Origin of the sequence: Streptomyces sp. NPDC079167 (assembly GCF_040686735.1) — a bacterium.
In the GTDB taxonomy this organism is placed as follows: Bacteria; Actinomycetota; Actinomycetes; order Streptomycetales; family Streptomycetaceae; genus Streptomyces.
Window position 1 is genome coordinate 1 of record NZ_JBFBLO010000012.1, and the last position, 56075, is coordinate 56075.

Sequence of the window (56075 nt, forward strand, 5' to 3'; positions counted from 1 at the left end):
TCGTGTCCGATTCCCGGCCGAAGCGGGTTCCTGCTAGGCGGTTGAATCACCACCGTGCTTTCCAGTTCTTCGCTTTCGCGTTTCCCTTTCCGGCGAGTCCGACTCTATCAGATCCTTTCGGGCCTGATTCCCGGTCAGCGGGGTTCGTCTTCCCGGCCCTTGGGCCGTTCCGACGAGTGAGACTTTAGCGGAATCCCCGGCCCCGACGCTAATCGGGTTGCCTTCGAACGCTGATTCCTCATTTCGCACGTGTGCACGTAAAAACGCACGACAGATGTCGTTCGTTTCGAGTGGTTACTGCGGAATGGCTGTCCGGGGACCGACCGGGGCCGGAGCTCACGTCGGACAACTCGGAGCACACTACGTACCGGGGCAGGACGTGTCAACCCTCGTCCTGCCCCACCTCCGTGGGCGAGTCGCCGGCGAGGACCCCGTAGGTCAGCCGTTGCCCGTCGCCAGCTCGCGGCTCCGGTCCCGGGCCGCTTCGAGCGCGGCGATGAGGGCGGCCCGTACGCCGTGGTTCTCCAGTTCACGGATGGCGCTGATGGTCGTGCCGGCCGGGCTGGTGACGGCCTCGCGGAGCTTGACCGGATGTTCGCCGCTGTCCCGGAGCATGACCGCCGCGCCGATGGCGGCCTGGACGATCAGATCGTGGGCCTGGGCGCGCGGCAGGCCGAGCAGGATTCCGGCGTCGGTCATCGCCTCGACGAGGAAGTAGAAGTACGCGGGTCCCGAGCCGGAGAGCGCTGTCGCCGCGTCCTGCTGGGACTCCGGGACCCGCAGCGTCTTGCCCACGCCGCCGAAGATCGCCTCTGCGTGGTCGAGGTGCTCGGCGGTGGCGTGGCTGCCCGCGGAGATGACGGACATGCCCTCGTCGACCAGGACGGGGGTGTTCGGCATGACGCGTACGACCGGGGTGCCCGCGGCGAGGCCTTCCTCGATGAATCCGGTCGTGATGCCCGCGGCGGCGCTGATGACGAGCCGGTCGGCGGTGACGTGCGGAGCGAGTTCGGCGAGGAGCTTGCCCATGTCCTGGGGCTTGACCGCGAGGATGAGGATGTCGGCGTTCTTGGCGGCTTCGGCGTTGGTGACGGGCTCGACGCCGTAACGGGCGCGGAGTTTCTCGGCGCGCTCGGTGGTGCGGGTGGTCACCAGCAGGTCGCGGGCTTTCCAGCCGGCCCGGATCATGCCGCTGAGCAGGGCCTCGCCGATCTTTCCTGTACCGAGGACTGCGACTGTCTGGGTCATGCGGTTCATCCTCCGGGTGGCGGCGCGCGGTACGCGGTGCTCGTCGTTGGCGGCCATCCTCGCACCGCGCCCGTCAGGCGGTGCGGCGGCGGAGGGTGGCGGCGCCCAGACAGAGAACGAGCAGGGCGCAGCCGGCGACGATCAGGATGTCGCGGTAGAAGTCGGCGGTGATGTCGGTGTGCGTGAGGACCTGGTTCATCCCGTCGACGGCGTACGACATCGGCAGGACGTCGGACACGGCCTCGAGGACGGGGTGCATCCGGTCGCGCGGGGTGAACAGTCCGCACAGGAGCAGCTGCGGGAAGATCACGGCGGGCATGAACTGGACCGCCTGGAACTCCGAGGCGGCGAAGGCCGAGACGAAGAGGCCGAGCGCCGTGCCGAGAAGCGCGTCGAGCAGGGCGACCAGGAGCAGCAGCCAGGGGGAGCCGACCACGTCCAGGCCGAGGACCCAGACGGAGATCGCGGTGGCCAGCAGCGACTGGGCGACTGCGACGGCCCCGAACGCCAGCGCGTATCCGACGATCAGGTCGCCCTTGCCGAGGGGCATGGCGAGGAGGCGTTCGAGGGTGCCGGAGGTGCGTTCGCGGAGGGTGGCGATCGAGGTCACCAGGAACATCGTGATCAACGGGAAGATGCCGAGCAGCGAGGCACCGATGGCGTCGAAGGTCCCCGCGTCCGCGTCGAAGACGTAGCGCAGCAGGGTGATCATCAGGACCGGGACGATCAGAAGAAGCGCGATGGTGCGGGGGTCGTGGCGGAGCTGGCGCAGGACCCGTCCTGCGGTGGCGAGAGTGCGGGCCGGGGAGAGTACGGGGGCGTCTGTGCTCATCGGGTCGTCTCCTGGCGGGCGTCCGCCTCGTCCGCGGCGGCCTCGTCCACCAGGTGGAGAAAGGCCTCTTCGACGGTGGCGGAGCCGGTACGGGTGCGGAGGCCGTCGGGGGTGTCGTCGGCGAGGATCGCGCCCCCGCGCATGAGCAGCAGCCGGTGGCAGCGTTCGGCCTCGTCCATGACGTGGGAGGAGACGAGGACCGTGGTGCCGCGGTCGGCGGCGAGGGTGTGGAAGAGGTCCCACAGGTCACGGCGCAGCACGGGGTCGAGGCCGACGGTCGGCTCGTCGAGGACCAGGAGTCCGGGGGTGCCGAGCAGGGCGACGGCGAGGGAGACGCGGCTGAGCTGGCCGCCGGAGAGGGTGCCGGCGAGTGCGTCGGCGTGGCTGGTGAGGTCGACGTCGGCGATGGCGCGGGCGACCGCCTCCGTACGGGCGGTCCGGTGGGCGCGGCCCGGCTGGAGCACGGCGGCGAAGTAGTCGAGGTTCTGCCGCACGGTCAGGTCCGTGTAGACGGACGGGGCCTGGGTGACGTAGCCGACGCGTGCCCGCAGGGACGGATGGCCGGCGGGGCTGCCGAGGACGTCGAGTGTTCCTTCGACCTTGGCCTGGGTGCCGACGACGGCCCGCATGAGCGTGGACTTGCCGCAGCCCGACGGACCGAGCAGGCCGGTGATCCCGCCCGGCTCGACGGTGAAGTCGAGACCGCGCAGGACGGTGCGGTCTCCTCGTACGACGGTGAGGGCGCGTGCCTCGACGGCCCCCGCGTCCGTGGTACGCAGGGAATTCATCATGCGATGAATATTGATCCCGGCGAAGGCGCCGCGTCAAGGGACGTGGCGCCTTCGGCGGGGTGTCAGGCGGTCAGTACGGCGAGCTCGACCACGTAACGCTCCTCGACCACGCCGTCGGGGAAGACGGTGGCCAGGTGACCGCGCTCCTCGTCGAGGAAGCGGCGGGTGGGCTCCTCGCCCGCCGCGCCGAGCACGAGGAAGGCGGAGTGCGTGGCGAGGTTGGCGAGGTGCGTGTCGACCGGCACCCGCCGGGACCACGGCAGCAGTCGCTTCGCGAACGCGTCGTCGGACAGCAGCGAGAGGTTCCGGGAGGTGGCGTCGCCCGGCCTGCCGTGGACCCGGGCGTCCGCGCCGAGGTACTCGCGCAGCCGGTCGTCCTGGCCGGCGACCCAGGGAGTGGACAGGTCGGACACGTTCCACCAGAGCGCCAGCGCGCCGCCGGGGCGCAGGACACGGCATGCTTCGGGGAGGGACAGGTCCGGGTCGGTCCAGTGCCAGGACTGGGCGTAGGTGAGCAGGTCCACGGAGCCGGTGGCCAGGGGGAGGCGGTTGCCGTCGCCCCGGACCATGGGGACGGACGGCAGCGACCGGTGCAGTTCCGCCGCCATGCCGGGGCCCGGCTCGACGGCGGTGACCCGGGCACCCCGCTCGTGCAGCAGACGGGTGGCGATGCCGGTGCCCGCGCCGACGTCGACGGCCCGGGCACCCCTCAGCGGGCGGCCGGCCAGCTCCTCGACGGCGTCCAGGAGTGCGGGCGGATATCCGGGACGCGCGGCGGCGTACTGGGCGGCGGCGGTGTCGAACGAAAGGGAACGGGGCGTGGGTGCGGTCATGCGTTCATCGTGCACGCACCCCGGCGTGCGCGGGCGTGAATCCCGTCGGTCGCACCGGGGATCGGCGACCAGGGCGTGGGCGCGTGGCCCGTGCGGCTGTTTTCTACCTGCGTCCGGAGCGCTTCCCCTTGGCTCCCTTGGCGCTCTTCCGGGCCGCCGGATTGCCGGTCCGCGCGGAGCGGCGCTTCGTGTACCGGTCGAGCGCCGTCTCGTACTCCGTGCGCCGCAGCTTCTCGCCCGGTGCCTCCTGGAAGGAGCGGATGAAGTAGGCGAGCAGCGAGCCGATGAAGCCGATCGACTTGAGGCCGCGAAGCCTGTCCTCGTGGGACGGGTCGGCGGGACGGCGGGTGAAGCCCTCCCAGGTCTTGCGGAAGGCGATGGCGCTGCAGACCGCGAACATCAGGACGACGAGCATGCCGACGAGGCTGCCGACCTCGGCGATCTCCAGGCCCTGGTAGGCGAAGCGCAGGACGAGGCACCCGGCCACCGCCGCGACGAGCGAGCCGAGGGTGGCGCCCACGCGCCGCAGCCCGTATCCCCCGTCGTGGCCGACCCAGGTCGTGCCGAAGAAGCGGAGGGATTCGGGCTGCGGCCCTGGCGCGGTGGAGCCCGAAGGCGCGGCCGAGGGCGTTCCGGGGGCTTCGCTGTTCTCGCTCACGGAATCGATTATCCCCGGCCGCGCGCCTCTGCCGTCAGTCGCAGCGCGGAGCGATGTAGCCGTCACTGCCTGTCTTGACGTAGGCGTCCGACACGAACTGCCCGTTGGCGATGTTGTCCCAGAGGTTCGACGTGCCGTACGGACCGGACACCCGCTCCCCCGGCTTCTGGCAGTACACCGGGACGCTCATCCCGTACGGCAGCGTCCGGACGATCCCGTACTGCGTCCCGGGACCCCTGCGGACGTTGACGCGGTAGCCGGGAGCGATCGGGTAGACGACGGCGCCCGCGGCGAGCGTCGCCACCTCCCCGGCGGCGTCCGACTCGTCCGTGGTGACTGTGGTGACGGCGTTCTCTCCAACACCCATGAGGGCCTCCCCCGTTGAAAGCGATGCGTGTGACGCGCAGGCTAACAAGCCCCCCGCTCCTCGCACGCACCATCGACTAGGCTCCGTGCGTCGCGCTTGCGCACGAACACACGGGGGTGGGCGATGCCGCCGCTGCGAGGGACCGGATCACATCCGGAAGCGGAGCATCCTGAGTACGCCGGGCAGTACCGGCTCGAAGCAAGTCTCGGAGCGGGCGGCATGGGTGTCGTACACCTGGCGCGCTCTCCCTCCGGGCTGCAGCTCGCGGTGAAGGTGGTGCACCGCCAGCATGCCGCGGACCCGGAGTTCAGGGCGCGTTTCCGGCAGGAGGTCGCGGCCGCCCGACGGGTCAGCGGCGCGTTCACCGCGCCGGTCGTGGATGCCGATCCGGAGGCGGCGCTGCCCTGGATGGCCACCCTGTACGTCCCCGGCCCGACGCTCGCCGCGCAGGTCAAGCGGAACGGGCCGATGAGCCCGGCCGAGCTCCGCAGGCTCACGGCCGGGCTCGCCGAGGCTCTGCGCGACATCCACCGCGCCGGTGTCGTCCACCGGGATCTCAAGCCGAGCAACGTGCTGCTCCCCGACTCCGGCCCCAAGGTCATCGACTTCGGTATCTCCCGGCCGTACGACAGCGATCTCCGCACGGAGACGGGCAAGCTGATCGGCTCGCCGCCCTACATGGCGCCCGAGCAGTTCCAGCGGCCCCGCGAGGTCGGTCCGGCGGCGGACGTGTTCGCGCTGGGTGCGGTCCTGGTCCACGCGGCGACGGGGCGGGGACCCTTCGACTCGGACAGTCCGTACCTCGTGGCCTACCAGGTGGTGCACGACGAGGCCGACCTGGCGGGGGTGCCGGCGGACCTCGCGCCGCTGGTGGGGCGCTGCCTCGCCAAGGACCCCGGTGAGCGCCCCACCCCGGACGAGATCATGGCGGCGCTGCACCCTCCGTCGTACGAGGCCGCCGCCTTCATACCCGTCCAGCGCACGCCGGTGGCCGCCGAGTCCGTGGACGCGGACGAGGGCACGACGCATGTGCGGGCGGCGGACGGGCTGCCGTCCGGCGCGGTGCCGGTGAAGGGCCGTCGCAAGCGGTACGGCATCGCGGCCGTCGCCGTGGCGGCGGCGCTGGTGGCCGGAGGTCTCTGGGCGGCCGGGGGCGGCTCCGGCGCGCCGGGGGCGGGGACCGGCGCGAAGAAGGAGGGCGCGGCGGCCTTCGTACCGTGGCAGACACCGCTGATGTCGCGGGGCGGCTCCACACCGTCCTGCGCCACGGGACCGGCCGCGGGGCTGTACTGCGTCTCCGCCGGCTACGGCACGGTCCGGCTGGATCCGTCGGACGGCCGGCCGGTCTGGTCGCACCGGGACATGTCGTCGAAGGGGCCGGGGGGCCCGAGCCCCGCGGGCGCGGTGTCCGGGAGCGTGGCCTGCACCGTCGTGGCGGGTGAGGAGGTCCGGGCGTACTCAGCCGGTGAGGGCACGCAGCTCTGGCGCAAGGATCTCGCCGCGTACCTCGACGTGCCGTTCCCGGCCGGGGACACCCTGCTGACGGTGCGCCAGGACGGGTCGCTCCAGGCGCTCGACGCGGCGACCGGCGCGTCCCGGTGGCGGCGCGCCGTCCCGGGACATGTGAGTCCGGGCTACGCGCTTTACGATGCGCGGACCGGGCTCGCCTACGCCTTCGAGAGCTCGGCGGAGGGGTCCACCACGCTGGTCACGGCCATCAGGGCGAAGACCGGCGGGACGGCGTGGCAGCGCAGACTGGACGGGATGCTCACCCCCGCCGGGACGTCGGACGGGGCGCTCCTGCTCACCTCGATGAACGACAAGGCGCAGACCACGGGGCTCGTCCGCTACGACCCGGTGCTGCGGAAAGCGACGCGCGTCGCGCTGCCTTTCCGGATGGACGGACCGGAGACCGTGGTGGACGGGGACACGGCCCTGCTCCTGGAGCGCGGCGGGACGCTGCTGGCCGTCGATGTCCGCCCGGGCGCAGGGCGGGCCGAGCGGTGGCGGCTGGAGACGGCCGTCAGCACGACCTCGGATCCGGTCGTCGGAGCGGGCGGCCGGCTCTACTTCTCCGCCGCGGACGGGCGGCTGCTCGCCGTCGACACGGAGCGGGGAACGCTGCTCGGCCAGACACGCCCACGGCTGAGGGACGGGAAGCTCAGCCACGCGTCGTCCCTGCCCGCCCCCGTCGTCCTGGGGCGGAGCGTCATCGGCACCGCGCCGGACGGATCCGTCTTCGCCGTGGACGCGGACGACCCCGCCCACTGGTGAGACCAGGGACGGGGCCGGGGACCCGGAAGGTCAGCCGAGCTTGGTGACGTCGCGGACCGCGCCGCGGTCGGCGCTCGTGGCCATCGCGGCGTAGGCGCGCAGGGCTGCCGAGACCTTGCGGTCGCGGTTCTTCGGGGCGTACACGCCGTTCAGCGCGTCGCGGCGGGTGGCGAGTTCGGTGTCCGGGACGAGCAGCTCGATCGAGCGGTTCGGGATGTCGATCCGGATCCGGTCCCCGTCCTCGACCAGCGCGATCGTGCCGCCGGAGGCCGCCTCGGGCGAGGCGTGGCCGATGGACAGGCCCGACGTACCGCCGGAGAACCGTCCGTCGGTGACGAGCGCGCAGGTCTTGCCGAGGCCGCGGCCCTTCAGGAAGGACGTCGGGTAGAGCATCTCCTGCATGCCGGGGCCGCCGCGCGGGCCCTCGTAGCGGATGACGACGACGTCGCCGTCCTTGATCTCCTTGCGGAGGATCTTGTCGACGGCGTCCTCCTGCGACTCGCAGACGACGGCCGGGCCCTCGAAGGTCCAGATCGACTCGTCGACGCCGGCCGTCTTCACGACGCAGCCGTCCACGGCGAGGTTGCCCTTGAGGACCGCCAGACCGCCGTCCTTGGAGTACGCGTGCTCCAGGTCGCGGATGCAGCCGCCCGCGGCGTCCAGATCCAGGGTGTCCCAGCGCTCGGACTGCGAGAAGGCGGTGGCGCTGCGGACGCAGCCCGGGGCCGCGTGCCAGAGCTCGACGGCCTCGGGCGACGGGGAGCCGCCGCGGATGTCCCAGTTCTTCAGCCACTCGGCGAGGGTGTCGGAGTGGACCGAGTGCACGTCCTCGTTGAGCAGACCGCCGCGGTGCAGCTCACCGAGGAGGGCGGGGATGCCGCCCGCCCGGTGGACGTCCTCCATGTAGTACGTGCCGCCGGGGGCGACGTTGGGGGCGACCTTCGACAGACAGGGCACGCGGCGCGAGACAGCGTTGATGTCGTCGAGGTCGTACGCCAGCTCGGCCTCCTCGGCCGCTGCGAGCAGGTGCAGGATCGTGTTGGTCGAGCCGCCCATGGCGATGTCGAGCGCCATGGCGTTGTCGAACGCGGCGCGGGTGCCGATGGCGCGCGGCAGGACGGTCTCGTCGTCCTGCTCGTAGTAGCGCTTGGTGATCTCGACGACCGTGCGGCCCGCGTTCTCGTACAGCGCCTTGCGGGCGGTGTGCGTGGCGAGGACGGAGCCGTTGCCGGGGAGGGAGAGGCCGAGGACCTCGGTCAGGCAGTTCATCGAGTTGGCCGTGAACATGCCGGAGCAGCTGCCGCAGGTGGGGCAGGCGTTCTCCTCGATGCGGAGGATGTCCTCGTCGGAGATGCTCTCGTCGACCGCGTCGCTGATCGCGTTGACCAGGTCCAGCTTGCGGACCGTGCCGTCGACGAGGGTGGCCTTGCCGGCCTCCATCGGACCGCCGGAGACGAAGACCGTGGGGATGTTGAGGCGCATCGCGGCCATCAGCATCCCGGGGGTGATCTTGTCGCAGTTGGAGATGCAGATCAGGGCGTCGGCGCAGTGGGCCTCGACCATGTATTCGACGCTGTCCGCGATGAGGTCACGGGAGGGCAGGCTGTAGAGCATGCCGCCGTGACCCATCGCGATGCCGTCGTCCACCGCGATCGTGTTGAACTCGCGGGGCACCGCGCCCGCCGCCTTGATCGCCTCGGAGACGATCCGGCCGACCGGGGCGAGGTGCGTGTGGCCCGGGACGAACTCGGTGAAGGAGTTGGCGACCGCGATGATCGGCTTACCGATGTCCTCACTGGCTACGCCGGACGCCCGCATAAGGGCGCGGGCGCCCGCCATGTTGCGGCCGTGGGTGACAGTGCGGGACCTCAGCTGGGGCATCGTCTCTCGCTCCTTCGACAGAAAAGACTGTCTCCGAGCGTACGCCTCCCGTGCCAAGATCTGGACACGCCGTCCGAAATACGGGATGTGATGCTCGACGGGTGGTCGGGGGGAGGCCGTTTCACCTGGCCCTGGCCGCCCCGCGCGTCACACCGCCGGCAGCGCCGTCAGTCGTTCGGCGTGCAGCGCGGCCAGCCGCTTGCCGCCGGAGACCACGTACCACTGCTCGGTGCCCGCGCCGTCGCCGAAGGTCCAGCGGAGCTTGCCGTCCTGCGCGCTGTACGCCTGGACGCCGCCGTCCTTGCCGAATTCCGTCGCCCCGTACAGAGTCTCCCCCACCCTGGCGAACTGGAGCGGGACCGATACCTCGCGCAGGTCGTCGGCGTTGTGCCACAGCTTCCTGCCGGTGGCGGGGTCGACGGCCCACAGGGCGTGGGCGCTGTCCGAGGCGTAGATCACCCCTTCGAGGACGGTCGGTCCGTTGAACGTGTCGAACTCCTCGGTCTTCAGCGCCCAGCGCTCGGCGCCGTCGTCCACGCCGAAGGAGCGCAGGTGCCGCCCGTCCGAGACGACCACCGCTCCGTCGTGGACGGCGATCCTCTCGAAGTTGGCCCTGCTGATCTTCTTCGTCCACAGCTGCCGCCCGGTCGCGGTGTCGCGGACGGTCAGGTTCTTGCGGAGGTCGGTGTAGACGAGCCGGTCGCCGAGCACCGCGGAGGTGAGCCCGGACTCGTCGGTCCCGGTGTCCCGCTTCTCGCTCCAGACGGCTTTGCCGGTACGGACGTCGATGGCGGCGATCACGTTGGTCCGGGAGCTGAGGTCCTTCTCCAGGATGCCCGCGATCACGTACACGCGTCCGGCGTCGGCGCCGATGGGCCGGGGCTGGCTGTACCGCCCCTCCAGGCGGCTGCGCCATGTCTCCTTGCCCGTGGCCGGGTCGAGACCCACGAGGTCACCGTCGTACTTCCCGCTGGCCAGGTAGAGCGTGTCCCCGCCCATGATCAGCCGCGCGCCCGGCTGGGCGGCGCCCGGCAGCGACCACAGCTCCCTGCCGGTGGCGAGGTCCCGGCCCACCAGGGGGTCACCGGCGACCAGCACGACATCACCCACGACGGCGAGCACCTCGTGGTTGCCGAGGGTCCCCACGTCGGTCGTCTTCTGCCACAGGGCGCGCGGGGCGGTACCGGCGGGCGGGGTCGTGAACGCGTCGCCGCCGCCCTTGCCGCTCCCGCCGGGCTTCGGACCGCCGGTGTTGCCGCCGGAGGCGTCGGCCTCCTCCGGCCCGCAGGCGGTCGTCACCGCTCCGGCCAGCACCACGCCCAGTCCCGCGCCGGCCAGCCGCAGGAACCGTCTGCGCTCCACGGTGACAGCCCTGCCGCCGTCCGACGGCCGGCCCTGTCCGCGTCCGCCTCTGTTCGACCCGCTCATGAGCGTCTCCCCCGTCCGTTGTGCGCGCCGTGTGCGTCCGGCTCGCATGATCCCGGACAGCCAACCATCCGGATCCGGCCGCGGCCGGTGCCGGTACCGACTCGGAACATCGTCGTGATGCGACCGGCACAGCCGTCACACAGGCAGGACCCGGGTCACCCTTCACCCAGATACCGCTGGAGCGCGGGGGCCACCATCGCGATGATCTTCTCCGGGTCCGCGGACGCCAGGGGCTCCGCCCGGATGACGTAACGCAGCATCGCGATGCCGATCATGTGCGAGGCCGCGAGCTCTGCGCGGAAGGTCGGGTCGGGCACGTCCAGCTCCGCCGCGATCCGCTCCAGCAGACGGCGCAGCACGAAGCCGCGCAGAACCTTCGCCGCCGCCTCGTGGGTGAGCGCGGAGCGCAGTATCGCCAGGAGCGGCGCCCGGGAGACCGGGTTCTCCCATACGCCGATGAAATACCGGGCCAACCGCTCCCCCAGGTCCTCCGAGGGACCGCCCAGGAGCGTGGGGATGACGAGCGCGGGCTCGAAGGAGACCTCGACGGCCGCGGCGAAGACCTCGTCCTTCGTACCGAAGTAGTGGTGGACCAGGGCCGCGTCGACGTCCGCTGCCCTGGCGATGCCCCGGACCGACGTCTTGTCGTAACCGCGTTCGGCGAACTCCTTGCGGGCTGCCTCCAGGATCCGGGTCCTGGCATCGGGTCCGGTGGCGCCCGCCGTGCGGGAGGGCCGGCCCCTGCGCCGGGGCGACGGGCCGTCGGCGCCGGGGGTCACGGGCGGGGCGTCCGCGCCGGCGACGCCAGATGGAGCCGGGTGAAGGCGAGCGCCTCCGCGAGATCGGCCTCGCGCTCGGCCGAGGACATGGCGCGGCGGGTGTTGACCTCGATGACCACATGGCCGTCGAAGCCCGTACGGGCCAGCCGCTCCAGCAGCTCCGCGCACGGCTGGTCGCCCCGGCCGGGCACCAGGTGCTCGTCCTTGCCCGATCCCTTGCCGTCGGCGAGGTGGACGTGGGCGAGCCGGTCGCCCATCCGGTCGACCATGGCGAGGCTGTCCGTGCGCGCGGTCGAGGTGTGCGAGAGGTCCACGGTGAAGTGCCGGTAGTCGTCGTTGCTGACGTCCCAGGCGGGGGCGTACGCGAGCATCTCGCGGTCCCGGTAGCGCCACGGGTACATGTTCTCCACCGCGAACCGCACGTCCGTCTCGTCCGCCATGCGCCAGATGCCGGAGACGAAGTCCCGGGCGTAGTTCCGCTGCCAACGGAACGGCGGGTGGACCACCACCGCCGAGGCGCCGAGCTTCTCCGCCGCGGCCCTGGCCCGCTGGAGCTTCACCCAGGGGTCGGTGGACCAGACCCGCTGGGTGATCAGGAGACAGGGCGCGTGCACGGCCAGGATCGGCACCTGGTGATAGTCCGACAGCCGCTGCAGCGCCTCGATGTCCTGGCTGACGGGGTCGGTCCAGACCATGACCTCGACACCGTCGTAGCCCAGGCGCGCGGCGATCTCGAAGGCCGTCGCCGTCGACTCCGGGTAGACCGAGGCCGTCGACAGGGCGACCTTCGCATCCGGGATGCGCACCACTGGTTCTGCCACGTGGACAGCGTACGGGCAGTGGTACGCGAGTCCGAGGGAGCCCGGCTGAAAGTGACGAGGCCCATGAGGGGCGACCGCCGGGATCAGGCCAGGGCGGCCTGCTCCGCGGGCAGGTGGTCGAGCCGGCGCAGGATGACTCCCTCGCGCAGCGCCCAGGGGCAGATCTCCAGCTCCTCGACCTCGAACAGGTCCATCGCGCCCTCGGCGACGAGCGCGCCGGCCAGGAGCTGAGCGGCGCGTCCCTCGGTGACCCCGGGAAGGTTCCCCCGCTGCTCGACGGTCATCGCCGACAGCTTCGGCACCCACTCCTCCAGGGCCTTGCGGGTGAGGACGCGCTGCACGTAGAGCCCCTCGGCGGAGCGGGCGGCGCCCGAGATCCTGGCGAGCTGCCGGAACGTCTTGGAGGTCCCGACGACATGGTCGGGCGGCCCCAGCCGGGTGAACTCACCGACCGTACGGGCGATGCCGGCCCGGACGTGGCGGCGCAGTGCCCTCACGTCCGTGGCGTCCGGCGGATCGCCCGGGAGCCAGGCGGCGGTGAGCCGGCCGGCGCCGAACGGCAACGAGACCGTGGCGTCGGGCTCCTCGTCCATCCCGTAGCCGACCTCCAGCGAACCGCCGCCGATGTCGAGGACGAGCAGCTTGCCCGCGGACCAGCCGAACCAGCGGCGCGCCGCCAGGAACGTCAGCCGGGCCTCCTCCTCACCGCTGAGGACGGCGAGGGAGACACCGGTCTCGTCCCGCACCCGGGCCAGCACCTGGTCGGCGTTGCCCGCCTCACGCACGGCGGAGGTGGCGAACGCCAGCACGTCCTCGCAGCCTTTGTCCTCGGCCGCCTGGAGGGCGTCGGCGACCGTCGTCACGAGCCGGTCGACACCCTCGGGGCCGATCGCCCCGTCCCGGTCGAGCAGTTCGGCGAGCCGCAATTCCGCCTTGTGCGAGTGGGCGGGCAGCGGGCGTGCGCCGGGATGCGCGTCGACCACCAGCAGATGCACCGTGTTGGACCCCACGTCGAGGACTCCGAGTCTCATACGGGAACGCTACTGCGGCTTACTCTGGGCGCGTGCCAAAGACGAAAAAGGCGAAGCCGGACAAAGCCACGAAGAAGCAGCGGAACACGAAGCAGGAGATGCGGCAGCCGGACGCGACCGGGCCGGACGGCCCCGACGAGAAGGGGCTCGACTTCGCGCGGGCCTGGGTGGAATTCCCCGACCCCGCCGACGACGAGCAGGTCTTCCGCTGCGACCTGACCTGGCTGACGTCCAGGTGGAGCTGCATCTTCGGCAGCGGCTGCCAGGGAATCCAGGCGGGCCGGGCGGACGACGGCTGCTGCACGCTGGGCGCGCACTTCTCGGACGAGGACGACGAGAAGCGGGTCGCCGGGCACGTGGCGCGGCTCACACCGGAGCTGTGGCAGTTCCACGACGTCGGCACCGGGACCGGCTGGGTGGGGGTCGACGAGGACGGCGAGCGCCAGACACGGCGCTGGGAGGGCTCCTGCATCTTCCAGAACCGCCCCGGTTTCGCGGGCGGCATGGGCTGTTCGCTGCACATCCTGGCGCTCAAGGAGGGCAAGGAGCCGCTGGAGACCAAGCCGGACGTGTGCTGGCAGCTGCCTGTCCGGCGTACGTACGACTGGATCGAACGGCCCGACGACACGCGCGTGCTCCAGATCTCCATCGGGGAGTACGACCGGCGGGGCTGGGGCCCGGGCGGTCACGATCTGCACTGGTGGTGCACCTCGGCGACGTCCGCGCACGGAGCCGGCGACCCGGTCTACGTCTCGTACCGGCCCGAGCTCACCGAGCTGATGGGCAAGGAGGCATACGACCGGCTCGTCGAGCTCTGCGAGCAGCGGCTGGCGTCGCTGCTGCCGATGGCGCCGCACCCGGCCGATCCGGTCTGAGGCAGGCCCTGCGGGGGCGGCTTCCGTCTCCCTGACGGCGTCCTGGTGTGCGGCGCACAAACGTTCCGCCGCGCTCCGGGGCGCCGTCCGCGTCAGCCGGCGGGTCCGGAGGGCTCACCGGGCTCCGTCGTGCCGGGTTCCGTGGAGCCGCCGGACGGTGCCGGAGTGGGGCCGGGAGAGCTCGGTCCTTCGGTGGGCGGATCCGTCGGCGTGGGCGTCGGGTCCGGCGGATCGGTGGGGTCCGTGGGTGCAGTGGGACCGGGGGTCGGCTCCGAGGGGGCCGGGGAGGACGGGGTGGGGTCCGGGGTCCCGGACGACGGGTCCGGTGACGGCCGCGGGCTTCCGGGGTGCGGTGCCGTGGCCCCGTAGCCGGTGATCGCGACCGCGGACCCGGACGGGGCGAACAGCACACGGGCGCTCCACGGGCCCCGGGGCTCGGCCGCGCTGTCCACGAACACATGGAGGCTGACGCTCCGGCCCGGCGCCACCGTGCCGGACGTACGGCTGAGGCGCAGCCACGGGGCGTCCGTCCGGGCCGACCAGACGACGGTCTCGTCGCCGGTCGCGGTCAGAGTGATCGTCGTACGGCTGCCGGACGAGCGGGCCGAGACCGCGAGCGAGGACGCTCCGTCCGGGCCGGCGCCGACGCTGATGACCTCGGCCGAGACGTCCGGGTTCCCGGCGCCTTCCGCGAAGCCGTCGTGCCCGTCGGGGCGGGCGTTGCCGGCGTTCTCGTAGTGGTCGTAGGGATCGCCGTCGGGGCTCGGTTCGCCGTCCACGTCCGTCGCCGTGACCGATGTGTCGCGCCCCTCGCCGGTCAGCGGCGCACCACGGTAGGCGGCCCAGAGGGCGATCACCGGCGCGGCGACGACGGTCGCGACGACCGTCGTGGTCACGACCCGGGCGCGCAGCCGGTCCCGGCGCGCCGCGTGGTCCTTGGGGTCCAGCGGGAAGCCTGTCCGGCCGAAGCGCGGGGCCCCGGACCGGGAGCGCCGGGCCTGGGTCAGGGCGACGTGCACCGAGGGGCGGGGCGCCTCGACGACCGGCAGCGCGGTGGCCGGGGTGACCGTCGCGCCGGGCCAGGGGCCGGCCGCCCCGGCCCGCTCGGCGGCGCGGCGGCAGCGGGGGCAGTCGTCGACGTGCCGTACGAGCTCCCGGCGCAGGGCCGCCGAGAGCAGCACCTGATGGGCGCCGGTGAGACGGGCGACGGAGGGGCAGTCGCCCGTCTCCACGACGGCGAGGGCCGCGCGGGTGCGCTCCACCTCGCAGGCGGCGCCCGCCAGGAGCTCCCGGGCGCTGCCGGGGTCGAGTCCGAGGACGGCGGCGACGGCGCGGGGGGTGAGCCCGTGGCGCACGGCGAGCTCCAGCGCCTCACGCTGCTCGGGGGTGGTGCCCGCGGCCTCGGGCCAGGCCAGCTGCGCGAGCTCACGCCGGTGCGCCTCGGCCGCCGGGGACTCCGTGGGGCGGTCGGGGGCGGCGGCCTCCTCCGGCACGCTGTGGGCGGGCCGGTGACGGGACGCCCGGCCGCCCTCGCGGGGCGTGCGCGGTGTGTGCGGCGTGCGCCGGTGCGCCTGGCGGCCCCGCCGCTGCTCCGTGAGCGCCCGCAGGCACGTCCATCTGGCCAGGGCGTACAGCCAGGATTTACGTTCCTCCTCGGCCGCGGGGCACCGGCCGTCCTGCCGCTCGGCGATGGCCAGGACCGAGCCGAGCGCCTCGGTGGCCGCCTCGTGGTCGCAGAGCACGGAGAGGCAGTAGGTGAACAGGCCGTCGAGATACGGCTCGTACCGCGCGGACGATCGCTGCGCCGACGGGCGGGCCGCGCGGCGGTGCGCCCGGTGTGCGCCGGTGGGATGTGTGGGGGTATCCAGCCTGCTGCTCGTCACGTGGCGACCGTAGGCAGACAGGTGCGGGGCCCTGACAGCACTTTCCTACATTTAATCCTTACGGGTGACGGTCTCCCTCGAAAGGGGACGGGAATCCCGGATTCCGGCAAAATTGCCGCATCGGGCACATGTTCGACCACCGCGCCCACGGCCGGAGCTGTCAGACCCCACCTATACGGTGACGCCATGGCTGCCCGTACGAAATCCGCGAAGGACCGCCCGTCCTACCGCTGCACCGAATGTGGCTGGACGACGGCCAAATGGCTCGGCCGCTGCCCCGAGTGCCAGGCCTGGGGGACGGTCGAGGAGTTCGGCGGCGCCCCCGCGGTCCGGACCACGGCGGCCGGCCGGGTCTCCACCGCCGCGGTGCCGATCGGCCAGGTCGACAGCCGGCAGGCCACCGCCCGCTCGACCGGGGTCGGAGAGCTGGACCGGGTGCTCGGCGGGGGGCTCGTCCCCGGCGCCGTCGTGCTGCTCGCGGGCGAGCCGGGGGTCGGCAAGTCGACGCTGCTGCTGGACGTGGCCGCCAAGGCGGCGAGCGACGACCACCGCACCCTCTACGTCACGGCCGAGGAGTCCGCCAGCCAGGTGCGGATGCGGGCCGACCGCATCCGGGCGATCAACGACCACCTGTACCTGGCCGCCGAGACCGACCTCTCGGCGGTTCTGGGGCATCTGGACGCGGTCAAGCCGTCGCTCCTCGTCCTCGACTCCGTGCAGACCGTCGCCTCGCCCGAGATCGACGGCGCGCCCGGCGGCATGGCGCAGGTCCGCGAGGTCGCGGGCGCGCTCATCAGGGCCTCCAAGGAGCGCGGCATGTCGACGCTCCTGGTGGGCCATGTGACCAAGGACGGCGCGATCGCGGGGCCCCGCCTCCTGGAGCACCTCGTCGACGTGGTGCTGTCCTTCGAGGGCGACCGGCACGCCCGCCTCCGGCTCGTGCGAGGCGTCAAGAACCGGTACGGCGCCACGGACGAGGTCGGCTGTTTCGAGCTGCACGACGAGGGCATCACGGGACTGGCCGACCCCTCGGGGCTCTTCCTCACCCGCCGTGACGAGCCCGTCCCCGGCACCTGTCTGACGGTCACCCTGGAGGGCAAGCGGCCGCTCGTCGCCGAGGTGCAGGCGCTGACGGTCGACTCCCAGATCCCTTCGCCCCGGCGCACCACCTCCGGCCTGGAGACCTCCCGGGTCTCGATGATGCTGGCCGTCCTCGAACAGCGGGGCCGGATCAGCGCGCTCGGCAAGAGGGACATCTACAGCGCGACGGTGGGCGGCGTGAAGCTCACCGAACCGGCCGCGGACCTCGCCATCGCCCTGGCACTCGCCAGTGCGGCGAGCGACACACCGCTGCCGAAAAACCTCGTCGCGATCGGTGAGGTGGGCCTCGCCGGGGAGGTCAGGAGGGTGACCGGGGTCCAGCGCAGGCTGGCGGAGGCGTACCGTCTCGGGTTCAAGCACGCCCTGGTTCCGAGGGACCCGGGACAGGTCCCGGCCGGCATGAAGGTCACGGAAGTGGCCGACATGGGCGACGCTCTGAGAGTCCTTCCCCGCCGCTCTCGGCCGGACGGACCACAGGAGGACGGCGCACGCCGGTAGACTTTGCCCTGGTCTCGCCCGCCCGTACGAACGGTACGAGGGACGCAAGGGCACCGCCGACCTGTGACCGGAGGAGTGCAGTGGCAGCCAACGACCGGGCAGCATCGCCCGGAAAGTCCGGCCAAGGCACGGGGAACGAGGCGCTGATGCGCGCCTCGTTGAGCGCGGTCGCGCCCGGAACGGCCCTCCGCGACGGTCTGGAGCGCATCCTCCGCGGCAACACCGGCGGCCTGATCGTCCTCGGTATGGACAAGACCGTCGAATCCATGTGCACCGGCGGTTTCGTGCTCGACGTGGATTTCGCCGCGACGCGCCTGCGTGAACTGTGCAAGCTGGACGGCGCGATGATCCTCGACAAGGACATGACGAAGATCCTGCGGGCCGGTGTGCAGCTGGTCCCGGACGCCTCCATCCCCACAGAGGAGACGGGCACCCGCCACCGCACTGCGGACCGGGTCTCCAAGGCCTGCGGCTTCCCCGTGGTGTCGGTCTCCCAGTCGATGCGCCTGATCGCGCTGTACGTGGACGGGGAACGGCGGGTCCTGGAGGAGTCCTCCGCGATCCTGTCCCGCGCCAACCAGGCGCTCGCCACCCTGGAGCGGTACAAGCTCAGGCTGGACGAGGTCGCCGGGACGCTCTCCGCGCTGGAGATCGAGGACCTGGTCACGGTCCGGGACGTGACGGCCGTCTCGCAGCGGCTGGAGATGGTACGCCGCATCGCTACCGAAATCGCCGAATACGTCGTGGAGCTGGGCACCGACGGCCGCCTCCTGGCCCTCCAGCTGGACGAGTTGATCGCGGGCGTGGAGCCGGAGCGCGAGCTGGTCGTCCGCGACTACGTGCCCGAGCCCACCGCGAAGCGCTCCCGTACGGTCCCGGAGGCGCTGGCCGAGCTGGACACGCTGACCCACACCGAGCTGCTCGAACTTCCCGTGGTGGCACGGGCACTGGGCTACAGCGGCTCGCCGGAGACGCTGGACTCGGCTGTCTCCCCGCGCGGGTTCCGGCTGCTGGCGAAGGTGCCGCGGCTCCCCGGGGCGATCATCGAGCGGCTGGTGGAGCACTTCGGCGGCCTGCAGAAGCTCCTCGCCGCGAGCGTGGACGACCTCCAGGCCGTGGACGGAGTCGGCGAGGCACGGGCGCGGAGCGTCCGGGAGGGCCTCTCGCGGCTCGCGGAGTCCTCGATCCTGGAGCGGTACGTCTAGGACCTTCCGACGGAACCACGCAGGGCCCCGCCGGACGACGTTCCGGCGGGGCCCTGCGGCGTTCGTTCCCGGTGGGGACCGGCCGCGCCGTCAGTCCTTGGCCAGGACGAACGAGGCGCGCTGGACGGACTCACCCGGGACCTCGGCCTCCAGGAGATAGGTCCCCGGGCCCGCGGACCGGACGGGCGGTGTCGCGCACGAGGGCGCGCTCCCCTTGCGGTCCCACTCCACCACGTGGACGACCGTCGTTCCCGCCGGGACCCGCAGGAAGAGGGCGCCGCCGGGCTTCGGACAGTCCTTGGAGGACCACACCTGGTCGTCGTCCTCGCCGGCCTCGGTGATCGTGAGCACGGCGTTCTTCGGGCCGAAGTCGGCCTTGCAGTCGGCGGCCGAGGTGTTCCTGGCGCTCAGCCGGAACTCCGGCTTGTCGTCGGGGCCGAAGCTGATCTCCGTCTTCAGGCTCAACTGCAGCACGGCGGGGGTGCAGTTGGGGAGCGGTGATCCGGCGGGTACCTGCTGACCACCCGTGCTGCCGGCGGTTCCGGCGCCCGACGCGGAGCCGCCCGATCCAGTGCCCGCGCCCGTGTCCCCGCCGGTGTCCGATCCTCCGGCGCCGCCCGTTCCCGTCCCGGTGCTCCCGCCGCCCGACCCGGAGCCCGCGCCCGTACCGGAGTCGTCCGACTCGTCGCGTCCGCCGGGGGGTTGGCCGGTGACCGGGCCGGAACTCGAGGGTCCGGGGGTGATGGACGGGGCGGGGCCGGAGCCTCCGGGCTTCCCGTCGTCCTTCCCGCCGCCGCTGCCGCCACCCGAGGTGACAGCCCATGCGACCAGGGCCGCGAGCAGCGCGATCACCAGCACCGCTACTGTTCTCCGTCGCCAGTAGATGCTGGAGGGAAGCGGCCCGACCGGATTGCGCATAGAACCCACGGACCGAACTGTACGAGAGATCCAGGCCAACTCCGGCCCCCAACCGCCGCTCTGATCGACAAGTTTTCCGGATCATCATCCTGGAGCGGCCGTTACCGGGGCGCTTCCGTCCGCTTTGCACCGGCTCGGCCCCGTCCGCCCCGCTCGAAGGGTCAGAACGGGTGGCGTTATCACTCCCTGAGCGCTCTACCGGGCCGACACCCCCGTAGCCGTGCCCGATGTCCCGCCTTCCGTGCCAGGATCGGGGGTGCGATGACTGCCACGACTTCGACACAGACGCCCCCCGCCTCCCTCCATGCCCCCGTCATCGGGTGGTTCGAGCAGCACGCACGCGATCTGCCCTGGCGCCGCCCCGACGCGGGTGCCTGGGGTGTGATGGTGAGCGAGTTCATGCTGCAGCAGACCCCGGTGAACCGAGTCCTGCCGGTCTACGAGCAGTGGATGGCCCGCTGGCCGCGCCCGGCCGACCTGGCCGCCGACGCACCGGGTGAAGCCGTCCGCGCCTGGGGCCGGCTCGGCTACCCCCGGCGTGCGCTCCGCCTGCACGGGGCCGCGCAGGCGATAACGGAACGCCACGGCGGCGACGTGCCGAGCGAGCACGGCCAGCTGCTCGCACTGCCCGGCATCGGGGAGTACACGGCCGCGGCCGTGGCCTCGTTCGCGTACGGGCAGCGTCACGCCGTGCTGGACACGAATGTCCGCAGGGTGTTCGCCCGGGCCGCCACCGGCATCCAGTACCCGCCGAACGCGACCACCGCGGCCGAGCGCAAGCTCGCCCGTGCACTGCTCCCGGAGGAGGACGAGCGCGCCGCGAGCTGGGCGGCGGCCACGATGGAACTCGGCGCACTCGTGTGCACCGCGAAGAACGAGGACTGCACGCGCTGCCCGATCGCCGGGCAGTGCGCCTGGCGGCTGGCGGGCAAGCCCGCCCACCAGGGTCCGCCGCGCCGCGGCCAGACCTACGCCGGCACGGACCGGCAGGTCAGGGGGCGGCTGCTCGCGGTGCTGCGGGACGCGGTCACACCGGTGCCGCAGTCGGCGCTGGACGCGGTGTGGGAGGAGCCCGTGCAGCGGGCGCGCGCCCTGGACGGGCTCGTCGCCGACGGCCTGGTCGAGCCCCTGGCGAACGGCCGGTACCGGCTGCCCCTGACCTGACCGCGCGCTCCGGCGGACCGGGCTGTCCAGCGGCTGTTACACAACCGATGGACAGCCGTGCGTCCGCGTACGGCTGCTCCGCACACCCTCGTGACAACGCCTCCGTAACGTCACCGGACGTCGGACGGGACCACCCGGCCGACAGCGGTACACGGGGATCCACGGGGACGGAGGCGGTTGTAATGGCGCAGGGCGAGGTGCTCGGTTTCGAGGAGTACGTACGGACCCGGCAGGACGCGCTGCTGCGCAGTGCGCGGCGGCTCGTCCCCGATCCCGTGGACGCGCAGGACCTGCTCCAGACCGCCCTGGTCCGCACCTTCGGCCGCTGGGACGGCATCGCGGACAAGTCCCTCGCCGACGCCTATCTGCGCCGCGTCATGATCAACACGCGTACGGAGTGGTGGCGGGCCCGCAAGCTCGACGAGGTCCCCACCGAACAGCTCCCCGACGCGAGCGTCGACGACGGTGCCGAGCAGCGGGCCGACCGCGCCCTGCTCGTGGACGTCCTCGGGGTGCTGGCTCCGAAACAGCGCAGCGTCGTCGTGCTGCGACACTGGGAGCAGATGAGCACGGAGGAGACCGCCGCGGCGCTCGGCATGTCCGCCGGCACGGTGAAGAGCACGCTGCACCGTGCTCTGGCGCGTCTGCGCCAGGAGCTGGAGGACCGTGCGGCCCGGAGCCGCGAGGCCGAGGGGACACCGGCGCGGATACCCTCGCAGCGGAACGGGCGTCACGACGAGCGGGGGCGGGAGCGGTGCGCGGCCTGACGGGCAGCAGAGAGGGCAGGAGGCCCGGCCGCGGAAGACTCCGGGGCGGCGGCCTCGCGGCGGGGAGCACGGCGGTGGCCGGGCTCGCCGCCTTCGGGCTGTTGTGCGCCGGCTGTTCGGCCGGCGGCACGGGCACGCGTGACGAGGGACCGGCGAGCACCCAGCAGGTCGCCCGGGCCACACCGTCGAGCGCGGCGGCGCCCAGCGGGACGGCGAAGCCCTCCCCGCGGGTCAACGCCGTGATGCTCGTCAAGGGCGACCCGAAGGTGAGCCGGCAGCTCAAGGACGACCTGAAGCCCTGCACCGGGGACGAGTACCCGGTCGACACCTCGTACGGCTCGCTCACCGGCGGCCCGGAGAGCGATGTCGTGGTCAACGTGATGACCTGCGGTGACTCGGTGGGGGTCGGGACGTATGTCTACCAGCGGCGGGAGGACGGGACGTACGGGAACGTCTTCGCCGCCGAGGTGCCGGCCGTGTACAGCACCATCGACCGGGGGGACCTGGTCGTGACGACGCAGGTGTACGGGTCGAAGGACTCGGTCGCGTACCCCTCGGGCGAGGACGTCATCACGTACCACTGGGCCGCGGGCCGGTTCACCGAGACCGACCGGGTGCACAACGATTTCAACCGGGCCGTCGGCAGCGGGGAGGGCGGACTTCCCGCACCGCAGACGGCGCAGAACTGAGAGCCGCCCGCAATGGCCGATACCCATGTCCTCTTCGTCGAGGACGACGATGTCATCCGTGAGGCCACCCAGCTCGCGCTGGAGCGGGTCGGCTTCACGGTCACCGCGGTGCCCGACGGCCTGCTGGGCCTGGAGGCCTTCCGGGCGGACCGTCCGGACATCGCGCTGCTCGACGTGATGGTGCCGGGCCTCGACGGGGTCAGTCTGTGCCGGCGCATCCGCGACGAGTCGACCGTTCCCGTGATCATGCTGTCGGCGCGCGCCGACGCGATCGACGTGGTGCTCGGCCTGGAGGCGGGGGCCGACGACTACGTCACCAAGCCGTTCGACGGGGCGGTGCTCGTCGCCCGCATCCGCGCCGTGCTGCGGCGCTTCGGCCACGCCGCCGGCACGGGCGGGACACCCGCCGGAGCCGGTGGCGGCCAGGACGAGTCGGGCGGAGTGCTGGTCTTCGGCGACGTGGAGATCGACACCGAGGGCATGGAGGTACGCCGGGGGGGCGCACACGTGGGCCTGACACCGACGGAGATGCGGCTGCTGCTGGAGTTCTCCTCGTCGCCCGGCACCGTGCTCTCCCGGGACAGGCTGCTGGAGCGGGTCTGGGACTACGGCTGGGGCGGGGACACCCGCGTCGTCGACGTCCATGTGCAGCGGCTGCGCACCAAGATCGGGCAGGACCGGATCGAGACGGTCCGCGGCTTCGGCTACAAGCTGCGCGCATGAGGCGGCTGGCGCTGCGGACCGGTGTCCGCTGGAAGATCAGTATCGCGATCGCCGCGGTCGGCGCGCTCATCGCGCTGGCGCTGAGCCTCGTCGTCCACAACGCCGCCCGTGTCTCGATGCTGGAGAACGCGCGCGAGGTGCAGCTGGAGCGGCTGCTGTTCGCCCAGCGGCTGTACGAGGCGGCGAACACGAAGAAGCCGTCGCCGAAGTTCGGCGCGAAGATCAACGACCCGTCGCTGCCGGCGAGCCTGCGCCGCCAGATCCGGGACAACCGGCGCGCCACCCATGTCGACGAGTACGAGGACGGGGTGCCCGACGTCTGGGCGGCCGTCCCTCTGGCCAACGGTGACGTCCTGTCCCTGCACACCCGCTTCGCCGACCGCAGCGCCACGATCATGGGCGACCTGGACAGGGCCCTGATCATCGGCTCGGTCTCCGTCGTCTTCGGCGGCTCCGCGCTGGGAGTCCTGATCGGCGGCCAGCTGTCCCGGAGGCTGCGCAAGGCGGCGGCAGCGGCCGGCAAGGTCGCCCAGGGCAATACGGAGGTGCGCGTGCGGGAGGCCGTCGGCGGGGTCGTGCGGGACGAGACCGACGAGCTGGCGCGGGCGGTGGACGCGCTCACGGACGCGCTGAACGAGCGGATCGAGGCGGAGCGCCGGGTGACCGCCGACATCGCGCACGAGCTGCGCACCCCGGTGACCGGGCTGCTCACGGCGGCCGAGCTGCTCCCCCCGGGGCGGCCCACCGAGCTCGTACGGGACCGGGCGCAGGCGATGCGGACCCTGGTCGAGGACGTCCTGGAGGTGGCCACGCTGGACGGTGCGTCGGAGCGTGCCGAGCTCCAGGAGCTGCAGCTCGGCGAATTCGTCAGCCGGCGGGTCCGGCTGCTGGATCCGGAGATCACGGTGCGGGTGGTGCACGAGTCCTGGGTGTCCACGGATCCGCGGCGGCTGGAACGCATCCTGGGCAATCTGCTGGGGAACGCCGCCAAGCACGGGGCGGCCCCGGTCGAGGTCACGGTCGAGGGCCGGGTGGTGCGGGTCCGCGATCACGGGCCCGGGTTCCCCGAGGCGCTGCTGCGGGAGGGGCCGAGCCGGTTCCGTACCGGGAGCAGTGACAGGTCGGGGCGCGGGCACGGCCTGGGGCTGACCATCGCCGCGGGGCAGGCGCGGGTGCTGGGGGCGAGGCTGACGTTCCGCAACGCGGGGCCCGGCGGGGGCGGGGACACCGGGGGTGCGGTCGCCGTGCTGTGGCTGCCCGAGCACGCGCCGACGAACACCGGGAGCTTCCCCATCCTGCGGCAGGCGGAATCGGGCTGACGGGACAGGGGCGGGCCCCCGGGGAGACGGTTCCTCCCCGGGGGCCCGCCCCTGTCAGGTCCGGCTCAGGCGCTCTGCGGCGCCTTGGCCGCCGCGGGCCGGGCGGACGCGGGCCCGTCGCCGTCCGAGGGGGCGTCCGGCTTCACCGTGCCGCGCAGCGGGACCTCCTTGACGAACAGCGCCGCCACCAGGGCCAGGATCGCGACCGAGCCGCCCACCAGGAAGGCGATGTGCGTGCCGGATGCCACCGCGTACTCGTACGCCTCGCGCATCGCGTCGGGCAGCTTGGCCAGGCTCGCCGCGTCCAGCTGTGCGGACTTCTCGGTGGCGCCCCCGCCGCCGCGTGCGGTCATCTCGTCCTGCACCCGGCCGGTGAACAGGGCGCCCATGATCGCGACTCCGAAGGAGCTGCCGAGCGTGCGGAACAGGGTGGTCGTGGACGAGGCGACGCCCATGTCCTTGAGCTCGACGCTGTTCTGGGCGACGAGCATGGTGATCTGCATCAGGAAGCCCATGCCCGCCCCGAGCACCGCCATGTAGATGCCGGACGTCAGGCGCGTGGTCCCGGTGTCCATGCCGGCGAGCAGGAACAGACCGGCGACCATCAGGAGGCTGCCGACGACCGGGAAGACCTTGTACTTGCCGGTGCTGGTGGTGATCCGGCCCGCGACCAGCGAGACGATCATCATCGCGAGCAGCATGGGCAGGAGCAGCAGTCCGGAGTTGGTCGCGGACGCCCCCTGCACCGACTGCTGGAACAGCGGCAGGAAGAGCACCGCGCCGAACATCACGAAGCCCGCCATGAAGCCGACCACGGACATGAGGGTGAAGTTGCGGTTGCGGAAGATGTGGAGCGGCACGATCGGTTCGGCGGCCTTCGTCTCGACGAAGAGGAAGCCGACGAGGGAGGCGACACCGAGGGCGACGAGTTCCATGATCACGGCCGAGCTCCAGGCGTACTCCGTACCGCCCCAGGTGGTGACCAGCACGATCGCGGTGATGCCCACGGTGAGGAGCGCGGCGCCCAGGTAGTCGACCTTCGCCTTCCGCCGCTCCTTGCGGGGCAGGTGCAGCACGGCGGTGACCATGGCCAGCGCGACGGCGCCGAGCGGCAGGTTGATGTAGAAGCTCCAGCGCCAGCCCAGGTGGTCGGTGATGGTGCCGCCGACCAGGGGTCCGCCGATCATGGCGACCGCCATCACGCCGGCCATCATGCCCTGGTACTTGCCGCGCTCCCGGGGCGGTACGAGATCGCCGATGATGGCCATGACGCCCACCATGAGGCCGCCCGCTCCGAGACCCTGGACGGCCCGGAAGCCGATCAGCTGGCTCATGTCCTGGGACATTCCGCTCAGCACCGAGCCGATCAGGAAGATCACGATGGACGTGAGGAAGATGCCCTTGCGCCCGTACATGTCGCCGAGCTTGCCCCAGATGGGCGTCGAGGCCGCGGTGGCCAGGGTGTAGGCGGTGACCACCCAGGACAGATGCTCCATTCCGCCCAGATCGCCGACGATCGTGGGCATCGCGGTGCCCACGATCAGGTTGTCGAGCATGGCCAGCAGCATCGCGATCATCAGCGCGAGGACCACCACCCGGACACTGCGCGGTTGTGGTTCCGCTTTCCCGCCCGCCGTCGCCTTCTTGAACTCTGCCATGCCGTCCGCTCCCCTGATCCCCTGATGCGCTGTCTGCCGCCGATCCGGCACTTACTTGCCGCCCGGCTAGTTGGCTACACTGAGGAAAAGTAGACCCGTAACTAGCCGGGCGTCAAGTAAGTTTTGGGAGAGTCGCATGAGCAGCACGCCGCAGCCGCGCCGGGGTAACACCCGCCAGCGCATCCAGGACGTCGCTCTGAAGCTCTTCGCCGAGCAGGGTTACGAGAAGACCTCGCTCCGCGAGATCGCCGAGCAGTTGCAGGTCACCAAGGCGGCGCTGTACTACCACTTCAAGACCAAGGAAGACATCCTCATCAGCATCTTCGAGGATCTGAACAGGCCCGTCGAGGAGCTCGTCGCCTGGGGCCAGGAGCAGCCTCGCACCCTGGAGACGAAGAAGGAGATCCTGGTCCGTTACAGCGAGGCGCTCAAGGCGGCCGCGCCGCTCTTCGTCTTCATGCAGGAGAACCAGGCGACGGTGCGCGATCTCAGCATCGGCCACACCATGAAGCACCGGGTCGTGGCCCTGGTCGACCTGATCAAGGATCCCGAAGCCCCGCTCGCCGACCAGGTTCGCTGCTTCACCGCGCTCTTGGCGATGCACGCCGGGATGATGGCCCTCAAAGACGCCGAAGGCGACCCCGACGAGAAGCGCGAGGCTGCTCTCGAGGTCGCCTTCGAGCTGGTGACCAAGGCCCATGACCCGGGGCCCGCCGCCTAGCGGCTACGGGGTGTGCGCGTCAGACCTTGACGTGCACGGACTTCAGGTACGAGACCGGGTCGAGCGCGGAACCGTAGTTCGGCGAGGTCCGGATCTCGAAGTGCAGGTGCGGACCGCTGGAGTTGCCGGTGTTGCCGGACCTGGCGATCTCGTCGCCCGTCGTCACGCGGTCGCCGACGTTGACCTCGATCTTCGACAGGTGCGCGTACTGCGAGTACTTGCCGTTGGCGTGCTTGATCACGATGGCGTTGCCGTACGCGGGACCGTCGCCGCCGCCGTTCGGGCCGGCCTTGACGACCCGGCCGGTGTGCGCGGCCTCGACCTTGGTGCCGATCGGCACCGCGAAGTCCTGGCCGGAGTGCTTGCTGGCCCAGCGGTCGCCGCCGGTGCCGTAGGTGGCGCTCAGCACGTAGTGGTCGACCGGGGTCTCCCACGAGGCGGCCTTCTTCTTGGCCGCGGCCTTCTTCTTGGCGGCCGCCTTCTTCTCGGCGTCGGCCTTCCCGGCCTTGTCGGCCTTCGCCTTGGCGGCGGCCTTGCTCTGGGCGGTCGCCTGCTGGGCGACGGAGTCGGCAGTGGCCGCGCCGGCGAGGGCCGCGGTGTCCGCGGTGCCCGTCGTGCCGGACGCGAACGCCGCGCCCGCGCCGAACACCATCGACGCACCCAGGCCGGCGGCCACGACGGCGCCACTGACGCGAGGCATGGACGGGCGGCGGGAGTGCTGGAACGTAACGCGCTTCGACATGCGGGGAGAACCTCCGGGGTGACTGGACCCGGTGCTCGACCGGGCTTGCTCCACCTTGGTAACCCGCGCCCCCCAGAACACTCAAACACCCCATCTACGATCAAAAGCCGTAGCCGAGGGGGCGGGAATTCATCGCGGCGACCGCCTCGGAGACAGTGGACGATCTTCGGTATCTTTTCCGCGAAGCAGGTTTAACCCCAGTTCCAAAGGCGCCCTTACAGGACACGTACCGGCAATACGGTCATATTCACCCAAACGCCGAAGGACTCCCTGGCGGCGGGCCGAAGGTCCCAAGGCCGGCCACCCCGGGTTCTCCGAACCCGCCTAGTAGGCCTCCGGGGGCCTGTGCGCCTTGTCACCGCCGGTGGGCCGGAAGCCTGCCCGTTTCGGGACCTTCGGCCCCCACCCTGGCTACGCTGTCCGGGCACACGCCCAGCACTCCGGGGGACAGATGGACGACGACACCACCCATGACCTCGACGGCATCGAACTCGCCGACGCCGTCGAGTCGATCCGCAACCAGCTCGTCGACGCGGCGGCCCGCGCCACCGGCAGGCCCCTCGCCTTCTCCGTCGGCGACATCCAGATGGAGTTCACGCTCGAACTCCGCAGGGAGCACAAGGCAGGCGGCAAGGTGAAGGCCTGGGTCGTCGAGGCGGGCGCCGACACCTCCCGCTCGACCGGCCGCACCCACAAGGTCGGCTTCACTCTGACCCCGCACAACGCCGCTTCCGGCGAGGCGTGGGAGATCGGGGACGACGAGTCGGGGAGCACCGCGCACTTCGGTGGCAGCGGCACGGCACGGCCGTGAGGGCGCTTCAGCCGGCAGACCGCACGGTCGTCGTCTCCGGCGCCCTCCAGGGCAGCGGGGTGCTGCTCACCGATCGGCTGGTGCTCACCTGCGCCCATGTGGTCAAGAGCGGCAACAGGTGCCACCTCGCGCACCCGGACGTCGCCGGCCCGGTGCCGGCGACGGTCGCCTGGATCGACCACGACCTCGACGTCGCCCTGCTCCAGACCGCGAGCCCGGTCCTTGCGGTGGGCCCGGCCCGGCTCGGCCTGGTGGACACCCGGCAGGCGATGGCCGACTGGATTTCCCCGCATCCAGCGGTACGGCGCCGAGAAACACGCGGAGGCGGACCAGTACACGGCGACGGTCCTGCCCATGGCGGGCCGGATGCGCGACCTGCTTGTCTGCGACCTGGACGGGCCACCGGTCAGCCCGTCCGACCAGGAGCTCTCCGTGCTCGCGGGGCTCTCCGGCGGGCCCGTCTTCGCCGGGGACGTCCTGCTCGGTATCGCCCGCCAGGTCCCCCGGCAGCGGGGCAGCAGGCGGGTCGAATGCGTACCGCTGGGCGCCGTACTCACCGCGAAGCCGTTCCGGCTGGTCTACGAACAGAGCGGCCCCCGGCTCCGCCACGAGAAGGTACACGGGCACTTCCCGCGGGACCTCCGGTACGAGGAGGAGTACGCGGCCGCCGTCGGCGCCGCCTACCGGCGTACGAAGATCTTCGGCCTGGACGAGCTGGACCGGCACGACTCGGAGTGGGACCTGGACACGGCCTATCTGAGCCTGGAGGCGCAGTCCCAGGCGAATCCCGCCCCCGGGCCCCAGCGCGTCGACGCGCTCCTCGCCGACCGGCACCGGGTGCTGCTCCGGGGCGACGCGGGTGCCGGGAAGACGACTCTCCTGTGGTGGCTGGCCGCCCATGCGTCGGCCCGCACCCTGAGCGATGCCCTGGAGCCGCTCAACGGCATGGTCCCCTTCGTCGTCCCGCTGCGGACACTCCGCGCCCGGGGCAGCACCTTTCCCGGCCCCTTCCGGCTGCCCGGCGCGGCCGGCCTGGTGGTCGACTCGGCCCCCGACGGCTGGGCAGGCCGGGTGCTGGAGGCGGGCCGGGCGCTCCTGCTGGTGGACGGTCTGGACGAGGTACCGCCGGAGGAACGGGAGGAGGCCCACGCCTGGCTGTCGCAGCTTCTGCGGCGCTACCCGGAAACCCGCTGCGTCGCCACCGTCCGCCCGCTGGCCGTCGAACCGGACTGGCTCGGATCAGAGGGTTTCGAGGAACTGCGACTGCTGCCGATGCGGAACGAGGACATCCAGTCGTTCGTGACGTCCTGGCACCGGGCTGCGCGGCTGGTCGCGGAGGAGGAGGACCAGGTGGGACTGGGAGAGCTGGAACGCGGCCTCTCCCGCCAGTTCACACAGAACGCCACCCTGAGGGACCTGGCCCGGACCCCGCTGCTGTGCGCGGTGATCTGCGCCCTGCACCGGCGCCGCGAGGGCCTTCTGCCGGAGACCCGGTGGAAGCTGTACCGCTCCGCGCTCGAAATGCTGCTGGGCCACCGCGACCGCCGCCGCCGCATCGACGGCCCCGAGGGCATCGACATGGACGTCGAGGAGCACACCCAGCTCCTCCAGCGCATCGCCGTGTGGCTGGTGCGCGAGGGCCAGTCCGAGTTCACCCGGGAACAGGCGCTGAAGCAGCTGGACCGGGCCCTGCCCGGAATGGACCGGGTGAGCGCACAGGGCCCGGCGGACAGGGTCCTCACCCATCTCCTCAACCGCAGCGGCCTCCTCCAGGAGCACACCGACGACACCTACCAGTTCGCGCACCGCACCTTCCAGGACTTCCTCGCCGCCAAGGAACTCGTCGAGGACGACCACCTCAAGGAGCTCCTCGGGCACGCCGGCGAGGAGCAGTGGCAGGACGTGATCCTGCTGGCAGCCGGGCACTGCGGGCGCAGGGAGCTTCCCCTGCTGGTCGAGGGGCTGCTGGAGGCTGGACTGACCCGCGACGAGGGCTCACAGGCGCGTACGGACATCCACGTACTGGCAGCACTGTGCGAGCAGCACGCCACCTGGCTGGACAGGACCGTACGCGAGCGGGTCCGGCGGAGCACGGCGGCCCTGTTCCCCCCGGCCGACCGCAAGCAGGTGACCGCGCTCGCGCGGCTCGGGGCGGTCGCGCTCACGTTTCTCCCCGCACCGCGGAGTGTGTCCACCGACGACCCGACCACGGCGCTGGTGGTGGACCTGATCGGCGAGATCGGCGGAAGCGACGCGCTTCCGTACGCCCGTGACTGGGCTCGCCTGCACCCTGGTCTCGGCGGGCGTTTCACGCGCACGTGGAGCCACTACTCCGCCGACGAATACGCCCGCGAGGTACTGGCCCTCTGTGATCTGCGGAGTTCAGTGGTTCCGGTGCGGGACAGGGACGCGTTGAGGGCACTGCGTCACCTGCCGTCCGTGGACTTCCTCGCGCTGAGCGCGGACGCGACCGACGCGCAGTTGCGTGAGGCACTGGAGGAGAAGCAGCTGGGGCTCGTCATGGTCCACAGCAACGCGTACGCCAAGGGTCTGACCTGGCTGACCAGCTCCGCGGCGTCACTGATGTCCCTGTCCCTCGCCCGGTGCCCCGCGCTTCAGGACCTCGACGCACTCGCGGAACTGACGACCCTCAAGGTCTTGATCCTGAACGTTCCGCTGCTGCCGGCCGAACGGCTCACACCTCTGGCCCGAGTCTCCAAGCTGGCCTCGCTGAGACTCACCAGCAGCGTGGACAGGCTGAGCCGGATTCCCGCCTGCGCCTCGGTCAGCAGGCTCGCGGTGAAGAGCCTGCTACCGCTCGCCCTCGACAGCCTCGACGACTGGCCGTTACTCACCGACCTGACGGTCTCCGCACCGCGCGTGCTCGACCAGGCGCTCGCCCAGCTCCGCGCCCACCCCAGGATCACAGGGCTCGGGCTCACCGCGTTCCCCTGGGCGGACCTGCCGGGCACCGTCCAGGCCGTTCCCACCATCGAGACCCTGACCGTTCAGGCGCCGCCCTCCGGGGAGGACGTGGGATGTCTGCGCGAAATCTTCCCAGCGGTCACCCGTCTCACCCTCAGCAGCTCCGCACAGGGCGCGCCCCTGGACCTGACCCCGCTGCACGACTGGCCCGGACTACATGTCGCGGTCGCCGGAGCTCATAAGCCCTCGCTCGTCGGAGCGGAGGAACTGGGCAGCCGGCTGGACATCGAGACGTACTGAACGGAAAGGGGCTGCCCCGGACCGAAACCGGTCCGGGGCAGCCCCTTGTCGACGCTCAGGCGCTACGCGCCCTACGCCTCCTTCGTCAGGTTCGGGCCGCCGCCCGCTGCCTGCTCGATCGGCGGGACGTCGGGCAGAGCCGACTTCTCCTCACCGCGGAACGAGAACTTCTTCTCGTCCCCTTCGCCCTCGGTGCCCACGACCACGATGTGACCGGGACGCAGCTCGCCGAAGAGGATCTTCTCGGAGAGGATGTCCTCGATCTCGCGCTGGATCGTCCGGCGCAGCGGCCGGGCGCCCATCACGGGGTCGTAGCCCTTCTTCGCGAGGAGCGACTTGGCCTCGGCACTGAGCTCGATGCCCATGTCGCGGTCCTTCAGACGCTCATCCACCTTGGCGACCATGAGGTCGACGATCTGGATGATGTCCTCCTCGGTGAGCTGGTGGAAGACGACCGTGTCGTCGACACGGTTGAGGAACTCGGGCCGGAAGTGCTGCTTGAGCTCTTCGTTGACCTTGTTCTTCATCCGCTCGTAGTTCGTCTTCACATCACCCTGGGCGGCGAAGCCCAGGTTGAAGCCCTTGGAGATGTCCCTGGTCCCGAGGTTGGTCGTCATGATGATGACCGTGTTCTTGAAGTCCACGACCCGGCCCTGGGAGTCGGTCAGGCGACCGTCCTCCAGAATCTGGAGCAGGGAATTGAAGATATCGGGGTGGGCCTTCTCGACCTCGTCGAAGAGGACGACGGAGAACGGCTTGCGGCGCACCTTCTCGGTGAGCTGGCCACCCTCCTCGTAGCCCACGTAACCGGGGGGCGAACCGAAGAGGCGGGAAACCGTGTGCTTCTCGCTGAACTCCGACATGTCGAGGGCGATCAGCGCGTCCTCGTCGCCGAAGAGGAATTCCGCGAGCGTCTTGGAGAGCTCCGTCTTACCGACACCGGACGGGCCGGCGAAGATGAACGAGCCACCCGGGCGCTTCGGGTCCTTCAGGCCTGCTCGCGTACGGCGGATCGCCTGCGAGAGGGCCTTGATGGCGTCCTTCTGGCCGATGACGCGCTTGTGGAGCTCGTCCTCCATGCGCAGCAGGCGCGAGGACTCCTCCTCGGTCATCTTGAAGACCGGAATGCCGGTGGAGGCTGCCAGGACTTCGGCGATCAGCTCGCCGTCGACCTCGGCGACGACGTCCATGTCGCCGGCCTTCCACTCCTTCTCCCGCTTGGCCTTCGCCGCCAGCAGCTGCTTCTCCTTGTCACGGAGAGACGCCGCCTTCTCGAAGTCCTGGGAGTCGATCGCCGACTCCTTGTCGCGGCGGACACCCGCGATCTTCTCGTCGAACTCGCGGAGGTCCGGCGGCGCGGTCATCCGGCGGATGCGCATCCTGGACCCGGCCTCGTCGATCAGGTCGATCGCCTTGTCCGGCAGGAAGCGGTCGGAGACGTACCGGTCGGCCAGGGTCGCGGCCTGGACCAGCGCCTCGTCCGTGATGGAGACCCTGTGGTGGGCCTCGTAACGGTCGCGCAGACCCTTGAGGATCTCGATGGTGTGCGGCAGCGTCGGCTCCGCGACCTGGATGGGCTGGAAGCGGCGCTCGAGCGCGGCGTCCTTCTCCAGGTGCTTGCGGTACTCGTCGAGCGTCGTGGCACCGATGGTCTGGAGCTCGCCTCGCGCCAGCATGGGCTTGAGGATGCTCGCCGCGTCGATCGCGCCCTCGGCGGCGCCCGCACCCACCAGGGTGTGGAGCTCGTCGATGAACAGGATGATGTCGCCGCGGGTGCGGATCTCCTTGAGGACCTTCTTCAGGCGCTCCTCGAAGTCACCGCGGTAGCGGGAACCCGCGACGAGCGCACCGAGGTCGAGGGTGTAGAGGTGCTTGTCCTTGAGGGTCTCGGGCACCTCGCCCTTGACGATGGCCTGAGCCAGGCCCTCGACGACCGCCGTCTTGCCGACGCCGGGCTCGCCGATGAGAACCGGGTTGTTCTTCGTACGGCGGGACAGCACCTGCATGACCCGCTCGATCTCCTTCTCGCGCCCGATGACCGGGTCGAGCTTGGACTCACGAGCGGCCTGGGTGAGATTCCGGCCGAACTGGTCGAGCACCAGGGACGTGGAGGGTGTGCCCTCCGCGGGGCCGCCCGCGGTGGCCGCCTCCTTGCCTCCCGAATACCCGGAGAGCAGCTGGATGACCTGCTGCCGCACCCGGTTCAGGTCGGCGCCCAGCTTCACGAGGACCTGGGCTGCGACGCCCTCGCCCTCGCGGATCAGGCCGAGCAGGATGTGCTCGGTACCGATGTAGTTGTGGCCGAGCTGAAGGGCCTCACGGAGCGACAGCTCCAGGACCTTCTTGGCCCGGGGAGTGAAGGGGATGTGCCCGGACGGGGCCTGCTGGCCCTGACCGATGATCTCCTCCACCTGCTGGCGGACCGCCTCGAGCGAAATCCCGAGGCTCTCCAGGGCCTTAGCGGCGACACCCTCACCCTCGTGGATCAGGCCCAGGAGGATGTGCTCGGTGCCGATGTAGTTGTGGTTGAGCATCCGGGCTTCTTCCTGAGCCAGGACGACAACCCGCCGCGCGCGGTCGGTGAACCTCTCGAACATCGTTAATCGCTCCTCAGAGCGGTCAGGCAGTAAGGGGTCGGTCCCCTCCCTGTCCTTCCGCAGCTTAGTCCCGCAAGCGGGGACCGCTCATTTCAACTGCCGACACCCGGCCTTGCTACCTGGCGGATCCCCCGCCCCGAACGCCGACAACTGCTCCAACCCGATGGTGCGAGACGATGTTCCCGCAGGCCAGGCAGATAGCCCTTTCGCCAGTACGCCGATGGCGAACGTGAGACGTTTTTGCCCGCGTGTCGCCCCTTCCCACTAGGGATGTCTTACCCGCACCCACCGACAGTCCATGCGGCGCACCCCCGTTTCCTCCGCTACGGGCGAACAACTTCGCGCCGCCGGGAGCTTCGACACGCCCCCTCGGCGCACACGTAGGGCAGTCGATCAAGGACAGCGCGTAACTCCGGGGGCGGTTAGGCGGTTCATCTGACATGGCTTTCCTCGTCCCGCCCCCCCGCTCGTCGCCGGAATCCGGCGCCCGCGCTCAGTGGTACGCCCGTGAACTCGGCTGGGCCACGACGGGCACACGGCCGGTCAGGCTGCTGACGGGTCTGCACTTCGACGTCCTGGAACTGCCCGCCTCGGCGGGGCACGCGGTGCTGCGCCGGGTCGGGCGCACGGGCCCGGTGGCGCTGACGGGGCAGCGGATGCGGCTGCTGGTGGCCGCGGGCAGCGCCGACGAGCTGCCGGGCCTGCTGGACTGGCTGGAGTGGGGCGGGATCGCCCTCGACCTGTCCGCCGTCGGCGCGGGCGGGCACATCACGGCCCCGGTGCAGCCCGGCGGGGCGGTGGGCTCGCCGGGGACCGCGGTCTGGCTGCGGCCCCCCGGATCGCGCCAGGAGGTGGAACGCTCACTCCCGGCCCTCGGCGGCCTCGGGAGCAGCGGTGGGGATGCTCCCGATCTCGTACGACTCGTGGACGCGGCGGCGACGGAGTGCCACCGGGCCAGACTCGCTCATGCCCGGACTCACCTGCGGACCCATCGGCCGACCGGTCAGCCGTTCGCCTTCTCGTAAGCCTCACGGATCTCGGCGGGAACGCGGCCGCGGTCATTCACGTTGTGGCCGTTCTCGCGCGCCCACCTACGGATCTCGGCCGTATCCTTGTTGCCACCGGTAACGGCGCGGCCCTTGCCACGGCCGGTCGCGGCACGGCCGCCGGTGCGGCGCCCGCTCTTGGTGTACGGCTCAAGAAGACCACGGAGCTTGTCCGCGTTGGTCGTGGTGAGGTCGATCTCGTACGTCTTGCCATCCAGAGCGAACGTCACGGTCTCGTCCGCCTCGCCACCGTCGAGGTCATCAACAAGAAGGACCTGAACCTTCTGTGCCACCGGATTTCCTTTCATCGAAAATGCAGTACGCGGAAAGGAAACCGCTTTTCTCCGGAAAACACAAACCCTTGGGAGAGGTTCAGGAGCGCAAGAGCGCGGGAAACATGCGCGATTCGGACATAGGGTTCCGGCGTCTTCCGCCGTTCACAGGTGCAGAAGCATGCGACTGTTGCCCAAGGTGTTCGGCTTCACTCGTTCGAGACCCAGGAACTCGGCGACACCCTCGTCATAGGAACGCAGCAGCTCGCTGTAGACATCTCCGTCGACCGGCGTCTCTCCGATCTCGGTGAAGCCGTGCGCGGCGAAGAAGTCGACTTCGAACGTGAGACAGAAAACCCGCCGGACACCGAGCCAGCGCGCGGTCTGCAAGAGCTTGTCCAGGACCTGGTGCCCCACTCCGGCGCCCTTGATGGCATGGTCGACGGCGAGAGTGCGCACTTCGGCCAGGTCTTCCCACATCACATGGAGCGCGCCGCAGCCGATGACACGGGCGTCCTCGTCTCGTTCGGCGACCCAGAACTCCTGGATGTCCTCGTAAAGCGTCACCGTCGCTTTGTCGAGCAGGATGCCTTCGGAGACGTAGCCGTCGAGCAGTCCGCGGACGGACGCCACATCGCTGGTCCTGGCTCGGCGGACGGTGATGGCCGGCCTATTTACCGACGGGCCGGTATGAACATCTGCGTGAGATCCCGTTTCCGGTCCGCTACGATCTCCGGTTTGCGCCTCGGGGGGGTGCTCGGTTTGCGACTGCTCTGGGGACATCCCCCGACGCTATCGCCCGCTCTCCGGCGACGCCTCATCGGCCGGGGCCCCGTCTTCGGGCCCGCTCCCGGCCGGTTCGGGGAAGGTGGGCGCCACGACACGCATCGCATCGCGGAGAGCTTCGCGCTGCTCCGCGGACATCATCCCGAAGAACGCGACCAGTGCGGCCGCGGGGTTGTCGCTCTGCGACCATGCTTCGTTCATCAGTGCGGCCGAGTATGCGGCGCGGGTGGAGACGGCCGTATATCGATATGCCCGGCCATCCACTTCCCGGCGTACCCAGCCCTTCTGATGGAGATTGTCCATTACCGTCATGACGGTCGTGTACGCGATGGACCGTTCCTGTTGAAGGTCCTCGAGAACTTCCCGCACGGTGACCGGGCGGTTCCATTGCCAGACCCGTGTCATCACGGTGTCTTCCAGCTCTCCCAATTGGCGAGGCACAGCGTCACCTTAGTGCTAGATGTCTGGAATGGGATAATTCAGGGACGAAAAAAGGGCGCACGGCTCCGGGGAGCCGTGCGCCCTCATGCTCGGGCCCGGGTCAGGCGCCGCCGGGCCTCGGAGCCTGCCGGGCCGTTTCGGCGCGGGCGAGCGCCGCGTCCACCGCGGCGTCCTCCTTGGCCTTGTTCGGGCCGCCCTGGCTCTTGATGATCGTCCTGACGAGGCCGATGAAGAAGACGGCCATCACCACGGGGGGAACGAGCGCGGATACGTAGTCCATGCCGTCCAGGGTAGCGAGCCCGGCATTCCGGCCGCTCCCGGCACCCCTCAGGCGCGTCGATACCTCAGGACACGGCGCGCTCCTCGGCCGGCGGAGCGGGGGCGGGCCGGCGGCGGGGCGGGAAGACCTCGGACGGCTTCGGCATCGGGCGCTCGCCCGGCGCCGAGGGGCGGGCCGGCCCGTCCGGCCGCGGCGGGTTCCCAGGCTGCTCGGGCTCCTTCGCCGCCGACAGGCCGCCGGGCAGGGCGAGCAGCCGGCCGCGCGGCGCGGGCGTCGTCATGGGCACCGCGCGACCGGCGAGGCGCGCCCGCACGGAGCGCTCGGCCAGCGTCTGGCAGCGCTCCAGCAGGGCCGCCGCGACCGGCCCGGCGCGCAGGGCTCGCAAGGCCGCGAGATCGTCCGGGCGGGGGTCGTAGCCGGCCGCCAGGGCGTCCTGGAGAAGCTCCAGATAGCCATTGAGCGAGCCGGGGAGCGCGTCGCGGTAGCGGGCGAGATCGGCGAGGAGGAAGGCGCGCAGCCGGCCCGCCTCGCTCACCACCTCGTCCACCGCGCCCGCGAGGCGCAGGCAGTCCTGGACATCCTCTTCCGGCAGGGACGTGGGGTGGAGGGCGTTGGCGAGAGCACGTCGGAGCACCCGGAGCTCGTCCGCGCTGAACGCCATGCCGCCGCGTGATCCGTAGGGCGTGGGCATGACGCGACAATACGTGCTAAATGGACAAAATCCGCTTAACCAACCGCTCGGCGGCGCGGCGCCGTGCTCCGTGCCGCCGAGTCGTTCCCGCAGGTGGCCGCGGGCGTGCCCTACATCCGGGCGACGTTCCGCTCGTACACGAGGCGCAGTCCGATCAGGGTCAGCCAGGGCTCGTGTTCGTCGATGACGGAGGACTCACCCAACACCATCGGAGCAAGGCCGCCGGTCGCGATGACGGTGACCTCGTCGGGGTCGGCCGCCAGCTCCTTCTTCATGCGCTCGACCACGCCGTCGATCTGGCCCGCGAATCCGTAGACAATGCCGGACTGCATGGCCTCGACGGTGTTCTTGCCGATGACGCTCCGGGGCCGCGCCAGCTCGATCTTGCGGAGCTGTGCGCCCTTCACCCCGAGCGCCTCCACGGAGATCTCGATGCCCGGCGCGATCACCCCGCCCGTGTACTCGCCGCGCGCGGAGACCGCGTCGAAGGTCGTGGCCGTGCCGAGGTCGACGACGATGGCCGGGCCGCCGTAGAGCTCGACCGCGGCGACCGCGTTGATGATGCGGTCCGCGCCGACCTCCTTCGGGTTGTCGGTGAGCACCGGGACGCCGGTCTTCACGCCCGGCTCCACGAGGACCGCGGGGACATCGCCGTAATAGCGGCGGGTGACCTCGCGGAGCTCGTGCAGAACGGCGGGGACGGTCGAGCAGATCGCGATGCCCTCGATGCCGTCGCCGAGCTCGACACCGAGCAACGGGTGCATGCCCATCAGCCCCTGGAGCAGGACGGCGAGCTCGTCGGCGGTGCGGCGGGCGTCGGTGGAGATGCGCCAGTGCTCGACGATCTCCTCGCCGTCGAACAGGCCGAGGACGGTGTGGGAGTTGCCCACGTCGATGGTGAGCAGCATCAGGCGCCGGCCCCGTCGGTCGCCGCCGCGTCGCGGAAGTCCAGGCCGATGTCGAGGATCGGCGAGGAGTGCGTGAGTGCGCCGACCGCCAGGTAGTCGACGCCGGCCTCGGCGTAGGCGCGGGCGGAGTCGAGAGTCAGCCGGCCCGAGGACTCCAGCACCGCACGTCCTCCGACGAGCGCGACCGCCTCGGCGGTCGCCGCCGGGGTGAAGTTGTCCAGAAGGATCAGGTCGGCGCCCGCTCCGAGCACCTCGCGGACCTGGTCCAGGGTGTCCACCTCGACCTCGATCGCGAGCTCCGGATAAGCCTTCCTGACCCGCTGGAACGCCTCGGCGACGCCGCCCGCCGCGATCACGTGGTTGTCCTTGACCAGCGCCGCGTCCACGAGCGACATGCGGTGGTTGACCCCGCCGCCGCAGCGCACGGCGTACTTCTCCAGGGCGCGCAGCCCCGGGGTGGTCTTGCGGGTGTCGCGGACCTGGGCCTTCGTGCCCTCGAGCACGTCGGCCCAGGCGCGGGTCGCCGTAGCGATGCCGGAGAGCCTGCACAGCAGGTTGAGCGCGCTGCGCTCGCCGGTGAGCAGGTCACGGGTGCGCGTGGTCACGGTGAGCAGCTTCTGGCCCGGCGCGACGCGGTCGCCGTCCTCGACGTGGCGCTCGACCTCGAACTCGTCGGTACAGACGATGGAGAGGACGGCCTCGGCGACGCGCAGACCCGCGACGACGCCGGCCTCACGCGCGGTGAAGTCGCCGGTGGCGACGGAGTCCTCCGGGACGGTCGCCACGGTGGTGACGTCCTCGCCTCCGTCGAGGTCCTCCTCGATCGCGACGTGGGCGATGTCCTCGACCTGCACGGGATCAAGTCCGGCCTCGGCCAGGAGCTGGGCCAGGGCGGGGTCGAGGCCGCACTCCAGGCCGTCGGGGTCGTAGCCGTCACCGCAGCCGCAGCCGTCGCCGCAGCCACCACCGGACTCGGCGGGTGCGCCGATGTGGATCAGCGGTACGTCCACAGGTGTGGGGCGCGGATTCTCTTCGGGCGTGCTCACGGTTACGGCTCCTCGGGGGCGTCGGCGGGGCGGTTCGGGAGGCCTGCGGGCAGAGCGGAGTCTGCCGGGTCTCCGGGGCGTACGGGCGGGAACGCGGAAGTGTCCGTCGTGCGGACGACGGGTCGCAGGTGCGGGTCGACGCGGACGGTCAGGTGGCGGCGCCAGACGTCGTCGTCGCGCTCGGGGTGGTCCTCGCGCCAGTGGCAGCCGCGGGTCTCCTCGCGCTCCCGCGCGGCGGCGACCAGCACCTGCGAGACCAGGAGGAGGTTCGTGGCCTCCCATGCCTCGACTCCGGGTACGGCGTCCTTCGGACCGTCCTTCTCGGCGGCTGCGGCGGACCGGTGGAGGGCGTCCAGCTCCCCGGCCGCGACGGCGAGGCTGCCGCCCGACCTGATCACCCCGGCGCCCCTGGTCATGATCCGCTGGATCGCGGTCCGCGACTCGGCGGCGAGCAGGGCGACGGTACGGGCTCCGGCGGGTCCCGCCGCGGGCGTACGCCGGGAGGGGGTCCCGGGGTCCGTCCGGGGCCGGTCCACGATGTCGGCCGCGATGCGCTCCGCGAAGACCAGGCCCTCCAGGAGGGAGTTGGACGCCAGCCGGTTGGCTCCGTGCACGCCGGTGCAGGCGACCTCGCCGCAGGCGTACAGCCCGGGCACCGTCGTGCGGCCCCGGAGGTCGGTGCGGACGCCGCCCGAGGCGTAGTGCGCGGCGGGGGCCACCGGGATCGGCTGCGTGACCGGGTCGATGCCGTGGGCGTGGCAGGCGGCGAGGATCGTCGGGAAGCGCTTCGCCCACATCTCGGCGCCGAAGTGGCGGGCGTCGAGATACATGTGCTCGGTGCCGTGCAGTTGCATCTGCCGCGTGATGGCCTTGGCGACGATGTCGCGGGGGGCCAGCTCGGCCAGCTCGTGCTGCCCGAGCATGAAGCGGGTGCCGGAGGCGTCGACGAGGTGGGCGCCCTCGCCCCGTACCGCCTCGGAGACGAGCGGCTGCTGGCCCTCGGAGTCGGCGCCGAGAAACAGGACGGTCGGATGGAATTGCACGAATTCGAGGTCGGAGACCTCGGCGCCCGCACGCAGCGCGAGGGCCACCCCGTCGCCCGTGGAGACCGGCGGGTTCGTGGTGGCGGAGAAGACCTGGCCCATGCCGCCGGTGGCGAGCACCACGGCCGGGGCGTGCACGGCGCCCACACCGTCGTGCTGGCCCTCGCCCATGACGTGCAGGGTGACACCCTCCGTACGGCCTTCGGCATCCGTGACCAGGTCCAGGACCAGGGCGTTCTCGATGATGCGCAGGGCGGCCGAGCGGACCGCCTCGACCAGGGCGCGGGAGATCTCCGCGCCCGTCGCGTCGCCTCCCGCGTGCGCGATACGGCGGCGGTGGTGGCCGCCCTCACGGGTCAGGGCGATCGCACCGGTGTCGGTGGTGTCGAAGTGCGCACCGGTCTCGATCAGCCTGCGTACCGCGTCGGGGCCCTCGGTGACCAGGGCGCGCACGGCCGCCTCGTCGCAGAGACCGGCTCCGGCGACCAGGGTGTCGTCGAGGTGCTGCTCGGGGGTGTCGCCCTCACCGAGCGCGGCGGCGATGCCGCCCTGCGCCCAGCGGGTGGAGCCGTCGTCGAGGCGGGCCTTGGTGACGACCACGGTCGCGAGGCCGGCGGCGGCGCAGCGCAGTGCGGTGGTGAGACCGGCCACGCCGGAGCCGACCACGACGACGTCCGCGTCGATGGCCCAGCCGGGGGCGGGGGCGGTCAGCCGTATTCCGGTCACGTGTGGGCTCCGAGGGTCAGCGGGATGTTGTCGATGAGGCGGGTCGCTCCCACGCGTGCCGCGACGACGAGGACCACCTCACCGCTGACGCGGTCGTCGGGCACCTCGGTGAAGTCCGCCGGGTCCACGAGCGCCACGTAGTCCAGGGCGAGCGGCACCGCTTCCTCCGCCGCCTCGTCCAGGACGGTCCGGGCGGCGGCCAGCACCGCAGCGGGTGCGACGGTCGGCCGGGCCAGCGCCACGGCCTGGGTGTCGGCGGCCGCGCGCACCTCGCCGAGCTGGTTCAGGGCGGCGGCGCGGCCCGCGCGCTCCGGGACCGTCCGGGCCCGGGCGTGCAGCGTCTGCTGGGCGACCAGCCGGTCGCGGGCGGCGAACAGGGCCCTGGGCAGGGCCAGCGCGGTCCGTCGCTCCTCGGCGGAGAGGAAGCGGTTGCGGCTGGAGAGCGCCAGGCCGTCGGGGTCGCGGACGGTCGGCACCGCGACGATGTCCGTGCCGAAGTTGAGGTCGCGCACCATCCGGCGGACCAGAGCCAGCTGCTGGGCGTCCTTCTGCCCGAAGAAAGCCGCGTCCGGCCGGGTGAGGTGCAGGAGCTTGGCGACGACGGTGAGCATGCCGTCGAAGTGACCGGGACGGGCGGCGCCCTCCAGCCGCTCCCCCATGGGGCCGGCGACGATCCTGACCTGCGGTTCTCCCCCGGGGTAGACCTCGTCGACGGAGGGGGCGAAGACCGCGTCGGCACCGGCCCGGGAGGCGACGGCGAGGTCGGCGTCCAGGGTGCGGGGATAGCGGTCGAGGTCGGCGGCCTCGCCGAACTGGAGCGGGTTGACGAAGACGGTGACCACGACCTGGCCGTCGGAGCCCGCGGCCGCCCGCGCGGCGCGGATCAGCGTGGCGTGGCCGTCGTGCAGCGCGCCCATCGTCATCACGACGGCTCGGCGGGCCCCGGCGGGCCGGCCGAGGGCCTCCAGCTCGGCGGCGGAGCGCAGCAGGGTGGCGGGTGCGGTGTTCATCGCTTCTCCCCCGGCCCGGACGCGTCCGGGCCGTGTGTTCCGTTCGCGGCGTTGCTGTCCGACAGGACGCCGAGGAGGTCCTCCGCGAACTCCGGCTTGAGCAGGCCGTGGTCGAGGGCCCGGTCGGCCGTGGCGCGCGCCATGGCGAGATATCCGGCCACCGTCTGCGGCGCGTGTGCGCGCAGCTCACGGATGTGCGCGGACACCGTCCCCGCGTCGCCCCGGGCGACGGGGCCGGTCAGTGCCGCGTCACCGGAGCGCAGGGCGTTGTCGAGCGCGGCCCCGAGCAGGGGGCCGAGCATCCGGTCGGGCGCGCCCACGCCGGCCCGGGCGAGCAGGTCCATGGACTGCGCGACGAGGGTGACCAGGTGGTTGGCACCGAGGGCGAGCGCCGCGTGGTAGAGCGGCCGGGACTCCTCGGCGATCCATTCGGGCTCGCCGCCCATCTCGATCACGAGCGCCTCCGCGGCGAGCCTGAGCTCCTCGGGAGCGGTCACCCCGAAGGAGCAGCCCGCCAGCCGCTGTACGTCGACGGAGCTGCCGGTGAAGGTCATCGCCGGATGCAGGGCGAGCGGGAGGGCGCCGGCCCGCAGCGCGGGGTCGAGCACCTTCGTGCCGTACCGGCCGGAGGTGTGGACGAGCAGCTGGCCCGGTCGTACGGCGCCGGTCTCGGCGAGGCCTTCGACCAGGCCGGGCAGGGCGTCGTCGGGGACGGTCAGCAGCACGAGCTCGGCGCGTGCGAGGACCTCGGCGGGGGTGACCAGGGGGACGTCGGGGAGCAGTGCGGCGGCCCGGCGCACGGATGCGTCGGAGACGCCCGACACCGCGACCGGGCGGTGCCCGGCGAGCTGCAGCGAGGCGGCGAGGGCGGGGCCGACCCGTCCCGCGCCGACGACGCCGACGGTGAGACGGGCGGGGCGGTCCCTCGCGTCGAGGGCTTCCTTGGAAACTGATGCGTTCACGCGGCGATGGCCTTCCGTTCCAGTCCGCGGGGGGTACCGGACGATTCCTCTGCATGCTACGCCAGCGTTTCGTCACACACCCCGACCATCCACAGCCTGTGGATAACTTCTGGGCGGAGAGAGGACCCGGAATGGGCGCCGTCAGCGGTCCGGGTGATGATCGTCCCATGGGAGACACCGACGAACAGAAGCAGCGACACCGCAGGCTGACCGCGTGGCAGCGCTCCGGGAAGGTACTGGCGCGGATGTCCGCGGACCACACGCTGGCCGGCCGGCTGGCCGCCCTGGCCGCCGACGCCGGCACGGTCCACGACCTGGGTGACTGGACGGACGTCTACGGCGGCGGGGTCGTCGCGGAGGCCGAGCGGCGCACGGCCGGCCTGCTGGGCATGGAGGCCGCCGCCTTCTTCCCGACCGGGACGATGGCCCAGCAGGTCGCGCTGCGCTGCTGGGCCGGGCGCACGGGCAATCCGGCGGTGGCGCTGCACCCCCTCTCCCATCCGGAGGTGCACGAGCGCGGCGCGCTCACCTCGGTGAGCGGACTGCGTACGGTGCATCCGACGACGGAGCCCCGGCAGGCCACGGCGGACGAGATCCGCGACTTCCCCGAGCCTTTCGGCACGCTGATGCTGGAGCTGCCGCTGCGTGACGCCGGCTTCGTCCTGCCTTCCTGGGAGGAGCTGGAGGCCGTCGTGGCCGCCGCCCGGGAGCGGGACGCGGTGGTGCATCTGGACGGGGCGCGCCTGTGGGAGTGCACGCCGCACTTCGGGCGCGGTTTGCGGGAGATCGCGATGCTCGCCGACAGTGTCTACGTCTCGTTCTACAAGTCCCTGGACGGGCTCTCGGGAGCGGTGCTCGCGGGCTCCGAGTCCCTGATCGAGGAGGCGAGGACCTGGCGCCACAGGTACGGCGGTCAGGTCTTCCAGCAGTACCCGGCGGCCCTCTCCGCCCTGCTGGGCCTGGAGCGGGAGCTGCCGAGGCTGCCGTCGTACGTGGCGCACGCGAAGGTGGTCGCCGGGGCTCTGGCGGACGGCTTCGCCGGATCGGCGGTGCCGTGGTTCCGGGTGCACCCCGAGCCGCCGCACACGCACCAGTTCCAGGTCTGGCTGCCCTACGCCGCGGACGTGCTGGACGAAGCGTCGGTGCGGCAGTCCGAGGAGACGGGCGTGACGCTCTTCCGCCGCTGGTTCGCGGCTCCGGCCGGGCCGCCCGGACTTTCGTTCACCGAGGTCACGGTGGCGGCGCAGGGGCTGGAGTGGACCGCCGGCGACGTGCGGGAAGCCGTGGCGGATTTCGTGGCGCGGCTCCAGGAGGAGGCGTCACCTCAGGAGTAGCGCGGCTCCGGACGGAGGCTTGTCACCTCAGGAGCAGGGCGGGCGGTGCGCGGCCGTCCAGACGTGGATACGCCTGCGGAGGGCACGCAGGACGTCCCGGTCGTGCGCGCCGGGCGGCGGGGGCGGGCCCTCACCGTGCTGCGCGGCGCGGTAGCTGTCGAGCATGTACTGCTGAACGGTGTCCATGGATCCAGCCTGACTCCGGCCGGGCGGGCCCGCCCGTGGATTGACGGCCGCAGTCAAGTGACGACGGCACCCGCCACCGCAACCCGCACCATGGACGGGTGAGTGTGTACATCGACATCGCCGGCCTGCCTCCCGAGCGCATCGTTTTCGGGACCTCCCCTCTCGCCGAGCTGGGGCTCGCCCTCCACGCCCTCTCCGAGCCCGGCCACCACCCCGGACTGCACGGCTGGGCGACCGCGACCTCCGCGGCCCTGGAACCGGACCTCGCGGACCGGCTCCACGAGGCGGAGTTCCTGTGGCGGAACACCTTCTCCGACGTCTTCATGCCGTTCGCCGGCGTCCGCGGCGGGGACGGAAGCACCGGCTCGACCCTCGCCGAGGATCTGGACATCCTGGACAGGCTCGACGACGAGCGGTTCGTCTCGGCCGCTCTGGAGTTCACCTGCGCGAGCCTGTACGGAACGGGAGCGCCCTCGCCGCTCACCGACGCCGGGATGCGGACCCGCGCGCTCGACATGGCTGCGGCCAGGGGACCGAAGCAGCTCGACTTCACCCGGCAGCTGCTGGCCGACCCGGGTTCCGTACGCGGCTGGGTCCGGCGCCTCTTCGAGGACTGCGACCAGGCCTTCTTCGCCGACACCTGGCGGCGTACCCAGGTCCAGCTGGTCGCCGACGCCCGGCACAAGACCGAGGTGCTGCGGCACAAGGGCGTCGGCGCGGCTCTGGGCGCGGTCTCCGCGGCTCTCTCGCTGGACGAGAGGACCGGCAGGATCAGCGTCGACAAGCTGACCACCGGCCGGACCGAGGCGACGGGATCGGCGGCCGGCACCGGCCTCACGCTCATCCCGACCAGCTTCGGCTGGCCGCACCTGATGGTGCTGCACGCCCCCGGCTGGCGCCCGGTGATCCACTACCCCGTGCACCGCCCCGAACTGCCCTCCCCCGCCTCCGTCGAGCTGCTCCAGCTCCGCATGGAGGCGCTGGCCCACCCCATGCGGATGAGGCTCTGCCGCAACCTGGCCCGCTCGCCGTACTCCACCGGTGAACTCGCCGACTCGCACGGCATCACGCCCCCCGAGGTCTCCCGCCACCTGGCGCTGCTCAAGAAGGCCGGCCTGGTCACCACCCGCCGGCGCGGCCGGTACGTCCTGCACTCGCTGGACCTGACGGTCGTGGCACGCCTGGGCAGCGACTTCCTGGAGGGCGTGCTGCGGTGAACCGCGCGGGGCCTCCGGCCGGCTCCCCCGCCCGGCCGGCCGGCCGAGGAGCGGTCAGCCCGATCCGCCGCCGGCCCGCACCAGCCCCGTCTCGTACGCGAGGACGACGACCTGCACCCGGTCGCGCAGGCCGAGTTTGGTGAGGATGCGGCCCACGTGGGTCTTCACGGTCGCCTCGGACAGCACCAGCCGGCCCGCGATCTCGCCGTTCGACAGCCCCTGCGCGACGAGCAGCATCACCTCGCGCTCCCGCTCGGTCAGCTTCTCGACATGCTTGTGCCGGGGCTCCTTCCTGCCGCTCGGCAGCATCGGCGAGAACCGGTCGAGCAGTCGGCGGGTCGTGGACGGGGCCACCACGGCGTCGCCGCTGTGCACCGCGCGGATGGCGGAGAGCAGTTCACCGGGCGGCACGTCCTTGAGCATGAAGCCGCTGGCGCCCGCCTTCAGACCGGAGAAGGCGTACTCGTCCAGGTCGAATGTGGTCAGGATCAGCACCTTCGGCGGTTCGGTCCCCGCGCAGATGCGCCGGGTCGCCTCGACTCCGTCCAGCCGCGGCATGCGTACGTCCATCAGCACCACGTCGACAGCCGTGGACCGCAGGACCTCGATCGCCTCGGCCCCGTCGCCCGCCTCCGCGACGACCTCCATGTCCGGCTGGGCGGCGAGCACCATCCGGAAGCCGGTGCGCAGCAGCACCTGGTCGTCGACGAGCATTACGCGGATGGCCATGAGGTGTCCCGTCCTTCTGTCACTGGTTGGCCGGCTTGAGCGGAAGCAGCGCGCTGATCCGGAAGCCGCCGCCCTGCCGCGGGCCCGCGTCCAGCGTGCCGCCGACCATGCCGACCCGCTCCCGCATGCCGATCATTCCCTGTCCCGCTCCGTCCGCGCCGCCGTCCTCGTAGAGCTCGTGCGGGGCGCCGCGGCCGTCGTCCTCGACCAGCAGGCCGAGCCCGTCGTCGAAGTAGACCAGTCGCACGCTCGCCCCGGCGTCGGGGCCCCCGTGCTTACGGGTGTTGGTGAGCGCCTCCTGGACGATGCGGTACGCGGTCAGCTCGACGCCGCTCGGCAGCGGACGCGGAGTGCCCTCGATCCTGAAGTCCACCGCCAGGCCGGTCTCCCTGACCTTGCCGACGAGCTCCTCGATCTGCTCGACGTCGGGCTGGGGGACGTACTCCCCGCTCTCGGGGGAATCGCCGGTCCTGAGCACTCCGAGCAGCCGCCGCATCTCGGCGAGCGCCTGGCGTCCGGTGCCGGAGATGGTCTCCAGGGCCTGCCGGGCCTGGTCGGGGGACGAGTCCATGACATACGCCGCGCCGTCGGCCTGGACCACCATCACCGAGACGTTGTGCGCGACGACGTCGTGCAGTTCGCGGGCGATACGGGCCCGTTCGGCGGCGACGGCGACCTTCGACTGCGCCTCGCGCTCGCGCTCCAGCCGGGCGGCCCGCTCCTCCAGCTGGCTGAAGTAGGCCCGCCGGGTGCGTATGGAATCGCCGAGCACCCAGGCCAGGACGAAGGGCACGGTCATCATCACGACGTAGCCGAGCGTCTGCGCCCAGCCGCCGTACGGTGCGTCGTCGGGCCAGCGCAGCCGGGAGATCCCCGCCGCGCTGAGGCTGCATCCGAGGGCGAGCCAGGACGCCCGGCGCTCCCCGACGGTGGCCACGGTGTACGTGATCACCAGCAGGGCGAAGTCCGCCACGTCCGGCCGCACCCCGAACAGCAGCTGGGCGAGCCCCATCAGGATCGCGAGCAGCAGCATCTTCTCCGGTGCGCGGCGGCGCAGCGCGACCACGACGCACAGCCCGACCGCGATCGGCACCGCGGCGACGCGCTCCGTACCGCTCCCGACCTGGCCGGTCACGATGGACACGCCGGAGAACCCGAGGAGGAGGACAGCCCAGAGGATGTCGACGCCCGTCGGGTGTCTGCGGATGAAATCGTAGAAGCGCTGCACATTACCCAGCGTAGGGACAGCTGATCGGTGCCCGGGTCAGCCGGAGGGCCGATCCGGATCCTGGGACCGTACTCCCCAAGGTGGAGACTTGCCTACGTGACGTATGACTGGTGCCGCTGGCGGGAAGCCGCCGAGACCGCTTTGTACGGGGAAGAGGGCTTCTACCGGCGCCCGGAGGGCCCCGCGGGTCACTTCCGTACCTCGGTGCACGCATCCCCCCTGTTCGCCACCGCCGTCGCCCGGCTGCTGGCCCGCACGGCACGGGAGCTGGGGACGGGCCCGGTGGACCTCGTGGATGTGGGAGCGGGCCGCGGGGAACTGCTGACCGGGGTGCTGGCGGCGCTGCGGGACGGAACCCTGGCCCCCGGCCTGACCGTACGGGCGTACGCCGTGGAGCTCGCCCCGCGCCCGCCGGACCTCGACCCGGACATCGAGTGGTGCTCCCGGCCCCCGCAGGGCGCGCGAGGTCTGCTGTTCGCCAACGAATGGCTGGACAACGTCCCGGCGGACATCGCCGAGGCCGACGCCGACGGGGTGCCACGCTACGTCCTCGTCCGGAGGGCCGACGGCACCGAGCGGCTCGGCGATCCGGTGACCGGTGCGGACGCCCGGTGGCTGAGCCGCTGGTGGCCGCTGTCCCGTCCCGGCGACCGTGCCGAGATCGGGAGGCCCCGTGACGAGGCCTGGGCGGGTGCCGTCGCGTCGCTGGCCGGCGGGACCGCGGTTGCGGTCGACTACGCGCATGTACGGGCGTCGAGGCCGCCGTTCGGGACGCTGACCGGGTTCCGCGGAGGCCGCGAGGTGCCACCCGTGCCCGACGGGAGCTGCGACCTCACCTCGCATGTGGCCCTGGACGCCTGCGCGGCGGCGGCGGACGGCGTGGCCGAGCTCCTCGACCAGCGGACGGCGCTGCGGGAACTGGGGATCAGCGGCGAACGCCCGCCGCTGGCACGGGCGTCGGCCGATCCCGTCGGCTACGTCCGGGCGCTCGCCTCGGCCGGGGAGGCGGCGGAGCTGACGGCGCGGGGCGGGCTGGGCGACTTCGGCTGGCTGCGGCACCGGGTCCCGGACCGTGCAGAAAGCCCGGGCCGGGAAGACGGACCGGGCCGGGAAGACGGACCAGGCCGGGAAGACGGACCAGGCCGGGAAGACGGACCGGGCCGGGAAGACGGACCGGGCCGGGAAGACGGACCGGGCCGGGAAGAGGGCGTCGGACCGTGAAAAGGCCCCCTCACCGCGAAGAGGGATACTGTCCCGCATGACGGAGACGACGATCGGCATCGGCGGCGCGGCGGAGAGCACCGACATGGTGCTGAACATCGGCCCGCAGCACCCCTCCACCCACGGTGTGCTCCGGCTGCGGCTCGTCCTGGACGGCGAGCGGATCCAGCAGGCCGAGCCCGTCATCGGTTATATGCACCGGGGCGCCGAGAAGCTCTTCGAGGCCAGGGACTACCGGCAGATCATCATGCTCGCCAACCGCCACGACTGGCTGTCGGCGTTCTCCAACGAGCTCGGGGTCGTCATGGCCGTCGAGCGGATGCTCGGCATGGAGGTCCCTGAGCGCGCCGTCTGGACGAGGACGCTGCTCGCCGAGCTGAACCGGGTGCTCAACCACCTGATGTTCCTCGGCTCCTACCCTCTCGAACTCGGCGGGATCACCCCGATGTTCCACGCCTTCCGGGAGCGCGAGGAGCTCCAGGCCGCGATGGAGGAGGTGTCCGGCGGCCGGATGCACTACATGTTCAACCGGGTCGGCGGCCTCAAGGAGGACCTGCCCGCGGGCTGGCTCGGCCGGGCCAGGGACGCGGTGGCGTCCGTGCGTTCGCGGATGGACGTGTACGACCGGCTGGTGCTCGGCAACGAGATCTTCCGTGGCCGCACCCGCGGGGTGGGCGTGCTGTCCTCCGAGGCCGTGCACGCGTACGGGGTGTCCGGGCCGATCGCCAGGGCCTCGGGGGTGGACTTCGACCTGCGGCGCGACGAGCCGTACCTCGCCTACGGGGAGCTGCGGGACACGCTGAGGGTCGTCACCCGGACCGAGGGTGACTGCCTGGCCCGTTTCGAGTGCCTCCTGGAGCAGACGCACAACGCCCTGGACCTCGCCGACGCGTGCCTGGACCGGATGGCCGACCTGCCGCCCGGCCCCATCAACCAGCGGCTGCCCAAGGTGCTGAAGGCGCCGGAGGGCCACACCTACGCGTGGACCGAGAATCCGCTGGGGATCAACGGCTACTACCTGGTGTCCACGGGTGAGAAGACGCCGTACCGGCTGAAGCTGCGGTCCGCCTCGTTCAACAACATCCAGGCGCTCACCGAGCTGCTGCCGGGGACACTGGTCGCCGACATGGTCGCGATCCTGGGCTCGCTCTTCTTCGTCGTCGGGGACATCGACAAGTAGCCCGGCCGCGCGGGCTCCCGCATGGCGCCGCGGGCTCCCGCGTGGCGCGTCCGTCCCGCTACGAGGAGATGGCGCTGCGCAGCTCGACGACGTCCAGCTGCTCCGTCTCGTCGTGCGCCGTCAGGTCGATGACCTTGCCGACGGCCCGGTTCTCGGCCGCGCCCGTGCGGTGCGCCGCCAGAGCCTCCTCACCCACCACGTCCGCGAGGTCCTCGTTCTGCACGGACTCGATCGCGGCACTCGCCTTCTGCGTGCCGAAGAAGTCGAAGCTCCCCCGCGGGACGAGGTGGCGGCGCGCGGCGGCGTACGGCACGACGGCGGATGCCGCGGGTACGGCGCGGGGCGGACGCACGGCTGCGGGGGACAGCTGCGGTGCGGACGGGGCGGCCTGCGAACGGCGGTGCTGGAGGTCACCCGCTCCGGCCACCGCCTCGTGCTTCCCCTCGGGGCCCTCGCCCTCCGGGCCCTGTTCCACCGAACGCCCGGCGGTGTCACGCTGCCCGGCCGTGCGGCGCGCCTCCTGGAGCGCGGCGTTGCGGCCCAGGTCCTGGAGGGCCTGGGCGGCCCGCAGATAGGCGCCCGGAGTCGGTGTGGACCGGGCGGGCAGCAGCTCGCGCGGTGCGGAGGCCTCGATGGCGAGCTGCCTGCGGCCCTCCAGGGCGCTGGCACGCTCGGTCTCGGCGTTGGCGTACCGGCGCAGCAGCGCGGCGTGTTCGCCCCGCAGACCGGCGAGCTCCACTCGCTTGCGGCGCAGCCTGGTCTCCAGCCGGGTGCGCAGTTCCCTCGACTCCTCGAGATCCGCCTCGAGTTCGGCTATGCGCTCCTCGGTCTTCCACTCGTCACTCGCCCGGGCCCGGTTCAGCTCCGCGACACGCAGACCCGCGGCCCTGTCCCAGCTGCGCATCAGCCAGGCACCGGTGACCGCCACAGCCGCCGTCACGGCCACCAGGACGCGCAGCGGCAGGGGTTCCCCGAAGAACCAGGCACCGGCGGCACAGACGACCGGCACTCCGGCCACCACGGCGGGGGGCAGGATTCTGTGGAGGGGCGGCGAATGGCGGTGGCGTCCTCGTGGCATGGCCCGAAATTTACCGTGCGTACGAGTCACTTGGGAGGCCGCCCGGCAATCTGTTCCCCGCCGGTTACCTAAGGGCTTCCGGCCGGGGCCGGGCGGGACTCCCAAGTGCCCCTCACGCGCGTCTTTCTACTTCTTGATCAGACCCCTCGAGCGGAGATACTCCCCGGCCGCATCGGCGGGCTTGGCGCGCTCCGCGTCGACCTTGCGGTTGAGTTCCGCGAGATCCTGCGTGGTGAGTACGTCGGTGAGCTTCCCGAGCGCTTCCGCGATCTCCGGCGCGCCGGCGTCCTTCGCATTGAGAACCGGAAGGACGTTGTCCGCGTTCTGCAGCTTCTTGTCGTCCTCCAGGAACACGAGCCCGTCGAGCACCGCGTCCGTGGTGGTCGTGAGGACCAGCTGGTCCTTGCCGTCCTTGACGGCCTGCTTGGACTGCGGTGTGCCGACGCCCTTGGGGTCGATCCCGGTGACGTCGATGCCGTACGTCTTCTTCAGGCCGGGCGCGCAGAACGGGCGCACCTCGCACTCGTCGCCCGCCGCGATCTTCACCTTGATCTTCGAACGGCCGAGGTCGGAAAGCGTCTTGAGACTGTTCTTCTCGGCGAATTCCTCGGACACCGCGAAGGCGTTCTGGTCGACCGCCTTCCCCGCCGGGAGGACCTTCAGCCCGAGCGGGGTGGCGAGCTTCTCCAGCGCCGTGACCGTGGCCGCCACGTCACCCGAGGCGACCGGCTTCGCCTCCGCCTCCTTCGCTCCGTTGACCTTGGCGTTGAGGAATTCCGCGAGGGTCGCCGCGTATTCAGGGACGACGTCTATCTCGCCCTTCTCCAGCGACGGCTCGTAGAGTTCGCGGTTCTTCACCGTGGTGACCGATGTGTCGTACCCGGCGCCGCCGAGGACCTGGGCGTACAGCTCGGCGAGCACCTTGGACTCGGTGAAGCCGGCCGCGCCCACGACGAGCGACCCCTTACCGGAACCGGCGCCGGCACCCGTGTCCGAGCCGCTCTTCTCCTTCTCCAGGCTGTCGCCGCCGCAAGCGGCGAGCGACCCTGCCAGCGCGAGCGCTCCGATGACCGCACCCGCTGTGCGCGAGGTCCTGCTCATGGTGTTCTCCGTCCGAAAAAATGGTGTGCACAGTCCGAAAAGTCAGCGCGCTCATACGGTCCGGCGGCGGCGCAGGGGCGACAGCAGCCGGTCCAGCGCCACCAGAACGCCCTCCACCACCAGGGCCAGGAGTGCGACCAGCACGGCGCCTGCGAAGACCTGGGCGGTGTCGTAGGTGTTGAACCCGGCGGTGATGATCCGGCCCAGGCCGCCCAGACCGACCATCGCCGCGATCGACGCGGTGGCCACCACCTGGACGGCGGCGGACCGGAGGCCGGTCATGATCATCGGGTACGCGAGCGGGAGTTCGACCCGCAGGAAGAGCTGGGGGCCGGACATCCCCATGCCCCGCGCGGCCTCCACCACCGACCGGTCCACCTCCGTCATCCCGACGTAGGCGTTGGTCAGCAGCGGGGGCACGGCGAACAGCACCAGGGCGACGACCGTGGGCAGATAGCCGGAGTTACGCAGTGGCGTCATCATGAACAGGGCCAGCACCGCGAACACCGGGACCGCACGCCCCACGTTGGAGATGTTGACCGCGAGACCGCCGCCCTTGCCCACGTGCCCGAGATACAGGGCGACGGGCAGGGCGATGAGGCAGGCCACCGCGAGGGCGATCCCGCTGACGTACAGATGCTCGGCCAGCCGGTGCCCCGCCCCGCCGTCCCCCGACCAGTTGGCTCCCGTGGTCAGCCAGGTCCACGCCTCCCCGACGACTCCCATGGATCAGACCGCCTCCGTCTTCGCGATGCCCGCCCCGGCGGATGCCCCGGCGGGCGTCCGTATCCGGGTCCAGGGCGTGAGCAGGCGTTGCACGCCCAGCAGCAGGAGATCCGCGGCCACCGCGAGCAGCACGCAGAGCACGGACGCGGTGAGCACCTGGGCCTTGAAGAAGCTCGGCAGCGCGTCCTCGATGAGATTGCCGAGACCGCCCTTGCCGACGAGCGAGCCGACCGTCGTCAGCGCGACCGTCGAGACCGTGGCGATCCGCAGGCCGGCCATCAGCGCGGGCAGCGCGAGGGGGAGTTCGACCTCCCAGAGGAGCCGGACGGGCCCGTACCCCATGCCCTCGGCGGCCTCCCTGGCCTCCTGCGGGACCGCTTCGAGCCCCGCCAGGATGTTGCGTACGAGGATGGTCAGCGAGTAGAGCACCAGGCCGGTGACGACGAGCGCCGCCGACAGGCCGAAGAGCGGCAGCAGCAGCGAGAACATGGCCAGCGACGGCACGGTGTAGAGCACGGTCGTCAGCCCCAGCACCGGGCCCGCGAAATGCCTGCCGCGGCGCGCGAGCAGCGCGAGCGGGAATGCCACCACGAGACCTATCAGCACGGAAGCCGCGGTGATCCAGATGTGCTGGACTGCCGCCTCGGTCAACTCATGGCTGCGGGAGCGCAGATACTCTCCGCAGATCCAGTCGTTCGCCACCAGGCAGTTCTGCTCGGCCATCCGCCCCCACCTCCTGTTTGTCCTCGCGATGCCGCCCCAGGTCCGGTCCTGGGTGACCCTATCCCCGACCACCGACAATCGCCGAGGCTGTCGTATTCCGGCAACATGGCCTTCACAGAACCCGCGTCACAATGGGGAATCATGATCCGTTTCGAGCACGTCACCAAGCGGTACGAGGACGGCACCACCGCCGTCGACGACCTTTCCTTCGAGGTCGCCGAGGGTGAACTGGTCACGCTCGTCGGACCTTCCGGCTGCGGCAAGACGACCACCATGAAAATGGTGAACCGCCTGACCGAACCGACCGAGGGCCGGATATTCCTCGACGGGGACGACATATCGACCATCGACCCCGTCCGCCTCCGCCGGCGCATCGGCTACGTGATCCAGCAGGTCGGGCTGTTCCCGCACAAGACGGTCCTGGAGAACACCGCGACCGTTCCCCATCTCCTCGGCTGGGGGCGGGAAAAGGGCAGGCGACGCGCGGCCGAACTGCTGGATCTCGTCGGACTGGACCCCTCCGTTTATGGCGGACGCTATCCCGAGCAGCTTTCCGGTGGTCAGCGCCAACGGGTCGGCGTGGCAAGGGCGCTGGCGGCCGATCCCCCCGTTCTGCTGATGGACGAGCCTTTCGGCGCGGTCGATCCGGTCGTGCGGGAAAGGCTGCAGAACGAATTCCTGAAACTGCAGGCGCAGGTCCGCAAGACCGTGCTGTTCGTCACCCATGACATCGAGGAGGCCGTCCGCCTCGGCGACAGGATCGCGGTGTACGGGCACGGCCGCATCGAGCAGTTCGACACCCCGGCCACGGTGCTCGGCGCTCCGGCGACGCCGTACGTGGCCGATTTCGTCGGGGCGGACCGCGGTCTGAAGCGGCTCTCGGTCACGCCCATCGAGGAGAGCGACCTGGACCAGCCGCCGGTCGTCCATCTCGACGACCCGCTGGCGAAGGCGACCGAGCGGCTGCGGGCGCAGGGCGCGCGCTGGGCGGTCGTCCTCGACGGTCAGGACAATCTGCACGGCTGGATCCCGGCGGGCGAGGGTGCGACGGCCGAGGGCACGGTCCGGGAACACGCCCGGCGCATGGAGGCATGGCTCCCGCTCGGCGCGCCGCTCAAACAGGCCTTCGCCACGATGCTGCAGCACGACGCGGGCTGGATCGCGGTCATCGACAAGGAGTCCACCGGACGCTTCCTGGGCGTGCTCACCCCTGCCCGCCTCCATGAGGCCCTGCGCCGCTCGATCGACGCGGACGCGCAGGACGTGCCACGCGCCGAGGTCGCCGTGGAGACCGTGGCGGGCGTCGGCTCCCCCTGAGCGGTCCTCCGCCCCGCCGTCCGTCCGGCTGAACGCGGTGCGGGCGGATCCCGTGGCGCGGACCCCCGGCCGGGGGCCTCGTTCCGGCCCGTACCGGACGCGGCCGCCGGCCGCGGCGGCGCCCGCCGGTGGGCGTACCGGGCGCCACGGACCGGGCGGGACCGCGCGGACACGGCCTAGGCTGGGCGCATGAGTACGTTGCGAGGGCGGGGCACGGTGCGGGGTCTCCCGGAGTGGGACCGCTGTGCGGTCATGGGGGTCGTCAACGTGACGCCCGACTCCTTCTCCGACGGGGGCCACTGGTTCGACACCACGGCGGCGATCAAGCACGGCCTCGAACTGGTGGCCGAAGGGGCGGACCTGATCGACGTCGGCGGCGAGTCGACCCGCCCGGGCGCCAGCAGGGTGGACGAGGCCGAGGAGCTGCGCCGGGTGATCCCCGTGGTCCGCGGACTGGCCTCCGAGGGGGTCACGGTCTCCGTGGACACCATGCGGGCCGGTGTCGCCGAGCAGTCCGTCGCGGCCGGTGCGCTCCTGGTCAACGACGTGAGCGGTGGCCTCGCCGACCCGGGCATGATCCCGGTGGTCGCCGACGCCGGAGTGCCGTTCGTCGTCATGCACTGGCGCGGCTTCAGCGAGTCGATGAACAGCCGCGCGGTCTACGGGGACGTCGTCGGCGAAGTCGTCGCGGAACTCCAGGAGCGCGTGGAGGCCGTGGTCGAGGGCGGGGTGGACCCCGAGAAGCTGGTGATCGACCCCGGACTGGGGTTCGCCAAGAACGCCGCCCAGGACCTGACGCTGGTCGCACACCTCGACCGGCTCCGCGGCCTGGGCAGGCCCCTGCTCGTGGCCGCTTCACGCAAGCGGTTCCTCGGCCATGTCCTGGCCGGCGAGGGCGCGGTCCCGCCACCCGCCCGCGAACGGGACGCCGCGACGGCCGCGGTCTCCGCACTCTCCGCGGCCGCGGGCGCCTGGGCGGTCCGGG

At 71.6% G+C, this 56075-nt stretch carries 52 protein-coding genes and 1 pseudogene (1 of these 53 running past the window's edge); 20 read left to right on the top strand and 33 right to left on the bottom strand.

Translation table 11 applies throughout. From position 1 onward, the window contains the following. Positions 1-438: 438 nt before the first annotated feature. From proC to AB0P41_RS24680, 6 genes are all read right to left on the bottom strand, one after another. On the bottom strand, positions 439-1257 hold the full coding sequence (gene proC, locus AB0P41_RS24655; protein WP_356713916.1) for a pyrroline-5-carboxylate reductase: 819 nt from the start codon (positions 1255-1257) through the stop codon (positions 439-441). Positions 1258-1321: 64 nt separating this feature from the next. Continuing rightward, a complete protein-coding gene (locus AB0P41_RS24660; protein WP_356713760.1) occupies positions 1322-2080 on the bottom strand; it encodes an ABC transporter permease in 759 nt (252 codons plus the stop codon). Further along, positions 2077-2871, bottom strand: coding sequence for an ABC transporter ATP-binding protein (locus AB0P41_RS24665; protein ID WP_365934227.1), 795 nt, complete (start codon positions 2869-2871; stop codon positions 2077-2079). The genes AB0P41_RS24660 and AB0P41_RS24665 overlap by 4 nt, the downstream gene beginning before the upstream one ends. 62 nt (positions 2872-2933) lie before the next feature. Next, positions 2934-3704, bottom strand: coding sequence for a methyltransferase domain-containing protein (locus AB0P41_RS24670; protein WP_365934229.1), 771 nt, complete (start codon positions 3702-3704; stop codon positions 2934-2936). 103 nt (positions 3705-3807) lie between these two features. Then, positions 3808-4362, bottom strand: a complete 555-nt coding sequence (locus AB0P41_RS24675; RefSeq protein WP_356713763.1) for a hypothetical protein — start codon at positions 4360-4362, stop codon at positions 3808-3810. 34 nt (positions 4363-4396) lie between these two features. Next, positions 4397-4729: an SH3 domain-containing protein gene (locus tag AB0P41_RS24680; protein ID WP_356713764.1), complete on the bottom strand. Its 333-nt coding sequence runs from the start codon at positions 4727-4729 to the stop codon at positions 4397-4399. 123 nt (positions 4730-4852) lie between these two features. Here AB0P41_RS24680 and AB0P41_RS24685 point away from each other — a divergent pair, with 123 nt between their 5' ends. Further along, the gene (locus AB0P41_RS24685) at positions 4853-7003 is read left to right on the top strand and encodes a PQQ-binding-like beta-propeller repeat protein (RefSeq protein WP_365934381.1); all 2151 of its coding nucleotides are present in this window, start codon (positions 4853-4855) and stop codon (positions 7001-7003) included. A gap of 30 nt (positions 7004-7033) precedes the next feature. On the opposite strand, the gene ilvD is transcribed toward AB0P41_RS24685, so the two are convergent. The 5 genes from ilvD to AB0P41_RS24710 form a co-directional block, all read right to left on the bottom strand. Continuing rightward, positions 7034-8884 (bottom strand): dihydroxy-acid dehydratase, encoded by a 1851-nt coding sequence (gene ilvD / locus AB0P41_RS24690; protein ID WP_356713765.1) that lies wholly within the window; start codon positions 8882-8884, stop codon positions 7034-7036. 147 nt (positions 8885-9031) lie between these two features. Beyond that, the gene (locus tag AB0P41_RS24695; RefSeq protein WP_356713766.1) at positions 9032-10312 is read right to left on the bottom strand and encodes a PQQ-binding-like beta-propeller repeat protein; all 1281 of its coding nucleotides are present in this window, start codon (positions 10310-10312) and stop codon (positions 9032-9034) included. A 155-nt stretch (positions 10313-10467) separates the two neighbouring features. Continuing rightward, positions 10468-11091, bottom strand: a complete 624-nt coding sequence (locus tag AB0P41_RS24700) for a TetR family transcriptional regulator (RefSeq protein WP_356713767.1) — start codon at positions 11089-11091, stop codon at positions 10468-10470. Next, complete coding sequence (locus AB0P41_RS24705) at positions 11088-11912, bottom strand: sugar phosphate isomerase/epimerase (protein ID WP_356713768.1); 825 nt, start codon at positions 11910-11912, stop codon at positions 11088-11090. The genes AB0P41_RS24700 and AB0P41_RS24705 overlap by 4 nt, the downstream gene beginning before the upstream one ends. Positions 11913-11995: 83 nt before the next feature. After that, the gene (locus tag AB0P41_RS24710; RefSeq protein WP_356713769.1) at positions 11996-12943 is read right to left on the bottom strand and encodes a Ppx/GppA phosphatase family protein; all 948 of its coding nucleotides are present in this window, start codon (positions 12941-12943) and stop codon (positions 11996-11998) included. 32 nt (positions 12944-12975) lie between these two features. On the opposite strand from AB0P41_RS24710, the gene AB0P41_RS24715 reads away from it, so the two are divergent. Further along, positions 12976-13818 carry a hypothetical protein gene (locus AB0P41_RS24715; protein WP_365934232.1) on the top strand — a complete coding sequence of 281 codons (843 nt, stop codon included), beginning with the start codon at positions 12976-12978 and terminating at the stop codon, positions 13816-13818. Between the two features lie 92 nt (positions 13819-13910). On the opposite strand, the gene AB0P41_RS24720 is transcribed toward AB0P41_RS24715, so the two are convergent. After that, a complete protein-coding gene (locus tag AB0P41_RS24720; RefSeq protein ID WP_356713771.1) occupies positions 13911-15701 on the bottom strand; it encodes a hypothetical protein in 1791 nt (596 codons plus the stop codon). 186 nt (positions 15702-15887) lie between these two features. Here AB0P41_RS24720 and radA point away from each other — a divergent pair, with 186 nt between their 5' ends. Together radA and disA are read left to right on the top strand one after the other, a co-directional pair. Beyond that, positions 15888-17300: a DNA repair protein RadA gene (gene radA / locus AB0P41_RS24725; protein WP_104786887.1), complete on the top strand. Its 1413-nt coding sequence runs from the start codon at positions 15888-15890 to the stop codon at positions 17298-17300. An 80-nt stretch (positions 17301-17380) separates the two neighbouring features. Next, positions 17381-18505, top strand: coding sequence for a DNA integrity scanning diadenylate cyclase DisA (gene disA / locus AB0P41_RS24730; RefSeq protein ID WP_356713772.1), 1125 nt, complete (start codon positions 17381-17383; stop codon positions 18503-18505). A 90-nt stretch (positions 18506-18595) separates the two neighbouring features. Here disA and AB0P41_RS24735 read toward each other — a convergent pair whose 3' ends face one another. Then, positions 18596-19423: a hypothetical protein gene (locus AB0P41_RS24735; RefSeq protein ID WP_365934382.1), complete on the bottom strand. Its 828-nt coding sequence runs from the start codon at positions 19421-19423 to the stop codon at positions 18596-18598. A gap of 261 nt (positions 19424-19684) precedes the next feature. Here AB0P41_RS24735 and AB0P41_RS24740 point away from each other — a divergent pair, with 261 nt between their 5' ends. The 5 genes from AB0P41_RS24740 (at position 19685) to cseC (ending at position 24085) form a co-directional block, all read left to right on the top strand. Continuing rightward, positions 19685-20587, top strand: a complete 903-nt coding sequence (locus AB0P41_RS24740; RefSeq protein ID WP_356713773.1) for an A/G-specific adenine glycosylase — start codon at positions 19685-19687, stop codon at positions 20585-20587. 182 nt (positions 20588-20769) lie between these two features. Then, positions 20770-21354, top strand: coding sequence for a SigE family RNA polymerase sigma factor (locus tag AB0P41_RS24745; protein WP_356713774.1), 585 nt, complete (start codon positions 20770-20772; stop codon positions 21352-21354). A 74-nt stretch (positions 21355-21428) separates the two neighbouring features. After that, on the top strand, positions 21429-22043 hold the full coding sequence (locus AB0P41_RS24750) for a hypothetical protein (protein WP_356713775.1): 615 nt from the start codon (positions 21429-21431) through the stop codon (positions 22041-22043). A 12-nt stretch (positions 22044-22055) separates the two neighbouring features. Then, the gene (gene cseB / locus AB0P41_RS24755; RefSeq protein WP_365934236.1) at positions 22056-22766 is read left to right on the top strand and encodes a two-component system response regulator CseB; all 711 of its coding nucleotides are present in this window, start codon (positions 22056-22058) and stop codon (positions 22764-22766) included. Next, positions 22763-24085, top strand: a complete 1323-nt coding sequence (gene cseC, locus AB0P41_RS24760; RefSeq protein ID WP_365934237.1) for a two-component system sensor histidine kinase CseC — start codon at positions 22763-22765, stop codon at positions 24083-24085. Before cseB ends, cseC begins: the two co-directional genes overlap by 4 nt. Before the next feature lie 65 nt (positions 24086-24150). Here cseC and AB0P41_RS24765 read toward each other — a convergent pair whose 3' ends face one another. After that, on the bottom strand, positions 24151-25743 hold the full coding sequence (locus AB0P41_RS24765) for an MDR family MFS transporter (RefSeq protein WP_356713778.1): 1593 nt from the start codon (positions 25741-25743) through the stop codon (positions 24151-24153). 136 nt (positions 25744-25879) lie between these two features. Between AB0P41_RS24765 and AB0P41_RS24770 the strand changes: the two genes are divergently transcribed. After that, the gene (locus AB0P41_RS24770) at positions 25880-26464 is read left to right on the top strand and encodes a helix-turn-helix domain-containing protein (protein ID WP_356713779.1); all 585 of its coding nucleotides are present in this window, start codon (positions 25880-25882) and stop codon (positions 26462-26464) included. A 19-nt stretch (positions 26465-26483) separates the two neighbouring features. On the opposite strand, the gene AB0P41_RS24775 is transcribed toward AB0P41_RS24770, so the two are convergent. Beyond that, positions 26484-27206: a M23 family metallopeptidase gene (locus AB0P41_RS24775; RefSeq protein ID WP_356713780.1), complete on the bottom strand. Its 723-nt coding sequence runs from the start codon at positions 27204-27206 to the stop codon at positions 26484-26486. A 451-nt stretch (positions 27207-27657) separates the two neighbouring features. On the opposite strand from AB0P41_RS24775, the gene AB0P41_RS24780 reads away from it, so the two are divergent. From AB0P41_RS24780 to AB0P41_RS24790, 3 genes and pseudogenes are all read left to right on the top strand, one after another. Beyond that, a complete protein-coding gene (locus tag AB0P41_RS24780) occupies positions 27658-28017 on the top strand; it encodes a trypco2 family protein (RefSeq protein ID WP_356713781.1) in 360 nt (119 codons plus the stop codon). Positions 28018-28115: 98 nt separating this feature from the next. Next, positions 28116-28208 (top strand): annotated as a pseudogene (locus AB0P41_RS24785) (hypothetical protein); the annotation flags it as partial. 175 nt (positions 28209-28383) lie between these two features. Beyond that, on the top strand, positions 28384-31242 hold the full coding sequence (locus AB0P41_RS24790; protein WP_365934240.1) for an NACHT domain-containing protein: 2859 nt from the start codon (positions 28384-28386) through the stop codon (positions 31240-31242). 71 nt (positions 31243-31313) lie between these two features. On the opposite strand, the gene AB0P41_RS24795 is transcribed toward AB0P41_RS24790, so the two are convergent. After that, positions 31314-33839 carry an ATP-dependent Clp protease ATP-binding subunit gene (locus AB0P41_RS24795; RefSeq protein WP_356713783.1) on the bottom strand — a complete coding sequence of 842 codons (2526 nt, stop codon included), beginning with the start codon at positions 33837-33839 and terminating at the stop codon, positions 31314-31316. Between the two features lie 440 nt (positions 33840-34279). On the opposite strand from AB0P41_RS24795, the gene AB0P41_RS24800 reads away from it, so the two are divergent. Further along, positions 34280-34864 (top strand): SCO3374 family protein, encoded by a 585-nt coding sequence (locus AB0P41_RS24800; RefSeq protein WP_365934241.1) that lies wholly within the window; start codon positions 34280-34282, stop codon positions 34862-34864. Here AB0P41_RS24800 and AB0P41_RS24805 read toward each other — a convergent pair. From AB0P41_RS24805 to AB0P41_RS24850, 10 genes are all read right to left on the bottom strand, one after another. Next, positions 34843-35178: an Lsr2 family protein gene (locus AB0P41_RS24805; RefSeq protein ID WP_073750230.1), complete on the bottom strand. Its 336-nt coding sequence runs from the start codon at positions 35176-35178 to the stop codon at positions 34843-34845. The two genes, AB0P41_RS24800 and AB0P41_RS24805, sit on opposite strands and share 22 nt — an antisense overlap. Before the next feature lie 144 nt (positions 35179-35322). Next, complete coding sequence (locus tag AB0P41_RS24810; protein ID WP_104791746.1) at positions 35323-35820, bottom strand: amino-acid N-acetyltransferase; 498 nt, start codon at positions 35818-35820, stop codon at positions 35323-35325. A 129-nt stretch (positions 35821-35949) separates the two neighbouring features. Beyond that, a complete protein-coding gene (locus AB0P41_RS24815) occupies positions 35950-36384 on the bottom strand; it encodes a BlaI/MecI/CopY family transcriptional regulator (protein WP_356713785.1) in 435 nt (144 codons plus the stop codon). A gap of 100 nt (positions 36385-36484) precedes the next feature. After that, positions 36485-36664 carry a hypothetical protein gene (locus AB0P41_RS24820; RefSeq protein WP_356713786.1) on the bottom strand — a complete coding sequence of 60 codons (180 nt, stop codon included), beginning with the start codon at positions 36662-36664 and terminating at the stop codon, positions 36485-36487. A gap of 64 nt (positions 36665-36728) precedes the next feature. Next, positions 36729-37325: a hypothetical protein gene (locus AB0P41_RS24825; RefSeq protein ID WP_365934384.1), complete on the bottom strand. Its 597-nt coding sequence runs from the start codon at positions 37323-37325 to the stop codon at positions 36729-36731. 140 nt (positions 37326-37465) lie between these two features. Then, the gene (locus AB0P41_RS24830; protein WP_033296487.1) at positions 37466-38263 is read right to left on the bottom strand and encodes a type III pantothenate kinase; all 798 of its coding nucleotides are present in this window, start codon (positions 38261-38263) and stop codon (positions 37466-37468) included. Beyond that, a complete protein-coding gene (gene nadC, locus AB0P41_RS24835; RefSeq protein ID WP_356713787.1) occupies positions 38263-39309 on the bottom strand; it encodes a carboxylating nicotinate-nucleotide diphosphorylase in 1047 nt (348 codons plus the stop codon). The genes AB0P41_RS24830 and nadC overlap by 1 nt, the downstream gene beginning before the upstream one ends. A gap of 2 nt (positions 39310-39311) precedes the next feature. Further along, a complete protein-coding gene (locus tag AB0P41_RS24840) occupies positions 39312-41078 on the bottom strand; it encodes an L-aspartate oxidase (RefSeq protein WP_356713788.1) in 1767 nt (588 codons plus the stop codon). Continuing rightward, a complete protein-coding gene (gene panC / locus AB0P41_RS24845) occupies positions 41075-42088 on the bottom strand; it encodes a pantoate--beta-alanine ligase (RefSeq protein ID WP_365934243.1) in 1014 nt (337 codons plus the stop codon). The genes AB0P41_RS24840 and panC overlap by 4 nt, the downstream gene beginning before the upstream one ends. After that, on the bottom strand, positions 42085-43050 hold the full coding sequence (locus tag AB0P41_RS24850; protein ID WP_356713790.1) for a DUF2520 domain-containing protein: 966 nt from the start codon (positions 43048-43050) through the stop codon (positions 42085-42087). The genes panC and AB0P41_RS24850 overlap by 4 nt, the downstream gene beginning before the upstream one ends. Positions 43051-43217: 167 nt before the next feature. Between AB0P41_RS24850 and AB0P41_RS24855 the strand changes: the two genes are divergently transcribed. After that, a complete protein-coding gene (locus tag AB0P41_RS24855; protein WP_356713791.1) occupies positions 43218-44384 on the top strand; it encodes a beta-eliminating lyase-related protein in 1167 nt (388 codons plus the stop codon). A gap of 27 nt (positions 44385-44411) precedes the next feature. Here the strand turns inward: AB0P41_RS24855 and AB0P41_RS24860 are convergent, their stop codons facing one another. Continuing rightward, complete coding sequence (locus AB0P41_RS24860) at positions 44412-44570, bottom strand: hypothetical protein (protein WP_365934245.1); 159 nt, start codon at positions 44568-44570, stop codon at positions 44412-44414. Positions 44571-44674: 104 nt separating this feature from the next. On the opposite strand from AB0P41_RS24860, the gene AB0P41_RS24865 reads away from it, so the two are divergent. After that, positions 44675-45787, top strand: coding sequence for a DUF5937 family protein (locus AB0P41_RS24865; RefSeq protein WP_365934385.1), 1113 nt, complete (start codon positions 44675-44677; stop codon positions 45785-45787). Positions 45788-45841: 54 nt separating this feature from the next. Here the strand turns inward: AB0P41_RS24865 and AB0P41_RS24870 are convergent, their stop codons facing one another. Continuing rightward, positions 45842-46516: a response regulator transcription factor gene (locus tag AB0P41_RS24870; protein ID WP_356713793.1), complete on the bottom strand. Its 675-nt coding sequence runs from the start codon at positions 46514-46516 to the stop codon at positions 45842-45844. A 19-nt stretch (positions 46517-46535) separates the two neighbouring features. Further along, a complete protein-coding gene (locus AB0P41_RS24875; protein ID WP_356713794.1) occupies positions 46536-47744 on the bottom strand; it encodes a sensor histidine kinase in 1209 nt (402 codons plus the stop codon). A 96-nt stretch (positions 47745-47840) separates the two neighbouring features. Here AB0P41_RS24875 and AB0P41_RS24880 point away from each other — a divergent pair, with 96 nt between their 5' ends. Together AB0P41_RS24880 and AB0P41_RS24885 are read left to right on the top strand one after the other, a co-directional pair. Then, positions 47841-48965, top strand: a complete 1125-nt coding sequence (locus AB0P41_RS24880; RefSeq protein WP_365934247.1) for an SAM-dependent methyltransferase — start codon at positions 47841-47843, stop codon at positions 48963-48965. 37 nt (positions 48966-49002) lie between these two features. After that, entirely contained in the window at positions 49003-50145 is a 1143-nt protein-coding gene (locus tag AB0P41_RS24885) for an NADH-quinone oxidoreductase subunit D (RefSeq protein ID WP_356713796.1), read from the top strand. A gap of 58 nt (positions 50146-50203) precedes the next feature. On the opposite strand, the gene AB0P41_RS24890 is transcribed toward AB0P41_RS24885, so the two are convergent. The 4 genes from AB0P41_RS24890 to AB0P41_RS24905 all read right to left on the bottom strand — a co-directional run bounded on the left by AB0P41_RS24890 (position 50204) and on the right by AB0P41_RS24905 (position 53773). Then, a complete protein-coding gene (locus AB0P41_RS24890) occupies positions 50204-51223 on the bottom strand; it encodes a hypothetical protein (protein WP_365934248.1) in 1020 nt (339 codons plus the stop codon). Between the two features lie 126 nt (positions 51224-51349). Continuing rightward, a complete protein-coding gene (locus AB0P41_RS24895; RefSeq protein ID WP_365934250.1) occupies positions 51350-52324 on the bottom strand; it encodes an ABC transporter substrate-binding protein in 975 nt (324 codons plus the stop codon). 51 nt (positions 52325-52375) lie between these two features. Then, entirely contained in the window at positions 52376-53050 is a 675-nt protein-coding gene (locus AB0P41_RS24900; protein ID WP_356713799.1) for an ABC transporter permease, read from the bottom strand. Between the two features lie 3 nt (positions 53051-53053). Next, positions 53054-53773, bottom strand: a complete 720-nt coding sequence (locus tag AB0P41_RS24905; protein WP_356713800.1) for an ABC transporter permease — start codon at positions 53771-53773, stop codon at positions 53054-53056. Positions 53774-53914: 141 nt separating this feature from the next. Here AB0P41_RS24905 and AB0P41_RS24910 point away from each other — a divergent pair, with 141 nt between their 5' ends. Continuing rightward, entirely contained in the window at positions 53915-55090 is a 1176-nt protein-coding gene (locus AB0P41_RS24910) for a betaine/proline/choline family ABC transporter ATP-binding protein (RefSeq protein WP_356713801.1), read from the top strand. A gap of 189 nt (positions 55091-55279) precedes the next feature. Continuing rightward, on the top strand, positions 55280-56075 hold the 5' portion of the coding sequence (gene folP, locus AB0P41_RS24915) for a dihydropteroate synthase (protein WP_365934252.1). 65 nt of this gene lie beyond the right edge of the window; the window shows 796 of its 861 coding nt (coding positions 1-796); it begins with the start codon at positions 55280-55282; the stop codon falls past the right edge of the window.

Bases quoted from the DNA above. Each gene is read 5' to 3' on its own strand.
- proC (WP_356713916.1), bottom strand. From the start codon at position 1,257: ATGAACCGCATGACCCAGACAGTCGCAGTCCTCGGTACAGGAAAGATC.
- AB0P41_RS24660 (WP_356713760.1), bottom strand. From the start codon at position 2,080: ATGAGCACAGACGCCCCCGTACTCTCCCCGGCCCGCACTCTCGCCACC.
- AB0P41_RS24665 (WP_365934227.1), bottom strand. From the start codon at position 2,871: ATGATGAATTCCCTGCGTACCACGGACGCGGGGGCCGTCGAGGCACGC.
- AB0P41_RS24670 (WP_365934229.1), bottom strand. From the start codon at position 3,704: ATGACCGCACCCACGCCCCGTTCCCTTTCGTTCGACACCGCCGCCGCC.
- AB0P41_RS24680 (WP_356713764.1), bottom strand. From the start codon at position 4,729: ATGGGTGTTGGAGAGAACGCCGTCACCACAGTCACCACGGACGAGTCG.
- AB0P41_RS24685 (WP_365934381.1), top strand. From the start codon at position 4,853: ATGCCGCCGCTGCGAGGGACCGGATCACATCCGGAAGCGGAGCATCCT.
- ilvD (WP_356713765.1), bottom strand. From the start codon at position 8,884: ATGCCCCAGCTGAGGTCCCGCACTGTCACCCACGGCCGCAACATGGCG.
- AB0P41_RS24695 (WP_356713766.1), bottom strand. From the start codon at position 10,312: ATGAGCGGGTCGAACAGAGGCGGACGCGGACAGGGCCGGCCGTCGGAC.
- AB0P41_RS24710 (WP_356713769.1), bottom strand. From the start codon at position 12,943: ATGAGACTCGGAGTCCTCGACGTGGGGTCCAACACGGTGCATCTGCTG.
- radA (WP_104786887.1), top strand. From the start codon at position 15,888: ATGGCTGCCCGTACGAAATCCGCGAAGGACCGCCCGTCCTACCGCTGC.
- AB0P41_RS24735 (WP_365934382.1), bottom strand. From the start codon at position 19,423: ATGCGCAATCCGGTCGGGCCGCTTCCCTCCAGCATCTACTGGCGACGG.
- AB0P41_RS24740 (WP_356713773.1), top strand. From the start codon at position 19,685: ATGACTGCCACGACTTCGACACAGACGCCCCCCGCCTCCCTCCATGCC.
- AB0P41_RS24745 (WP_356713774.1), top strand. From the start codon at position 20,770: ATGGCGCAGGGCGAGGTGCTCGGTTTCGAGGAGTACGTACGGACCCGG.
- cseB (WP_365934236.1), top strand. From the start codon at position 22,056: ATGGCCGATACCCATGTCCTCTTCGTCGAGGACGACGATGTCATCCGT.
- cseC (WP_365934237.1), top strand. From the start codon at position 22,763: ATGAGGCGGCTGGCGCTGCGGACCGGTGTCCGCTGGAAGATCAGTATC.
- AB0P41_RS24765 (WP_356713778.1), bottom strand. From the start codon at position 25,743: ATGGCAGAGTTCAAGAAGGCGACGGCGGGCGGGAAAGCGGAACCACAA.
- AB0P41_RS24770 (WP_356713779.1), top strand. From the start codon at position 25,880: ATGAGCAGCACGCCGCAGCCGCGCCGGGGTAACACCCGCCAGCGCATC.
- AB0P41_RS24775 (WP_356713780.1), bottom strand. From the start codon at position 27,206: ATGTCGAAGCGCGTTACGTTCCAGCACTCCCGCCGCCCGTCCATGCCT.
- AB0P41_RS24780 (WP_356713781.1), top strand. From the start codon at position 27,658: ATGGACGACGACACCACCCATGACCTCGACGGCATCGAACTCGCCGAC.
- AB0P41_RS24790 (WP_365934240.1), top strand. From the start codon at position 28,384: ATGCGCGACCTGCTTGTCTGCGACCTGGACGGGCCACCGGTCAGCCCG.
- AB0P41_RS24795 (WP_356713783.1), bottom strand. From the start codon at position 33,839: ATGTTCGAGAGGTTCACCGACCGCGCGCGGCGGGTTGTCGTCCTGGCT.
- AB0P41_RS24800 (WP_365934241.1), top strand. From the start codon at position 34,280: ATGGCTTTCCTCGTCCCGCCCCCCCGCTCGTCGCCGGAATCCGGCGCC.
- AB0P41_RS24820 (WP_356713786.1), bottom strand. From the start codon at position 36,664: ATGGACTACGTATCCGCGCTCGTTCCCCCCGTGGTGATGGCCGTCTTC.
- AB0P41_RS24825 (WP_365934384.1), bottom strand. From the start codon at position 37,325: ATGGCGTTCAGCGCGGACGAGCTCCGGGTGCTCCGACGTGCTCTCGCC.
- AB0P41_RS24830 (WP_033296487.1), bottom strand. From the start codon at position 38,263: ATGCTGCTCACCATCGACGTGGGCAACTCCCACACCGTCCTCGGCCTG.
- panC (WP_365934243.1), bottom strand. From the start codon at position 42,088: ATGAACACCGCACCCGCCACCCTGCTGCGCTCCGCCGCCGAGCTGGAG.
- AB0P41_RS24855 (WP_356713791.1), top strand. From the start codon at position 43,218: ATGGGAGACACCGACGAACAGAAGCAGCGACACCGCAGGCTGACCGCG.
- AB0P41_RS24860 (WP_365934245.1), bottom strand. From the start codon at position 44,570: ATGGACACCGTTCAGCAGTACATGCTCGACAGCTACCGCGCCGCGCAG.
- AB0P41_RS24870 (WP_356713793.1), bottom strand. From the start codon at position 46,516: ATGGCCATCCGCGTAATGCTCGTCGACGACCAGGTGCTGCTGCGCACC.
- AB0P41_RS24885 (WP_356713796.1), top strand. From the start codon at position 49,003: ATGACGGAGACGACGATCGGCATCGGCGGCGCGGCGGAGAGCACCGAC.
- AB0P41_RS24890 (WP_365934248.1), bottom strand. From the start codon at position 51,223: ATGCCACGAGGACGCCACCGCCATTCGCCGCCCCTCCACAGAATCCTG.
- AB0P41_RS24895 (WP_365934250.1), bottom strand. From the start codon at position 52,324: ATGAGCAGGACCTCGCGCACAGCGGGTGCGGTCATCGGAGCGCTCGCG.
- AB0P41_RS24900 (WP_356713799.1), bottom strand. From the start codon at position 53,050: ATGGGAGTCGTCGGGGAGGCGTGGACCTGGCTGACCACGGGAGCCAAC.
- AB0P41_RS24905 (WP_356713800.1), bottom strand. From the start codon at position 53,773: ATGGCCGAGCAGAACTGCCTGGTGGCGAACGACTGGATCTGCGGAGAG.
- AB0P41_RS24910 (WP_356713801.1), top strand. From the start codon at position 53,915: ATGATCCGTTTCGAGCACGTCACCAAGCGGTACGAGGACGGCACCACC.